General features: G+C 72.1%; 50 protein-coding genes and 1 pseudogene (2 of these 51 cut by a window edge). 37 read left to right on the forward strand and 14 right to left on the reverse strand.

The window, feature by feature from the left end; all coding sequences use genetic code 11:
* From ACFYXC_RS05640 to ACFYXC_RS05650, 3 genes are all read left to right on the forward strand, one after another.
* Positions 1-2600: the 3' portion of a glycoside hydrolase family 2 TIM barrel-domain containing protein gene (locus ACFYXC_RS05640; protein ID WP_389547337.1), read on the forward strand. The gene continues 1318 nt to the left of window position 1, outside the view; only the last 2600 of its 3918 coding nucleotides appear in the window; its start codon lies off the left edge, out of view; its stop codon occupies positions 2598-2600.
* A 92-nt stretch (positions 2601-2692) separates the two neighbouring features.
* Positions 2693-4249 carry an AlkA N-terminal domain-containing protein gene (locus ACFYXC_RS05645; protein WP_389547340.1) on the forward strand — a complete coding sequence of 519 codons (1557 nt, stop codon included), beginning with the start codon at positions 2693-2695 and terminating at the stop codon, positions 4247-4249.
* Entirely contained in the window at positions 4246-4737 is a 492-nt protein-coding gene (locus tag ACFYXC_RS05650; protein ID WP_388917283.1) for a methylated-DNA--[protein]-cysteine S-methyltransferase, read from the forward strand. The genes ACFYXC_RS05645 and ACFYXC_RS05650 overlap by 4 nt, the downstream gene beginning before the upstream one ends.
* 10 nt (positions 4738-4747) lie before the next feature.
* On the opposite strand, the gene ACFYXC_RS05655 is transcribed toward ACFYXC_RS05650, so the two are convergent.
* Entirely contained in the window at positions 4748-5281 is a 534-nt protein-coding gene (locus ACFYXC_RS05655; protein ID WP_388917280.1) for an NUDIX domain-containing protein, read from the reverse strand.
* Positions 5282-5491: 210 nt separating this feature from the next.
* Between ACFYXC_RS05655 and ACFYXC_RS05660 the strand changes: the two genes are divergently transcribed.
* Positions 5492-5743 (forward strand): hypothetical protein, encoded by a 252-nt coding sequence (locus ACFYXC_RS05660; protein ID WP_389547344.1) that lies wholly within the window; start codon positions 5492-5494, stop codon positions 5741-5743.
* A 154-nt stretch (positions 5744-5897) separates the two neighbouring features.
* The gene (locus ACFYXC_RS05665; protein ID WP_389547347.1) at positions 5898-7064 is read left to right on the forward strand and encodes a glycerate kinase; all 1167 of its coding nucleotides are present in this window, start codon (positions 5898-5900) and stop codon (positions 7062-7064) included.
* Between the two features lie 237 nt (positions 7065-7301).
* On the opposite strand, the gene ACFYXC_RS05670 is transcribed toward ACFYXC_RS05665, so the two are convergent.
* Positions 7302-8486: a PucR family transcriptional regulator gene (locus ACFYXC_RS05670; RefSeq protein ID WP_389547350.1), complete on the reverse strand. Its 1185-nt coding sequence runs from the start codon at positions 8484-8486 to the stop codon at positions 7302-7304.
* A 217-nt stretch (positions 8487-8703) separates the two neighbouring features.
* On the opposite strand from ACFYXC_RS05670, the gene ACFYXC_RS05675 reads away from it, so the two are divergent.
* From ACFYXC_RS05675 to ACFYXC_RS05695, 5 genes are read left to right on the forward strand one after another with little or no spacing between them, the layout of a single operon-like run.
* Positions 8704-9510, forward strand: coding sequence for an ABC transporter ATP-binding protein (locus ACFYXC_RS05675; protein WP_389547353.1), 807 nt, complete (start codon positions 8704-8706; stop codon positions 9508-9510).
* A 10-nt stretch (positions 9511-9520) separates the two neighbouring features.
* Positions 9521-10405 (forward strand): ABC transporter ATP-binding protein, encoded by an 885-nt coding sequence (locus ACFYXC_RS05680; RefSeq protein WP_389547356.1) that lies wholly within the window; start codon positions 9521-9523, stop codon positions 10403-10405.
* The gene (locus tag ACFYXC_RS05685) at positions 10402-11292 is read left to right on the forward strand and encodes a branched-chain amino acid ABC transporter permease (protein WP_388917263.1); all 891 of its coding nucleotides are present in this window, start codon (positions 10402-10404) and stop codon (positions 11290-11292) included. Before ACFYXC_RS05680 ends, ACFYXC_RS05685 begins: the two co-directional genes overlap by 4 nt.
* Positions 11285-12418, forward strand: coding sequence for a branched-chain amino acid ABC transporter permease (locus ACFYXC_RS05690; protein ID WP_389547359.1), 1134 nt, complete (start codon positions 11285-11287; stop codon positions 12416-12418). The genes ACFYXC_RS05685 and ACFYXC_RS05690 overlap by 8 nt, the downstream gene beginning before the upstream one ends.
* A complete protein-coding gene (locus ACFYXC_RS05695) occupies positions 12415-13695 on the forward strand; it encodes an ABC transporter substrate-binding protein (protein ID WP_388917257.1) in 1281 nt (426 codons plus the stop codon). Before ACFYXC_RS05690 ends, ACFYXC_RS05695 begins: the two co-directional genes overlap by 4 nt.
* A gap of 101 nt (positions 13696-13796) precedes the next feature.
* Here ACFYXC_RS05695 and pssA read toward each other — a convergent pair whose 3' ends face one another.
* The 9 genes from pssA to ACFYXC_RS05740 form a co-directional block, all read right to left on the reverse strand.
* Positions 13797-14615, reverse strand: a complete 819-nt coding sequence (gene pssA / locus ACFYXC_RS05700; RefSeq protein WP_388917424.1) for a CDP-diacylglycerol--serine O-phosphatidyltransferase — start codon at positions 14613-14615, stop codon at positions 13797-13799.
* A gap of 22 nt (positions 14616-14637) precedes the next feature.
* Positions 14638-15294, reverse strand: coding sequence for a phosphatidylserine decarboxylase (locus ACFYXC_RS05705; protein ID WP_388917254.1), 657 nt, complete (start codon positions 15292-15294; stop codon positions 14638-14640).
* Between the two features lie 169 nt (positions 15295-15463).
* Positions 15464-16669, reverse strand: a complete 1206-nt coding sequence (locus ACFYXC_RS05710; protein ID WP_389547362.1) for an acyl-CoA dehydrogenase family protein — start codon at positions 16667-16669, stop codon at positions 15464-15466.
* A 2-nt stretch (positions 16670-16671) separates the two neighbouring features.
* Complete coding sequence (locus ACFYXC_RS05715; RefSeq protein WP_389547365.1) at positions 16672-17184, reverse strand: MaoC family dehydratase; 513 nt, start codon at positions 17182-17184, stop codon at positions 16672-16674.
* A gap of 87 nt (positions 17185-17271) precedes the next feature.
* Entirely contained in the window at positions 17272-18246 is a 975-nt protein-coding gene (locus ACFYXC_RS05720) for an HpcH/HpaI aldolase/citrate lyase family protein (RefSeq protein ID WP_388917244.1), read from the reverse strand.
* Complete coding sequence (locus tag ACFYXC_RS05725; RefSeq protein ID WP_389547368.1) at positions 18243-20291, reverse strand: protein meaA; 2049 nt, start codon at positions 20289-20291, stop codon at positions 18243-18245. Before ACFYXC_RS05725 ends, ACFYXC_RS05720 begins: the two co-directional genes overlap by 4 nt.
* A gap of 9 nt (positions 20292-20300) precedes the next feature.
* Positions 20301-21638 carry a crotonyl-CoA carboxylase/reductase gene (gene ccrA, locus ACFYXC_RS05730; protein WP_389547371.1) on the reverse strand — a complete coding sequence of 446 codons (1338 nt, stop codon included), beginning with the start codon at positions 21636-21638 and terminating at the stop codon, positions 20301-20303.
* Between the two features lie 470 nt (positions 21639-22108).
* On the reverse strand, positions 22109-22924 hold the full coding sequence (locus tag ACFYXC_RS05735) for a TetR family transcriptional regulator (RefSeq protein ID WP_388917235.1): 816 nt from the start codon (positions 22922-22924) through the stop codon (positions 22109-22111).
* Between the two features lie 187 nt (positions 22925-23111).
* Positions 23112-24929 (reverse strand): 3-hydroxyacyl-CoA dehydrogenase family protein, encoded by a 1818-nt coding sequence (locus tag ACFYXC_RS05740; RefSeq protein WP_389547374.1) that lies wholly within the window; start codon positions 24927-24929, stop codon positions 23112-23114.
* Between the two features lie 370 nt (positions 24930-25299).
* On the opposite strand from ACFYXC_RS05740, the gene ACFYXC_RS05745 reads away from it, so the two are divergent.
* The gene (locus ACFYXC_RS05745) at positions 25300-25899 is read left to right on the forward strand and encodes an adenylosuccinate lyase (protein WP_388917229.1); all 600 of its coding nucleotides are present in this window, start codon (positions 25300-25302) and stop codon (positions 25897-25899) included.
* A gap of 408 nt (positions 25900-26307) precedes the next feature.
* Here the strand turns inward: ACFYXC_RS05745 and ACFYXC_RS05750 are convergent, their stop codons facing one another.
* Together ACFYXC_RS05750 and ACFYXC_RS05755 are read right to left on the reverse strand one after the other, a co-directional pair.
* Positions 26308-27900: an alpha/beta hydrolase gene (locus tag ACFYXC_RS05750; RefSeq protein ID WP_389547377.1), complete on the reverse strand. Its 1593-nt coding sequence runs from the start codon at positions 27898-27900 to the stop codon at positions 26308-26310.
* Positions 27901-28078: 178 nt separating this feature from the next.
* Positions 28079-29110, reverse strand: coding sequence for an Rv2578c family radical SAM protein (locus ACFYXC_RS05755; protein ID WP_389547380.1), 1032 nt, complete (start codon positions 29108-29110; stop codon positions 28079-28081).
* Between the two features lie 159 nt (positions 29111-29269).
* On the opposite strand from ACFYXC_RS05755, the gene ACFYXC_RS05760 reads away from it, so the two are divergent.
* From ACFYXC_RS05760 to ACFYXC_RS05845, 18 genes and pseudogenes are all read left to right on the forward strand, one after another.
* On the forward strand, positions 29270-29713 hold the full coding sequence (locus ACFYXC_RS05760; protein ID WP_389547383.1) for an SRPBCC family protein: 444 nt from the start codon (positions 29270-29272) through the stop codon (positions 29711-29713).
* A gap of 220 nt (positions 29714-29933) precedes the next feature.
* Positions 29934-32354 carry an MFS transporter gene (locus tag ACFYXC_RS05765; protein ID WP_389547387.1) on the forward strand — a complete coding sequence of 807 codons (2421 nt, stop codon included), beginning with the start codon at positions 29934-29936 and terminating at the stop codon, positions 32352-32354.
* Between the two features lie 207 nt (positions 32355-32561).
* Entirely contained in the window at positions 32562-34994 is a 2433-nt protein-coding gene (locus ACFYXC_RS05770) for a SpoIIE family protein phosphatase (protein ID WP_389547390.1), read from the forward strand.
* 159 nt (positions 34995-35153) lie between these two features.
* Complete coding sequence (locus ACFYXC_RS05775; RefSeq protein WP_389547393.1) at positions 35154-35876, forward strand: class I SAM-dependent methyltransferase; 723 nt, start codon at positions 35154-35156, stop codon at positions 35874-35876.
* Between the two features lie 142 nt (positions 35877-36018).
* Positions 36019-37209, forward strand: coding sequence for an NAD(P)/FAD-dependent oxidoreductase (locus tag ACFYXC_RS05780; protein ID WP_389547396.1), 1191 nt, complete (start codon positions 36019-36021; stop codon positions 37207-37209).
* Positions 37209-37514 carry a (2Fe-2S)-binding protein gene (locus ACFYXC_RS05785; protein ID WP_388917173.1) on the forward strand — a complete coding sequence of 102 codons (306 nt, stop codon included), beginning with the start codon at positions 37209-37211 and terminating at the stop codon, positions 37512-37514. Before ACFYXC_RS05780 ends, ACFYXC_RS05785 begins: the two co-directional genes overlap by 1 nt.
* A complete protein-coding gene (locus ACFYXC_RS05790) occupies positions 37507-38949 on the forward strand; it encodes an FAD-dependent oxidoreductase (RefSeq protein ID WP_389547399.1) in 1443 nt (480 codons plus the stop codon). Before ACFYXC_RS05785 ends, ACFYXC_RS05790 begins: the two co-directional genes overlap by 8 nt.
* 59 nt (positions 38950-39008) lie before the next feature.
* On the forward strand, positions 39009-39899 hold the full coding sequence (locus ACFYXC_RS05795) for a dihydrodipicolinate synthase family protein (protein WP_388917167.1): 891 nt from the start codon (positions 39009-39011) through the stop codon (positions 39897-39899).
* Positions 39900-39912: 13 nt separating this feature from the next.
* A complete protein-coding gene (locus tag ACFYXC_RS05800) occupies positions 39913-40914 on the forward strand; it encodes a proline racemase family protein (protein WP_388917164.1) in 1002 nt (333 codons plus the stop codon).
* Between the two features lie 77 nt (positions 40915-40991).
* The gene (locus ACFYXC_RS05805) at positions 40992-41669 is read left to right on the forward strand and encodes a GntR family transcriptional regulator (RefSeq protein WP_389547403.1); all 678 of its coding nucleotides are present in this window, start codon (positions 40992-40994) and stop codon (positions 41667-41669) included.
* Positions 41670-41761: 92 nt separating this feature from the next.
* Positions 41762-43396, forward strand: coding sequence for an immune inhibitor A domain-containing protein (locus ACFYXC_RS05810; RefSeq protein WP_389547406.1), 1635 nt, complete (start codon positions 41762-41764; stop codon positions 43394-43396).
* A gap of 46 nt (positions 43397-43442) precedes the next feature.
* Positions 43443-44279, forward strand: a complete 837-nt coding sequence (locus tag ACFYXC_RS05815; RefSeq protein ID WP_389547409.1) for a M55 family metallopeptidase — start codon at positions 43443-43445, stop codon at positions 44277-44279.
* Complete coding sequence (locus ACFYXC_RS05820) at positions 44272-45615, forward strand: M20/M25/M40 family metallo-hydrolase (RefSeq protein ID WP_389547412.1); 1344 nt, start codon at positions 44272-44274, stop codon at positions 45613-45615. The genes ACFYXC_RS05815 and ACFYXC_RS05820 overlap by 8 nt, the downstream gene beginning before the upstream one ends.
* 8 nt (positions 45616-45623) lie before the next feature.
* Complete coding sequence (locus tag ACFYXC_RS05825) at positions 45624-47603, forward strand: prolyl oligopeptidase family serine peptidase (RefSeq protein WP_389547415.1); 1980 nt, start codon at positions 45624-45626, stop codon at positions 47601-47603.
* Entirely contained in the window at positions 47600-48583 is a 984-nt protein-coding gene (locus ACFYXC_RS05830; RefSeq protein WP_389547418.1) for an LD-carboxypeptidase, read from the forward strand. The genes ACFYXC_RS05825 and ACFYXC_RS05830 overlap by 4 nt, the downstream gene beginning before the upstream one ends.
* A complete protein-coding gene (locus tag ACFYXC_RS05835) occupies positions 48580-49194 on the forward strand; it encodes a GNAT family N-acetyltransferase (protein ID WP_389547421.1) in 615 nt (204 codons plus the stop codon). The genes ACFYXC_RS05830 and ACFYXC_RS05835 overlap by 4 nt, the downstream gene beginning before the upstream one ends.
* The gene (locus ACFYXC_RS05840) at positions 49191-50099 is read left to right on the forward strand and encodes an arginase family protein (protein WP_389547424.1); all 909 of its coding nucleotides are present in this window, start codon (positions 49191-49193) and stop codon (positions 50097-50099) included. The genes ACFYXC_RS05835 and ACFYXC_RS05840 overlap by 4 nt, the downstream gene beginning before the upstream one ends.
* A gap of 75 nt (positions 50100-50174) precedes the next feature.
* Positions 50175-51149 (forward strand): annotated as a pseudogene (locus ACFYXC_RS05845) (DUF5107 domain-containing protein); the annotation flags it as partial.
* Positions 51150-51219: 70 nt separating this feature from the next.
* Here the strand turns inward: ACFYXC_RS05845 and ACFYXC_RS05850 are convergent.
* The gene (locus ACFYXC_RS05850; protein WP_388917134.1) at positions 51220-51573 is read right to left on the reverse strand and encodes a VOC family protein; all 354 of its coding nucleotides are present in this window, start codon (positions 51571-51573) and stop codon (positions 51220-51222) included.
* 122 nt (positions 51574-51695) lie between these two features.
* Here ACFYXC_RS05850 and ACFYXC_RS05855 point away from each other — a divergent pair, with 122 nt between their 5' ends.
* The 8 genes from ACFYXC_RS05855 to ACFYXC_RS05890 all read left to right on the forward strand — a co-directional run.
* Positions 51696-51821 (forward strand): hypothetical protein, encoded by a 126-nt coding sequence (locus ACFYXC_RS05855; RefSeq protein WP_389547427.1) that lies wholly within the window; start codon positions 51696-51698, stop codon positions 51819-51821.
* A gap of 480 nt (positions 51822-52301) precedes the next feature.
* Positions 52302-54149 (forward strand): transketolase, encoded by a 1848-nt coding sequence (locus ACFYXC_RS05860; RefSeq protein WP_389547430.1) that lies wholly within the window; start codon positions 52302-52304, stop codon positions 54147-54149.
* The gene (ligD, locus tag ACFYXC_RS05865) at positions 54146-55066 is read left to right on the forward strand and encodes a non-homologous end-joining DNA ligase (RefSeq protein WP_388917128.1); all 921 of its coding nucleotides are present in this window, start codon (positions 54146-54148) and stop codon (positions 55064-55066) included. Before ACFYXC_RS05860 ends, ligD begins: the two co-directional genes overlap by 4 nt.
* 59 nt (positions 55067-55125) lie before the next feature.
* Entirely contained in the window at positions 55126-55479 is a 354-nt protein-coding gene (locus ACFYXC_RS05870) for a gas vesicle protein (RefSeq protein ID WP_388917125.1), read from the forward strand.
* 51 nt (positions 55480-55530) lie between these two features.
* Positions 55531-55956, forward strand: coding sequence for a gas vesicle structural protein GvpA (locus tag ACFYXC_RS05875; protein ID WP_388917122.1), 426 nt, complete (start codon positions 55531-55533; stop codon positions 55954-55956).
* Complete coding sequence (locus ACFYXC_RS05880; protein WP_389547434.1) at positions 55953-56711, forward strand: GvpL/GvpF family gas vesicle protein; 759 nt, start codon at positions 55953-55955, stop codon at positions 56709-56711. The genes ACFYXC_RS05875 and ACFYXC_RS05880 overlap by 4 nt, the downstream gene beginning before the upstream one ends.
* A 25-nt stretch (positions 56712-56736) precedes the next feature.
* Positions 56737-57003: a gas vesicle protein GvpG gene (locus ACFYXC_RS05885; RefSeq protein ID WP_388917116.1), complete on the forward strand. Its 267-nt coding sequence runs from the start codon at positions 56737-56739 to the stop codon at positions 57001-57003.
* Positions 57000-57387: the 5' portion of a DNA primase gene (locus ACFYXC_RS05890; RefSeq protein ID WP_389547437.1), read on the forward strand. 323 nt of this gene lie beyond the right edge of the window; the window shows 388 of its 711 coding nt (coding positions 1-388); it begins with the start codon at positions 57000-57002; the stop codon falls past the right edge of the window. The genes ACFYXC_RS05885 and ACFYXC_RS05890 overlap by 4 nt, the downstream gene beginning before the upstream one ends.

Genomic DNA, 57387 nt, shown 5'->3' on the forward strand with positions numbered 1-57387 from the left:
ACATCAACACCGTCCGCACCTCGCACTACCCCAACAACACCCTCTGGTACGAACTCGCCGACGAGTACGGCCTGTACCTCGTGGACGAGACCAACCTGGAGACCCACGGCATCCGCGACGAGTACCCCGGGGACCACGCCGACTGGACCCGGGCGTGCGTGGCCCGCGCGCGGAACATGGTCCACCGCGACAAGAACCACGCCTCGGTCGTCATCTGGTCGCTCGGCAACGAGGCGGGCGGCGGCAGCACCTTCGTCGCCATGCACGACTGGATCCGCTCGTACGACCCCACCCGCGTCATCCAGTACGAGGGCGACGACCGCCCGGGGATCAGCGACATCCGCTCGGAGATGTACGAAAGCCCCGCACGCGTCGAGGCCCGCGCCCGGGACACCTCCGACACCCGCCCGTACGTCATGATCGAGTACTCCCACTCGATGGGGAACTCGACCGGCAACTTCAAGAAGTACTGGGACGTCGTCCGCCGCCACGACGTGCTGCAGGGCGGCTGGATCTGGGACTTCGTCGACCAGTCCCTGACCACGCCGACCCCGGCGCGCGTGCTGTTCACCGAGACCGGACCCGGCGCGGTGCGCGGCGAGATCCAGGCCGGCGGCGCGACCTTCGACCGCAGGAACGGCCTCTCCGGCAGCACCGTCTTCGCCCGCGACACCGGCCTCGACATCACCGGCTCCCTGACCCTCGAAGCCTGGGTCACCCCGCACGTGACCGGCTACCACCAGCCGCTCATCGCCAAGGGAGACACCCAGTACGCCCTGAAGCAGACGGACCGGACGCTGGAGTTCTTCCTCCACGGCGACGGCCAGTGGATCACCGCGAGCTGGGCGCTCCCGGACGACTGGACCGGCCGGGAACACCACGTCGCGGGAGTCTTCGACGCACAGGCCGGCACGCTCACCCTCCACGTCGACGGCACGGTCAGGGCCACCCGCACCACCACTCGGCGGCCCGCGATCGCCACCGCACCGCTCTCGCTCGCCACGGACGTCGACAACCCCACCCGCGAGTTCAGCGGCACGATCCGCCGGGCGCGCGTCTACGCCCGCGCCCTGTCCGCGGCCGAACTCGCGTCGGAGGGACGCGGACCCGGCGACGACGGGGTGCGGTTCTGGTTCGACGCGGCGACCGTGAAAGTCACCGAGAAACGGGCGAGGGAGCGCACGTTCTTCGCGTACGGCGGCGACTGGGGCGACCACCCGAACGACGGGGCCTTCGTCGCGGACGGCATCGTGACCGCCGACCGCGGACACACCGGCAAGGCCGCCGAGGTCAAACAGATCTACCAGGCCGTCAACGCCGCACCGGCCTCGTCCGGCACGTCCCTCACTCCGGGCGCCGCGATCACCCTCACCAACGAGTACCTGTTCACCGGCCTCCGCGCGTTCGACGGCAGGTGGACGCTCGTCGCCGACGGGAAGACCGTGCGGCGCGGCAAACTGAGCCGCACCCAGCTGGACGTACCACCGCTCAGCAGCAAGGACATCACCGTGCCGTTCGCGCTGCCGGACCGCCCGGCACCCGGCACGGAGTACTTCCTGCACCTGTCCTTCACCACCAGGGAACGCACGAAATGGGCGCCCGCCGGCTTCGAGGTGGCCAAGCAGCAGATCCCGGTCGACGCGGACACCCCGGCCGTACGGCCCGTCCCCCTGTCCCGCGTACCCGCGCTGCGCCACCGGGACGGCAGCCGAACCGTCGTGGTGCGCGGGGACGGCTTCACCGTCACCGTCGACAAGAGCACCGGCGTCATCACCTCGTACGAGGTCCGGGGCACCCGGCTGATCACCTCGGGACCCGTGCCGAACTTCTGGCGGGCACCGACCGACAACGACCGCGGCAACGGCCAGCACGTCCGCAACCAGACCTGGCGCGACGCCGGGACCCTGCGCGCGGTGACGGCCGTGAGCGTGCGCACCTTGCGCGACCGGGCCGTGCGGATCAAGGTCGAGGGAACCCTGCCCACCACCACCGCGTCGGCGTACACCACCACGTACACGGTCTTCGGCAACGGCGAGATCAAGGTCGACAACACCCTGCACCCGGGCGCCGCGAACCTGCCCTACATCCCCGAGGTCGGCACCCTGCTGTTCCTGCCGGGCCGCCTGGAACACCTGCACTACTACGGCCGCGGCCCCGAGGAGAACCACTGGGACCGCAACGACGGCACCGACGTGGGGCTGTACTCCGGGACCGTCACCGGCCAGTGGACGCCCTACATCCGCCCGCAGGAGAACGGGAACAGGACCGACGTCCGCTGGGCCGCCCTGACCGACCGCGGCGGCACCGGACTGCTCGTCAGCGGCGAACCGCTCATCGAGGTCAACGCCTCGCACTTCACCCCCGAGGACCTCTCGGCCGGTACACGCCACGACTACCAGCTGACCCCGCGGGACGAGGTCGTGCTCCGCGTCAACCACCGCCAGATGGGGGTGGGCGGCGACAACAGCTGGGGCGCGCACACGCACGACGAGTACAAGCTCTTCGCCGACCGGGACTACGCCTACACCTACCGGTTGCGCCCCCTGACCGGCGTCGACGGGGCCACGGCCGCCTCCCGGCGGCCCACCGCCGAGGAATGAGCGGAGCCCGGGCGGCCGAGGAGCGAACGGAGCCCGGGCAGATGTCGGATTCCCGCCAGCCATCGCCCTGACCGAGGGCGATGCTGGTGGGCATGCAGAACGGGATGCACACCGAGACCGAGCGCTGCGTGCGCGCCGTCCAGTCGAAGGACGCCCGTTTCGACGGCTGGTTCTTCACCGCGGTCCTGACCACCCGGATCTACTGCCGGCCCAGCTGCCCCGTCGTGCCGCCGAAGCCGGAGAACATGACGTTCTACCCGAGCGCCGCCGCCTGCCAGCAGGCCGGTTTCCGGGCGTGCAAACGCTGCCGCCCCGACACGAGCCCCGGCTCGCCCGAGTGGAACCAGCGGGCCGACCTCGTGGCCCGTGCGATGCGGCTGATCGGCGACGGGATCGTGGACCGCGAGGGCGTGCCGGGGCTGGCGACCCGCCTCGGCTACAGCACCCGGCAGATCGAACGCCAGCTCCTCGCCGAACTGGGCGCGGGACCGCTGGCCCTCGCCCGCGCCCAGCGGGCCCAGACCGCACGGCTGCTCATCGAGACGACACCGCTCCCGATGGCCGAGGTCGCCTTCGCGGCGGGTTTCTCGTCGATCCGCACCTTCAACGACACCGTCCGCGAGGTCTTCGCCCTCGCACCGGGCGAACTGCGCACCAGGGCGCCCGCGAACAGGGCCACCTCCACCGGCGCACCGGGGACGCTGTCCCTCCGCCTCCCCTTCCGGGCGCCGCTCAACCCCGACAACCTCTTCGGCCACCTCGTCGCGACCGCCGTGCCCGGTGTGGAGGAGTGGCGCGACGGCGCGTACCGGCGCACCCTGCGACTGCCGTACGGGCGCGGGGTCGTCGCGCTCACCCTGGCCCCCGGTCACATCGGCTGCCGCCTCACCCTCAGCGACCTGCGCGACCTGACCGTCGCCATCAGCCGCTGCCGCCGCCTGCTCGACCTGGACGCCGACCCGGTCGCGGTCGACGACCAGTTGCGGACGGATCCGGTGCTGGCGCCCCTCGTCGACAAGGCACCGGGCCGCCGGGTGCCGCGCACGGTCGACGAGGCCGAGTTCGCCGTACGGGCCGTCCTGGGCCAGCAGGTGTCCACGGCCGCCGCCCGTACGCACGCGGCCCGTCTGGTCGCGGCCCACGGCGAGCCGGTCGAGGACCCCGAAGGCGGCCTCACCCATCTCTTCCCGTCGGCCGAGGCCCTGGCGGCCCTGGACCCCGAGGCCCTCGCGATGCCCGCCACCCGCCGCACCACTCTCACCACCCTGGTGGCCCGGCTGGCGGACGCCACACTCAGCCTGGGCATCGAGGGCGACTGGGCACGGACCAGGGCGGAGCTGCTCGCACTGCCCGGTTTCGGCCCCTGGACCGTGGAGGTCATCGCCATGCGCGCTCTCGGCGACCCGGACGCCTTCCCGGTCACCGACCTCGGAGTCCGGTACGCCGCACGGGAGCTGGGCCTGCCGTCCACGCCCGCCGCGCTGACGGCACGCGCCACGGACTGGCGGCCCTGGCGCGCGTACGCCGTCCAGTACCTGTGGGCGACCAGCACGCACCCGGTCAACTTCCTCCCCGGACAGCCACCCCACGCACCGAAGGACGCCAGTGAAGGACGCGGTGAAGGACGCACAGTGAAGGACGCACGATGAAACAGCACACCGTCATCGACAGCCCGTACGGCCCGCTCACCCTCGTCGCCACCGACGGCGTCCTGTCCGGGCTCTACATGACCGACCAGCGCCACCGGCCACCGCAGGAGACCTTCGGCAGCCCGGACGACACGGTCTTCGCCGAGGCGACCGCGGAACTGGCGGCCTACTTCGCGGGCGAGCTGACGGACTTCTCCGTCCGGCTCGACCTCGTCGGCACCCCGTTCCAGCGCGCGGTCTGGGCGGAGCTGCGGCGCATCCCGTACGGCGAGACCCGCACGTACGGCCAGCTCGCGGACGCCCTCGGCAATCCGAAGGCGTCCCGGGCGGTGGGCCTCGCCAACGGCAGGAACCCGCTGGGCATCATCGTGCCCTGCCACCGGGTGGTGGGCGCGAACGGCAGCCTGACGGGCTACGGCGGCGGCCTGGAACGCAAGCAGCGGCTGCTGGACTTCGAACGGGGGGCGGGGGTGGCGGCGCTGTTCTGACAGGGCCTGCTCAGGTGCCGGGCGTGGCGTGCCCGGCCTCCCGGGGCGGCCGGACGCCGGCGCGGTGGCCGTTCTCCAGTTCCGCCGCCCCCGTGTCCCCCGCGAGCACGTCCAGGGCGGCGGCCACGCGACGGCCGAGGGCGCCCGGCAGGTACTGCGGGAGGTCCTCGCGGGGGACCAGCCGCCAGGACAGCAGCTCCGACTCCTGGAGGCGGATCGCCCCGAACTGCTCCTGCGTCAGGACGCCGCCGTCGTACAGGTACGCCACGACCGGCGGCCGCCGGGCGCCGGGCACCCAGTCCACCGCGAGCAGCCGGCCGATCGGCAGGTCCAGGCCGATCTCCTCGAGGGTCTCCCGGTGGGCCCCCTGCCGCGGGGTCTCGCCGGCGTCCGACTCGACGGTGCCGCCCGGCAGCGCCCAGCCCTCACGGTAGTCGGGCTCGACGATCAGCACCCGGCCCCCGGCGTCCCGGAAGAGCGCGGCGGCTCCGACGAGCACACGGGGAAGGCCCGCGATGTACGTGGCGTAGTCAGGAGTCGTCATCGGACCAGCCTAACGAGGGCCGGCCCGGCGTGATCGGCCGCACGGTCCACCCGCCCGGCCCGCCGGTCCGGGCCCGTCAACCCACGGGAGGCGCCTACACCCGGTGGGCCGAATTCCTGTCGCTCCGGCCCGCTTTACGTACATTCCGCGGTGCGCCACATGAGAAGGTCGTCAGGTTTTATTCGTTTCGCGTTGCGCGTCTGGAGTCCCATGAAGTCGCTGAGCCGTACGACGGTCCTCGTGGCCGGTGCCGCCGCGGTCGCCGCCGTCCTGTCCCTCACCGGTGCCGCCTCCGCCCAGGCCGCCCCCGCCGATCCGCTGGTCAACACCGGGGACGTCGGTGTGCGGACGGGCGACCTCGATCTCCTGGAGGACGTGCTGGAGCACATCAGCATGCCGTTCGGGCACGAGGGCACGCTGACCCACCAGCTCTACGACTCGCGCGGGACCGACGCCGGCTGACCGGCCGACGTCGTCCGCCGCCGTCCTGAGTCCGTCCGCCCGCTGTCCGGGTCCTGAGAACCGCCCTGGGCAGCGGCCCCCTCCTGCGGTTAGGGTCGCAACGGCGCGACTGCCTTGACATCGTGCAAGGCCCGAAGAGCAAGGGGAACGCAAGGTGGCTGACGCCGCAGTGAATCGAACCGGCAGCCGGACCCAGCGGGTACTCGTCGCCGCGGACAAGTTCAAGGGCACGCTCACCGCCGTGCAGGTGGCCGAGCGGGTGGAGGCAGGACTCCACCGGGTCGCACCCGGCGTCGAGGTGCGCGCGCTCCCCGTCGCCGACGGCGGCGACGGCACCGTCGACGCGGCGGTCGCCGCCGGGTTCGAACGGCACGAGGTCCGCGTCGCCGGGCCGCTCGGCGACGAGGTCACCGCCGCGTTCGCGCTGCGCGACGGGACCGCCGTCGTCGAGATGGCCGAGGCCAGTGGGTTGCAGCGGCTGCCCGCCGGGGTCCTCGCGCCGCTCACGTCGTCCACGTACGGGTCCGGCGAGCTGCTGCGGGCCGCGCTCGACGCCGGGGCGCGCACGATCGTGTTCGGCGTCGGCGGCAGCGCGACCACCGACGGCGGGGCCGGGATGCTGGCCGCGCTCGGCGCCCGGTTCCTCGACGAGGACGGCGAGCCCGTGCCGCCCGGCGGCGGCTCCCTCGGAAAGCTCACGACGGCGGACCTGAGCGGACTCGATCCCCGGCTCTCCTCCGTCGACGTCGTCCTCGCCAGCGACGTGGACAACCCGCTGACCGGGCCGAAGGGCGCGGCGGCGGTGTACGGGCCCCAGAAGGGGGCCTCTCCCGACGACGTGGCCGTCCTCGACGCCGGCCTCGCCCACTTCGCCGCCGTCCTGGAGACAGCGGTCGGGGGCAGGGCCGCGGAGTACGCCGTCGCGCCGGGCGCGGGGGCCGCCGGCGGCATCGGGTACGGGGCGCTGGTGGGTCTCGGCGCCGTCTTCCGTCCCGGTATCGAGGTCATGCTCGATGTGCTGGGGTTCGCGGCGGCGATCGAGTGGGCGACGCTCGTCATCACCGGGGAGGGTTCCCTGGACGAGCAGACCCTCCATGGGAAGGCACCCGCCGGGGTGGCCGCCGCCGCGCGTGCCGCCGACAAGGAGGTCATCGCCGTGTGCGGGCGGTTGGCGCTCGCCCCCGAGGCGCTCGGGCGGGCCGGGATCCGGCGGGTCTATCCGCTGACGGACGTCGAGCCGGACGTCGCCCGCTGCCTCGCCGAAGCGGGCCCGATCCTGGAATCCGTAGCGGAACGAATCGCCGAGGACTTCCTCACCTGACGCCCTTGTCCCGCCCCCGCCGCCCCTACCCTCCCCCACTCTCGGCTTCGCTCGAGCGGGGGGACCCCCATCGTCACTGCTCGGGGGCCAGCCCCGAACCCCCGGTCCTCAAACGCCGGACGGGCTGATTTTCAGCCCGTCCGGCGTTTGAGGACGAGCGCGCCAGCGCGACAGGGGGGTCTGGGGGCGCAGCCCCCAGGGACGGGACGGGAAGGGGCGGCGGGGGCGGAAAAACCCTCAACTCAACCGGTACGCGTCCAGCGCCAGCGTCATCTCGATCAGGTCCCGCGGCCGTGCCAGCGAGCGCGTCGTGAGCTGCTCCAGGCGCCGCAACCGGTTGAAGACCGTGTTGCGGTGGCAGTAGAGGCGCCCGGCGGCCCGCCCGGCGGACCCCTCACAGCACAGCCACGCGTCGAGCGTCTCCAGCAGCACCGCCCGATCCGCCGGTTCGAGCTCCAGCAGCGAGCCGAAGACGTCCGACACGAGCCGGCGGGCCAGCTCCGGCTGGCTGACGACGAGCGCCGTCGGCATCCGCTGGTCGAGCCGCACGACGGCAGTCGCGTCGGGCGGACACGTACGCAGCGCCAGCTCCGCCAGCCGCCGGGCCCGGCCGAGCTCGGCGAGCCCGGCCACCACGGGACTGATCCCGCCGGGACCCGAACAGCGCCCGTCGAGCGCCCGCGCCACCCCGTCGAGGCCCTGCCCGGCCGCGAGGGCCACCACCCCCACCTCGCAGTCCGCCCGCATCCGCCAGACGAACCGCAGGCCGTCGCCCTCGACGGGACGGCGGACGGGCTCCCGCCGTTCGGTGCGCAGCACGACCACGGCGTACGGACCCCGCTCGGGGAGGTCGAGCCCCGCGGCGGCCCGCGCGGCGAGACCCGGCGCCTCCTGCCCTTCGAGGAGCGCGTCCAGGAGCGCCTGCAACCGTTCGTCGGTGCGCCGCCGAAGCTCCATCTCGGTCGCCCGGTACGCCTCGGAGGCCGCCGCGGCCTGCGCGTCCACCGCGGACCACACCATCGTCGCCGACCGCATCAGCACCCCCAGCCGTTCCGGCTCCTTCCCGGCCGCCCCCTCCAGCAGGGCGTCCCACACCAGATAGCCGGCGGCCCGGTACGCGTGCACCAGCAGCTCCAGCGGCAGGCCCTGCTGGGCCCGTCGCCGGCCCGCGTCCTCCGCGTACTCCAGATCACGGCGGGGCGAGTCCCGGGGCGCGGAGATCGTCTCGATCCCGATCCGCATCGCCTCCTCCGCCTCCCGCCACTGCTGGTCGTAGGGCAAGAACTCCCCGTAGACGGGGGAGTGTTCGGCCAGCTGTCGCATGTGCTCGTCGACCAGCTCCGGCAGCCGCTCCAGCAGCGCCGTGCAGGACTCTGCGAGCAGCCTCCAGTCATGACCGGTACGCCTTCTGCGGGCTCCCATGGCCGGAGGATGACATGCCGGTGCCGCCTCGCGCAGGCCCCTGACACGCGGTGTTGTGCGCGCGCACAACGGGCGCCCGCACCCGCTGGTCACCCGCAGCGATTCGCCCGCGCCCCGTGGACGGACGCTCGCGCCGGTGCTGTCGTGAGCGCCACACCGACCGCGAACACGCCGTCGGGCGCACAGCGGTCGAGAGCGCGATGACAGGGGGAATGCCATGGGTGGTTCAGGGCTGGCCGTACGGGACCTGTCGGTCGGATACGGTCCCGTACGCGCACTGCGCCAGGTGTCCCTGGAGGTGCCGGAGGGAGCCGTGGTCACGGTCCTCGGCGGGAACGGCGCGGGCAAGTCGACCCTGCTGCGGGCCATCTGCCGGACCTTGTCCTTCCACGGCGGCGCGGTCACCGGCGGCACGGTGAGTTTCGACGACCGCCGTATCGACGGTGTTCCGCCGGACCGGGTGGTGGCCTCCGGGATCTCACAGATCCCGGAGGGCCGCAGGGTGTTCGCCCGGATGACCGTCGCCGACAACCTGCGGGCCGGGGCGCTCGGCGCCACCGGCGGTCGCGCGGACCGCGCCGCCGCCCTGCGCCGCGTCCACGAGCTGTTCCCCGTCCTCGCCGACCGTGCCCAGCAGCGCGCCGGCCTGCTGTCGGGCGGCGAACAGCAGATGCTCGCGGTCGGCCGCGCCCTGATGGCCGCCCCGCGGATGCTGCTCCTGGACGAACCGTCCCTGGGGCTGGCCCCGTTGATGGCCGAGCGGATCGCCGAGACGGTCCGCGAGATCAACACCCAGGGCACCTCGATCCTGCTCGTCGAGCAGAACGCCGCCCTGGCCCTGCGGCTCGCCTCCCGCGCCTACGTCCTGGAAGTCGGCGAGGTCACCCTGTCGGGGCCGGCCGACGAGCTGGCCGCCTCCGACGAGGTACGCCGCCGCTACCTGGGCGTGGTCGACGAGGACGCGGCGGCCGACGCCGAGCGGGCCCGCGCCTCGCATCCGGCGCTGACCCGATGGAAGGGGTGAGCACATCACCATGACGAACGACGCGCCACCACAGCCCACTTCACCCGGACCCGGCCCCGGACCCGACACCGGTGCCGGCTCCGACGTCGGCTCCGGCACCGACACGGACGTACCCCCGCTGCACGTACGGGACCTGACCGTGCGCTTCGCCGGGCTGACCGCCCTGGACGCCGTGAACTTCACCGTGCGCCCGGGAACCGTCCACGCCCTCATCGGCCCCAACGGCGCCGGAAAGTCCACCTGCTTCAACGTGCTGTCCGGTGTCTACCGGGCCACCGCCGGCAGCGTCCGCTTCGGTGAGCACGAACTGACCGGCCTGCCGCCGCACCGCATCGCCGGACTGGGCGTGGCCCGCATCTTCCAGAACCTCGCCCTGCCCCCGCTCGCCACGGTCGAGGACAGCCTCCTGCTGGGCCGCCACCGGCTGACCCGCACCGGCTTCCTCGCCGCCGGACTGAAGCTCCCCGCAGCGGCCCGTGAGGAGCGCCGTCATCGCGAACGCGTCCGTGAGATCGCCGAGTTCGTCGGCATCTCGCACTGTCTCGACCGCCCGGCGGGCTCTCTCCCGTACGGGCAGCAGAAGCTCGCCGAACTCGCTCGCGCCCTGTGCATGGAGCCCCGCCTGCTGCTCCTGGACGAACCGGTGGCCGGTATGACCGCCGACGAGCGGACCCGGACGGCCGCCGTGATCGCGGGAGTCCGCGACAGCCTCGGCATCTCGATCGTCCTGGTGGAACACGACATGGGGGTGGTGATGCGGCTCGCCGACGCGGTGACCGTACTCGACTTCGGGCGCCGCATCGCGGACGGCGCCCCCGCCGACGTACAGAACGACCCGGCGGTCGTCCGCGCCTACTTGGGGGAGCGCCCCGAGGGAGAGGAGAGCGCGTCGTGAGCACCTTCGCCGAACTGCTCCTCAACGGAGTCTCGATGGGGTCGGTCTACGCCCTCATCGCCCTCGGCTTCGTGGTCATCTTCCGGGCCACCGAGGTCGTCAACTTCGCCCACGCCTCCCTGCTCCTCGCGGGCGGCTACGTCACCGCGACCCTGCACGAGGACATCGGCTTCTGGCCCGCCCTGCTGGTCGGGATCGCCGGCGCCGCGGTCGTCGGGGCGGCCGTCGAGTTCCTGGTGATGCGCCGCTACCGCGGCTCCGACCACAGCGTCCTCGCCATCGTCACGATCGGCGTGGACATCCTGCTCACCACCGAACTGACCCGCCGGATCGGCACCGACGTCCTGGCGCTCGGCGATCCGTGGGGCGACTCGGTGCTCACGCTCGGCCCGATCTCACTGGCCCACACGCGCATCGCCGCGTTCGTGGCCGCGGGCCTGCTCATCACGGTCTTCCTGCTCGCGTTCCGGTACACCACCTGGGGCGTCGCCATGCGGGCCGCCGCCGAGAGCGCGGAGACGGCCGCACTGATGGGCGTACGGCTCGGGCGGGTGTCGCTCGGCGCCTGGGCCGTGGCGGGCGGACTCGCCGCGGTGGCCGCCCTGTTCCTGACGGTCTTCCCCACGCCGGGTCTGGAGCGGGCCACCTCGCTCGCCGCCCTCAAGGCGTTCCCCGCCGCCATCCTCGGCGGCCTCGACTCCACGACCGGGGCGCTCGTCGGCGGTCTGCTCGTCGGCGTCACGGAATCCCTCGCGACCGGCTACCAGAGCGAACTGAGCTTCCTGGGCCGGGGCCTCGGCGACCTCGCCCCCTACCTCGTGATGACCGTGATCCTGCTCATCCGGCCCGCCGGGCTGTTCGGCACGAAGGAGCTCGCCCGTGTCTGAAGCGCCCGTGTCCGAAGCGTCCGCGCCCGCGGCACCCGTCTCCCGGGCCCCCGACCGCCGCCCTGCGCGGTTCGCCACCCGCACGCGTACGTACGTCTGGGCCGGCGGCGGTCTCCTGCTGCTCCTCCTGCCGTTCTACCTGGACCGGTTCTGGCTCCAGGCCGGCCTGTTCGCGATGGCCGCGGCCATCGGCGCGATCGGGCTCAACCTGCTCACCGGCTCCACGGGCCAGCTCTCCATGGGGCACGCCTTCTTCCTCGCGATCGGCGCGTACGGCTACTGCGTCTTCGCGGCGGACGGCGGTGACGGGCTCACCGGCCTCGGCCTGCCGACCTGGCTCGCGGCCGTCCTCGCCGTCCTGGTCTCGGGCCTGGCGGGCGGCCTCTTCAGCCCCATCGCGGGACGCCTGCGCGGCGCCTACCTGGGCATCGCCACCCTCGCGCTGATCTTCATCGGCCAGCACGTGCTGTTCAACGCCCGCGACCTCACCGGCGGCTTCAACGGCCGCGACGTACCGCCCCTGAGCCTGTTCGGGCTGACCTTCGACGACACGGAGCTCCTCGTCGCCTCCGTCCCGTTCGGCTCCGCGGAGAAGCTCTGGTACGCGGCACTCGTCCTGCTCCTCGGCTGCGGGCTCTTCGCCCGCGGGGTGCTGCGCGGGCGCCCCGGGCGCGCCATGAACGCGATCCGTGACCACCGCATCGCGGCCGGTGTCATCGGTGTCCCCGTGGCCCGCTACCGGGCCGCCGTCTTCGTCCTGTCCTCGATGTACGCGGGCCTCGCGGGCGTGCTGCTCGCCCTGGTCTTCCAGCGGACGGTGCCGGACTACTTCGGCATCACGCTGTCGCTCGAATACCTCGCCGTGATCGTCATCGGCGGGCTCGGCTCGGTCTCCGGGGCGGTGATCGGAGCGGTGTTCGTCTCCGTGCTGCCGCAGGTGCTGACCCGCTACAGCGATGCGCTGCCCCTGGTCTCCGCCCCCGGTACGGGCGGGATCGCACCGGGTGAGGCATCCCGCTACCTCTATGGCGCCGCCGTTGTCGCGGTGGTGCTGTTCCTGCCCGGCGGCCTGGTCAGGGTGGCCGCCGGACGACGCTTCAAGACCGATCCAGGGGAGGAACGATGATCACCACACATGCGACGGCCACCGCCAGGGTGACCGCGGGGGCACTCGCGGCGCTGCTGCTGCTGTCCGGGTGCAGTTCGAAGGCCAAGGACGACGACAACGGAGGCAAGGGCGACACCGCCGCGGGGGAGGTGAAGACCGACAAGGGCATCTCCGGCAAGACCATCGCGCTGGGCGCCCTCACCGACATGACGGGGGTCTACGCGACCCTCGGCAAGAGCGTCACCCAGGCCCAGCAGCTCTATGTGAAGCAGCTGAACGCCGACGGAGGTGTGTGCGGCTACAAGGTCGAGCTCACCGTCCGGGACCACGGCTACGACCCGCAGAAGGCCGTCTCCGGGTACACGGAGCTGGCGCCGAAGGTGCTCGGGTTCGCCCAGTTCATCGGCTCGCCGTTCGTCGCCGCTGTCAAGCAGCGCATCGACGGCCAGGACAAGGCCCTGGTCCTGCCGCAGGCATGGTCCTCCGCCCTGCTCGGCAGCCCCTACATCCGGGTCATCGGATCCACGTACGACATCGAGACGATCAACGCGATCGACTTCCTGATGAAGGAGAAGGGCCTCAAGAAGGGTGACAAGATCGGGCACGTCTACTTCGAGGGCGACTACGGCGAGAGCGCGCTGACCGGCTCCGAGCACATCGCGAAGGAGGCCGGGCTGACCGTCGTCGAGCAGAAGATCAAGCCGACGGACAACGACATGACCGCGCAGGTCGCCGCCCTGAAGAAGGCCGGCGTCAAGGCGGTCGTGATCAGCGCGGGCCCGCGCCAGGCGGCGTCCCTGGTGGGTGTCGCAGCGGCCGGCGGCTTCGACGTCCCGATCATCGGCAACAACTCGGCCTTCGCCCCGCAGCTCCTGGCCACCCAGGCGGGACCGGCGCTGGAGAAGAACTACTACGTGGCCTCGCCCTCGCTGCCCATCGGCGCGGACACCCCGGCGGCGAAGAAGCTGGTGGCCGACTACAAGAAGGCGTACCCGAAGGACTCCCTCGACAACGGGGTGGTCGCCGGCTGGACGGCCGCCTCCGCGTTCGGCGAGGCCCTGAAGAAGGCGTGCGAGTCCAAGGACCTGACCCGCGAGGGCGTGGACAAGGCCCTGCTCACCCTCGACGCCCTGGACACGGGCTTCGGCACCGCGCAGGACTTCACCGACCCCAAGGCGTCCTCCTCCGACCAGAGCGTCATCCTCCAGCCCGACAAGTCGGTGACAGGCGGCATGAAGGTGGTCCGCCAGCCGGCCGCCTCCACGGTGGCGGAGTCCTACACCCCGACCCCGTAAGGGGCGCGGGGAACTGCGCGCCAAGCCCCCACACCCGCGCACGGTGAAACAACGGAAGGGCCCCGGACCAGTTGGTCCGGGGCCCTTCCCACGAAGAAGCGCTACGGCAGCTGCGCTGCCCGCGCCTCCCGCCGGTTGTCCCGAAAGTTGTTGACCCGCCGAGCCGTGGCGAAGAGGGGAATCACGGCCCCCATCACCAGCTGCAGCGCACACCCGGTCTGCAGCAGAAGCTGCCCGCCGGGCGCGTCGAACGCCCACGCGGCCAGCAGCGCCATGCTGAGCACGATCCAGGACAGCATCGCCCCCGCGAGCCGCCCCCGAGGCTTCGGGTACTCGACGCGGCTGACCATGAGCCACGCCGTACCGATGATCGCCATGAGCGTGGCGACGAACGGCAGCTCCAGCAGCACGATGGACACGACCGTCAGCGCACCGAACGGCGACGGCATGCCCTGGAACGTGCCGTCCTTGACGGTGACGCACGAGAATCTCGCGAGCCGCAGCACGACGGCCAGCAGGACCACGATCGCCCCGACCGCCGCCACCCGCTGGTGCGCGTCGTCGGCGACCATGCCGTACACGAGCACGAAGTACGCGGGTGCCAGCCCGAAGCTGATCAGGTCGGAGAGGTTGTCCAGCTCCGCGCCCATGGGGGAGGAACGCAGCTTGCGCGCCACCAGCCCGTCGAACAGGTCGAACACCGCGGCGCACAGCATCAGGATCACGGCGGTCGCGGCGCTGTGCCGCGCCATGCCCGTCTCCTGGCTGCCCGTGAGGTGCGGGATCAGGATGCCGGTGGTGGTGAAGTACACCGCCATGAAGCCGCACGTCGCGTTACCGAGAGTGAGCGTGTCCGCTATCGAGAGGCGAAGAGAGAGGGGCATCTCCTCTTCGTCGTCCATGTCGTCGGCCTCCGGCACCCATCCGGCCTGTGTCTCGGGATCAACCACGGTCAATGCGAGTCACCCCAGCCACGGTCTTCTGACCGACCTCCACGTCGACCTCCACACCCTCGGGGAGATAGATGTCGACGCGCGACCCGAAACGGATCAGACCGATCCGCTCGCCCTGCTCGACCTTCGTGCCCTGCGGGACGTACGGCACGATGCGCCGCGCGACCGCACCGGCGATCTGGATCATCTCGATGTCGCCGAGCTCGGTGTCGAAGTGCCAGACGACGCGCTCGTTGTTCTCGCTCTCCTTGTTGAACGCCGGCACGAAGCCGCCGGGGATGTGCTCCACCGACGTCACCGTGCCGGCCAGGGGCGCGCGGTTGACGTGGACGTTCAGCGGGCTCATGAAGATCGCGACGCGGGTGCGTCCGTCCTTCCACGGCATGATGCTCTGCACCACGCCGTCGGCGGGCGAGATGACCCGGCCCTGGGTGATCTCGCGCTCGGGGTCGCGGAAGAACCACAGCATGCCCGCCGCCAGTGCGGTGACGGGTACGGCCACGGCCTTGGCGGCGCCGGACTTGCGCGCGCGTACCAGGCTGAGGGCTGCGGTGGCGACGGTCGGGAGGAGCCACGGCGATGCTCCGCGCGCAAGACGTACGCCGGCCAGGCTGTCGCGTGGTGCAGAGGTTTGGCTGTGGGGCATGGATGACCTTCGTAGCGGATGATGCCGCGCGGAAACTGGGGACGGCGGCTTTCCCGAATCGTACCGGTCGCGGGCCGTAACTGGGTAAGCCAGGAAGCCGAGTCGGTGTCCGAAGAGCGCTGACGGGGTGTGATCTTCTTCTCGATGAAAACACCCCGAATCGGTATGTCTAGCCCTGCGACCGATACTCTTCGAGCAGCCTGCGTCCGATGATCATTTTCTGGATCTCGGCGGTACCTTCGCCGATCAGCAGCATCGGCGCCTCGCGGTACAGGCGCTCGATCTCGTACTCCTTCGAGAAGCCGTAGCCGCCGTGGATCCGGAAGGCGTCCTCCACGACCTCTTTGCAGTACTCGGAGGCGAGGTACTTCGCCATCCCTGCCTCAAGGTCGTTTCGCTCCCCGGAGTCCTTTTTGCGCGCCGCGTTCACCATCATCGCATGGGCGGCCTCGACCTTGGTAGCCATCTCGGCCAGCTTGAACTGGATCGCCTGGTGCTGTGCGATCGGTTTGCCGAACGTGTGACGCTGCTGCGCATAGGAAATGCCCAGCTCAAAGGCGCGCTGCGCGACGCCGCAGCCACGCGCGGCCACATTGACCCGGCCGACCTCGACACCGTCCATCATGTGATAGAAACCTCGGCCGGTGACCCCGCCGAGCACGCGATCGGCCGGAACGCGCAGCCCGTCCATGATCAGCTCGGTGGTGTCGACCCCCTTGTAGCCCATCTTGTCGATCTTCCCCGGGATGGTCAGTCCGGGGCGGACCTCACCGAAACCGGGCTCCTTCTCCACCAGGAAGGTCGTCATCGACTTGTGGGGCGCGGTGCCTTCCGGGTGGCCTTCGTCACTCTTCACGAGGACGGCCACCAGCGTCGACGTACCGCCGTTCGTGAGCCACATCTTCTGGCCGTTCAGCACGTAGTCGTCGCCGTCCTTCACCGCCTTCGACGTGATGGCCGACACGTCGGAGCCGAGCGCGGGCTCGGACATCGAGAAGGCGCCGCGCACCTCGCCCGCCGCCATCCGCGGCAGGAAGTACTCCTTCTGCTCCTGGGTGCCGTGCTGCTTGAGCATGTAGGCCACGATGAAGTGGGTGTTGATGATGCCGGACACCGACATCCAGCCGCGGGCGATCTCCTCCACGCACAGCGCGTAGGTGAGGAGCGACTCACCCAGGCCCCCGTACTCCTCGGGGATCATCAGGCCGAAGAGACCCAACTCCTTGAGTCCGTCGACGATCTGCTGCGGGTACTCGTCGCGGTGCTCGAGACCGGTCGCGACCGGGATGATCTCCTTGTCCACGAAGTCCCGTACGGTCGACAGGATCTCCTGCTGGACGTCGGTGAGACCGGCGGTCTGGGCGAGTCGCGCCATGGCTACTTCTCCTGCTCCTTCGGCTGGGGCCGGCCGGGCTGTTCGCCGCCGCGCTCCTTGATGTACGTCTCGGTCGGCACCATCACCTTGCGGCGGAACACGCAGACCAGCGTGCCGTCCTGCTTGTAGCCCTTCGTCTCGACGTACACGATCCCGCGGTCGTTCTTCGACCTGGAGGGTGTCTTGTCGAGGACCGTGGTCTCGCCGTAGAGCGTGTCGCCGTGGAAGGTCGGCGCCACGTGCTTCAGCGACTCGATCTCCAGGTTGGCGATCGCCGTCCCCGACACGTCGGGGACGGACATGCCCAGCAGCAGGGAGTAGATGTAGTTCCCCACGACGACGTTCTTCCCGAAGTCGGTCGTGCCCTCCGCGTAGTTGGCGTCCAGGTGGAGCGGGTGGTGGTTCATCGTCAGGAGGCAGAAGAGGTGGTCGTCGTACTCGGTGACGGTCTTCCCGGGCCAGTGCTTGTAGACGTCGCCGACGGTGAACTCTTCGTAGGTGCGGCCGAACTGCATGTCTCGCCCTCCGGGCTGTTATACCCCCGGGCCCCTTCCGGGCCCGGGGGACGAGGGTTCTTCGTGTTTCCGGACTGCCCGGCCCGCTCAGCCGGTCGGCGCCTCGAACTTCGACGTGCGCCGCAGGCCGGCGGCGCGGCCCTTGCCGGAGACGACCAGGGCCATCTTGCGGCTGGCCTCGTCGATCATCTCGTCGCCGAGCATCGCGGAGCCCTTCCTGCCGCCCGCCTCGGACGTGTAGTAGTCGTACGCGTCCAGGATCAGCTCGGCGTGATCGAAGTCCTCCTGCGAGGGCGAGAAGATCTCGTTCGACGCCTCGACCTGACCCGGGTGCAGCACCCACTTGCCGTCGAAGCCGAGGGCGGCGGCCCGGCCCGCGACCTCGCGGTAGCCCTCGACGTTGCGGATCTGCAGGTAGGGGCCGTCGATCGCCTGGAGGTTGTTGGCGCGCGCGGCCATCAGGATCTTCATCAGGATGTAGTGGTAGGCGTCCGCCGGGTAGCCGGGCGGCTGCTCGCCCACGACCAGCGACTTCATGTTGATCGACGCCATGAAGTCGGCCGGGCCGAAGATGATCGTCTCGACGCGCGGGGAGGCCGTCGCGATCTCGTTGACGTTGTTCAGGCCCCGGGCGTTCTCGATCTGCGCCTCGATGCCGATCCTGCCGACCTCGAAGCCCATCGTCTTCTCGATCTGCGTCAGGAGGAGATCCAGGGCGACCACCTGCTGGGCGTCCTGGACCTTCGGCAGCATGATGCAGTCGAGGTTCGGACCCGCCCCCTCGACGACCGTGACGACATCGCGGTACGTCCACTCGGTCGTCCAGTCGTTCACGCGCACGACCCGCGTCTTGCCCGTCCAGTCGCCCTCGTTGAGGAACTTGACGATGGTGTGCCGCGCCTCGGGCTTGGCGAGCGGCGCGCACGCGTCCTCCAGGTCCAGGAAGACCTGGTCGGCGGGCAGCCCCTGGGCCTTCTCCAGGAAGCGGGGGTTCGAGCCGGGCACGGCCAGGCAGGAGCGCCGCGGACGCAGGCGGTTCACCTGGGGGGCAGGGCTGGTCATGCGGGGACCTCCAGTGGGTCGAGCTTGTTCGCTTTCCGGATCTCGTCGACGATACGGCCGATGATTCCCGTGATGTCGAAGTCCTTCGGGGTGAAGACCGCGGCCACGCCGGCCGCCCTGAGCAGCTCGGCGTCGGCGTTCGGGATGATCCCGCCGGCGATCACCGGGATGTCGGCGGCGCCGGCCTCGCGCAGCCGTTCCAGCACGTCGGGCACCAGCTGGGCGTGCGAGCCCGACAGGATGGAGAGGCCGACGCCGTGCACGTCCTCCGCGACGGCCGCGGACACGATCTCCTGGGGGGTGAGCCGGATGCCCTGGTAGACCACCTCGAACCCGGCGTCGCGGGCCCGTACGGCGATCTGCTCGGCGCCGTTCGAGTGCCCGTCCAGGCCCGGCTTGCCCACCAGGAAGCGGAGCTTGCCGACGCCCATGTCCTTCGCGGTCAGCTCCACCCTGCGGCGGACCGCGGCCATCGCGGTGCCCTCCTCCGCGGTCACCGCGACGGGCGCGGACGACACACCGGTGGGGGCGCGGAACTCGCCGAACACCTCGCGCAGGGCGCCCGCCCACTCGCCGGTCGTGACTCCGGCGCGGGCGCACTCCAGGGTGGCCGCCATGAGGTTGTCGGTGCCCTTCGCCGCCTCCTTCAGCCCTTCCAGCGCCTTGCAGGGGCGCGGGTGGTTGAACGGCGGCTGGTAGCGGGTGTCGCGCCAGTCCTGGAGGGCGGCGGTCACCCGGGCCTCGACCGCGGGGTCCACCGTCTGGATCGCGGCGTCCAGGTCGGCCGTGAGCGGGTTCGGCTCGGTCGACTCGAAGATGTTGACGCCGACGATCTTCTCGTCACCCGACTCGATACGGGCCCTGCGCTCGGCGTGCGACGACACGAGCTGCGACTTCAGATAGCCCGACTCGACGGCCGCCATCGCGCCGCCCATCTCCTCGATCCGGTCGATCTCCGCGAACGAGTCCTCGACCAGCTCCGAGACCTTCGCCTCGACGACGTGCGAGCCCTCGAAGATGTCCGCGTACTCCAGCAGGTCGCTCTCGTAGGCGAGCACCTGCTGCATCCGCAGCGACCACTGCTGGTCCCAGGGCCTGGGCAGGCCCAGCGCCTCGTTCCAGGCGGGCAGTTGCACGGCACGCGCGCGTGCGTCCTTGGAGAGGGTCACCGCCAGCATCTCCAGGACGATCCGCTGGATGTTGTTCTCCGGCTGGGCCTCGGTCAGACCGAGCGAGTTGACCTGGACCCCGTACCGGAACCGGCGGTGCTTGGGGTTCTCGATCCCGTACCGCTCGCGGGTGATGCGGTCCCAGATGCGGCCGAACGCCCGCATCTTGCACATCTCCTCGACGAACCGGACGCCCGCGTTCACGAAGAAGGAGATGCGCGCGACCACCTCGCCCTTCTGGTCCTCGCGGATCTGCCCGGAGGCGAACACCGCGTCCAGCACGGCGATCGCGGTGGACATGGCGTACGCGATCTCCTGGACCGGGGTGGCTCCCGCCTCCTGCAGGTGGTAGCTGCAGATGTTGATCGGGTTCCACTTGGGGATGTTGTTGACCGTGTAGCAGATCATGTCCGTCGTCAGACGGAGCGAGGGCACCGGCGGGAACACGTGCGTGCCCCGCGACAGGTACTCCTTCACGATGTCGTTCTGGGTCGTCCCCTGGAGCTTGGTGATGTCGGCGCCCTGCTCCTCGGCGACGACCTGGTAGAGCGCCAGCAGCCACATGGCGGTGGCGTTGATGGTCATCGAGGTGTTCATCTGCTCCAGGGGGATGTCCTGGAACAGCCGGCGCATGTCACCGAGGTGCGACACCGGCACACCGACCCGGCCGACCTCGCCGCGGGCGAGGATGTGGTCGGGGTCGTACCCGGTCTGGGTCGGCAGGTCGAACGCGACCGACAGACCCGTCTGCCCCTTGGCGAGGTTGCGTCGGTACAGCTCGTTGGACGCCTCGGCGGTGGAGTGGCCGGCATAGGTCCGCATGAGCCACGGCCGGTCCCTCTCCCTGCGCTCCTGCGGCGTCTGGCGCTCTGTCATCTTCGGACCTCAGACGTTCCGGAAGCGGTTGATGGCGTCGACGTGCCGGGCGCGCTTCTCCTCGTCGCGCACCCCGAGCCCTTCCTCGGGGGCCAGGCACAGCACGCCGACCTTGCCCTGGTGGAGGTTGCGGTGCACGTCGAAGGCGGCCTGCCCGGTCTCCTCCAGCGAGTACACCCTGGAGAGCGTCGGATGGATCTTGCCCTTCGCGATCAGCCGGTTGGCCTCCCAGGCTTCCCGGTAGTTGGCGAAGTGGGAGCCGATGATCCGCTTCAGGGACATCCACAGGTAGCGGTTGTCGTACTCGTGGGTGTAGCCCGAGGTGGAGGCGCAGGTGACGATCGTGCCGCCCTTGCGGGTGACGTAGACGGAGGCGCCGAAGGTCTCGCGGCCCGGGTGCTCGAAGACGATGTCGACGTCCTCGCCGCCGGTCAGTTCACGGATGCGCTTGCCGAAGCGCTTCCACTCCCGGGGGTCCTGGTTCTGCTCGTCCTTCCAGAACTTGTAGTCCTCGGCGTTGCGGTCGATGATCGCCTCGGCGCCCATCGCCCGGCAGATGTCCGCCTTCTGGGGGCTGCTCACCACACAGATGGGGTTGGCGCCGCCGGCCAGCGCGAACTGGGTGGCGTACGAGCCGAGGCCGCCGCTCGCGCCCCAGATGAGGACGTTGTCGCCCTGCTTCATGCCGGCGCCGTTGCGTGAGACGAGCTGCCGGTACGCGGTGGAGTTGACCAGGCCGGGCGAGGCGGCCTCCTCCCAGCTGAGGTGATCGGGCTTGGGCATCAGCTGGTTGGACTTGACGAGCGCGATCTCGGCGAGGCCGCCGAAGTTCGTCTCGAAGCCCCAGATGCGCTGCTCCGGGTCGAGCATCGTGTCGTTGTGCCCGTCGCTGGACTCCAGCTCGACGGAGAGGCAGTGTGCGACGACCTCGTCGCCGGGGTGCCAGGCGTTCACGCCCGGGCCGGTGCGCAGGACGACGCCCGCGAGGTCCGAACCGATGACGTGGTACGGCAGGTCGTGGCGCCTGGTGAGCTCGCTGAGCCTGCCGTAGCGCTCCAGGAAGCTGAAGGTGGACACCGGCTCGAAGATCGAGGTCCACACCGAGTTGTAGTTGACGGAGGAGGCCATCACGGCCACCAGGGCCTCGCCGGGGCCGAGCTCGGGCACCGGCACGTCGTCCAGGTGGATCGACTTGCGGGGGTCCTTGTCGCGGGTGGCGAGCCCGGCGAACATCTCCGTCTCGTCCTTGTGCACGGTGATCGCACGGTAGGACTCGGGGAGCGGCAGGGCGGCGAAGTCGGCGGACGTGGCCGACTGCGACTGGATCGCGTCCAGGATTTCCTTCACGGTGTTGCCTCCGGCGATGAGCGTCCGAGGGAGAACGCTGAGGGTTACGTCGGGGTGGGTAGCTGCGGGTGAGGTGTGCCGTCGGTTCGGCGGGGGTCGTGCTCGGCAGCGCTTTGTGGCGCGGAAGGTTGCCTGTGACGCAGGCGTCCGGGCGCGCGGGCCGGGGGTCCCCCCAGGGCTTTCGGGGCTCCGGGGGAGGCTTGCGGGGACAGCCGGCGTACGAAGGTTCTCTGCACGCCGGCCGCCCGGACCTCTTCAACGTATGACACGCCGTGCCATCTAGCAAGGCACCGAGTGCCAACAATTTCTCTCACTTGTCATCTGGCGGTCACAGATGAGCGATGATCGATCAGAAGAGATCCAAAAAGGGGCACTGCCCTACTGGGCGTGCCCCTTGGCTGGTGCCTTGCGCCGTGGCTCCTGCTGTGCGCTGTGGCTCGTGCCGTGCGCCGCGGCGCCGGAGAGTCGCTCTACGACCGTTCTCTCAGGGCCTGCTCGATCGTGCGCATCACCTGGTGCAGCGGAGCGTCGACCCGGGCGACGGTCACCAGCACCTCTCCGTCCACCGAGGCTGCGGACACGGGGGCGGTGTGCGCGGGGGTGTCGCGGCCGGCGCCTATCCCGGTGCCGAAGGTCTTCCTGACGATCGAGAACGCGTGGTCCAGCTGCGCCTCGACGTCCCCCTGGGCGCCCGCCCGCAGCCACCTGCGCAGTACGTGGTTGTGCGCGGTGACCACGGCCGACGCGGCGACCTCCGCGAGCAGCGGGTCGTCGTTGGCGTCGTCGTCGTGGGCGTGCTCGTCGAAGTGCCCCAGCAGATAGCGGGTGAACAGCCGCTCGTACCGGGCCACGGACGCGATCTCCGCCTCCCGCAGGGTCGGCACCTCGCGGGTGAGCTTGTAGCGCGAGACCGAGATCTCCGGCCTGGCCGCGTACATCTGCATGACTTCCTTGATCCCGCGGCACACCGTGTCCAGGGGGTGCTCGTGGGCCGGCGCGGCGTTCAGGACCGCCTCGGCCCGGATCAGGGTGTCGTCGTGGTCCGGGAAGATGGCCTCTTCCTTGGAACGGAAGTGCCGGAAGAAGGTGCGCCGGGCGACCCCGGCCGCGGCCGCGATCTCGTCGACCGTCGTCGCCTCGTATCCCTTCGTCGCGAAGAGCTCCATCGCGGCGGCCGCCAGCTCTCGGCGCATCTTCAGCCGTTGTGCGGCCGCGCGACCGCCCGCCGCGCTCTCCGGCGCGTCGGACGAGGCTGGTGTACGGGAGGACTTGGCGGGCTGGGACATGCCCCGAACGTACTGCATGGACGCGGCGGAGCGCTCGTGACCGGGTCTTTCCCCGCCCGGCCCCGGACGGCGGACCTCGCCGGGCCCGAGCAGCCCGCCCCATTCCGCACCCCCGCCTCCCGGGCCTGGACCGCCGGTCCGGACGTGGTGAGCGTCCGGACCGGGGTCGGCCGCGGTGCGTGGCGGGTCAGCGGCGGGCATATTCGCGGAAGCCGCGGCCCGTCTTGCGGCCGAGGCAGCCCGCGGCCACCAGGTGCTCCAGGAGGGGCGCCGGGGCGAGTCCCGGGTCGCGGAACTCGCGGTGCAGCACCTTCTCGATGGCCAGCGAGACATCCAGGCCGACCACGTCGAGCAGTTCGAACGGACCCATCGGGTACCCGCCGCCGAGCTTCATCGCGGCGTCGATGTCGTCGAGCGTCGCGTAGTGCTCCTCGACCATCTTGATCGCGTTGTTGAGGTAGGGGAAGAGGAGCGCGTTGACGATGAAACCCGCCCGGTCACCGCAGTCCACCGGGTGCTTGCGGATCTCCGTGCACAACTCACGGACCGTGGCGTGCACGTCGTCGGCCGTCAGGACCGTGCGCACCACCTCGACGAGCTTCATCGCGGGGGCGGGGTTGAAGAAGTGCATCCCGATCACGTCCTGCGGCCGCGAGGTGGCGCGGGCGCAGGCCACGACGGGCAGCGAGGAGGTCGTGGTGGCCAGGATCGCGCCCGGCTTGCAGACCTTGTCGAACACCGCGAACAGCTGCTGCTTGACCTCCAGGTCCTCGGCGACGGCCTCGAGTGCGAGGTCGACGTCGGCGAACGCCTCGTACGAACCCGCCGGGGTGATCCGCCCCAGTGCCCCGGCCGCCGCCTCGGCCGTCATGCGCCCCTTGTCGACGGACCGGGACAGCGACGTGCCGATCCGGGCCCTGGCGGCCTCGGCCTTCTCCTCGCTGCGGGCGGCGAGGACGACGTCGTACCCGGCCTTCGCGAAGACCTCGGCGATGCCGGACGCCATCGTCCCGGAGCCCGCGACCCCCACCGAGCGGACCGGCCGGGCGGCGGAGAGGCCCCCCGCCGCCTGCGGTGTCAGCGCGTCCGGGACGACCGTCGCACTGCCCGGGGCGTCGTACGTGTAGAAGCCGCGGCCCGACTTGCGGCCGGTCAGCCCGGCCTCGCTGAGCTGCTTCAGGACGGGCGCCGGCGCGTGGAGCCGGTCGTGCGACTCCGCGTACATGGCCTCCAGGACCGTACGCGCGGTGTCGACACCGATCAGGTCGAGCAGGGCCAGCGGCCCCATCGGCAGCCCGCAGCCCAGCCTCATCGCGGCGTCGATGTCCTCCCGGCTGGCGTACTTCGCCTCGTACATCGCGGCGGCCTGGTTGAGGTAGCCGAAGAGCAGGCCGTCCGCGACGAAGCCGGGGCGGTCGCCGACCGCGACGGGCTCCTTGCCGAGTTCGAGGGCGAGGTCGGTGACGGCGGCGACGGCGCCCGGCGCGGTCAGCACGGACGAGACGACCTCGACGAGCTTCATCGCGGGCGCGGGGTTGAAGAAGTGCAGGCCGAGCACCCGCTCGGGGTGTGCCGAGTCGGCCGCCAGCCGGGTGACGGACAGCGCGTTCGTGCCGGTCGCCAGGATCGTCCCCGGACGCACGACACCGTCCAGCTCACGGAAGATCTGGTGCTTGATCTCGTACGACTCCGGCGCCACCTCGATCACCAGGTCGGCGTCGGCCGCGGCGCGCAGATCCGTGAACGTACGGAAGCGGGCGAGGGTGTCGTCGCGCTCCTGCCCGGTGAGGCGTCCGCGCTGCACGGCACGGGCGGTCGCCGACTCGAGCGCGCCGACGGCCTGGGCGGCGGCGGCCTCGCTGATGTCGATGCCGACGACCTCGCGGCCGGCCCGGGCGAGGATCTCGGCGATACCGGTGCCCATCGTGCCGAGGCCGACGACGGCGACGGTCCTGAGAGGTGCCCCGGAAGAGGACGGAGAGGGGTCGGACAGGGGAGTGGCCATCGCGGGACTCCAGGAATGAGTGACGACTGAGGGACGCACCGGGATACGCCGACGGGCGCACGCGGGTACGGGAGGTGCGGGTGCTGCCGGGCTGCGAGGCGCACACGCCCGGTGCCGTTCACGGGTGCGGAGCGCAGGGCCGCGAAACGGTGAGGAGGATCCGACCGGCCCTGTCCCGGGGCCATGTCGTACTGCGGTATCCGAAGTACCGAACCGACAGGCATCCGTGGCGGCTGCGTCACCAGGCCACCACGAGCAGGTCAGCGAGTGGGTAACTCGCTCGATTGAGCTTAACCGGTGAGTAACGAGCGCGCCAGCCCGTCTCCCGGACATGTCTTTGTGACGTAAGTCGCGGATAGTCTTCTGTGTCATGGACGAAGAGTTGCGAACGCTCACCCAGCGCTTACGGCAGGAGGCGGGCACGTCGGCGTCCTCCGCGTGCGAACGACTCGCCGCGACCAAGGATCTCGACGAGCTGGCCGCCGTGCTCATCGCCCCCGAACAGCCGCTCTGGGCAAGGGAACTGGCCGCCTTCCGACTCGGTGTCGCCGGTGACCGGCGGGCCTTCGAGGCGCTGGTCCTGCTGCTCAACCACCGGGATCCGCAGCGCTGCGCGTCCGCCGCGTACGCCCTGGCCCGGCTCGGCGACCCGCGCACCGCCCGGGCGGCGGCCGCCCTCGCCACCAACGAACTGCGCGTCGCCTACGCCCTCCATCCGGTCCGGCTGCTCGTCGAACTGCGTGCGCCGGAGTCCGTCCCCGCTCTGATCACCACCCTGGCCCGCAGGTTCCGCCCGCACGACCCGTACCGCCGGGTCGCCCTCGCCTGTGTGGAAGGGCTGGGCGCCCTGGGTGACGAGAAGGCGCGGCCCGTCCTGAACGAAGCCCTGGTCCGGCCGGAACTGGCCCGGGCGGCGGCGGACGCCCTGAAGCGGCTCCCGGCCCAGCGCACGCCCCGCGACCGCGATTAGCCCGGGTCACGACGGACCGGGGACGCACCCGCACGGAGGGCGGCCGACGGGGCCGCCTCCCGCAACGCCTCGTCGACCGTCCCCACCGCCGCAGTCCGGTCCGGGCTGAGTCACGATGGCGACGGCCGGCGCGCCGGTCCTCGGCCAGCATGCGGAGCCTCTCCCTCCGGACGGCCGGCTCTCCCGGGGCGGGATGCGCCGATGTGCCCCGAACGTAGTGCCGCACGCCTCCGGCGGGCCCGGGCCCACCCGGAAATGTGCCGCCCCGCCGACAGCGATCCGGCAACGGTCCGACAGGCGGTACGCCCACCACACCAGGCGAGCGAAGGCGCCGTCCTCAGGCGATGACCGGCCCAACACCGCCGCGGACGCCACGCAGCCCCCACACGTACCGCACCTCGGACCCGCTCAGCCCCGGAAGCCGAGGAGTCCGTGCAGTGCCGTGCCGCGGGAGTGGGCCGGGGTCTTCGTGCCCGGTGGTTCGGGGTCGGGCAGCCTTGCGCACCGGGCGTCGGCCTCGCCGCCGTCGCGCGGCACCCTGCCGTCGGTCAGGTAGGTGGCCAGGTGCTCGTCCAGGCAGGTGTTCCCGCTCAGCGTGATGCCGTGGTTGCCGCCGCCCTCCTCGACGACCAGGCTGGAGCCGCGCAGCAGGTGATGGAGCGTGACAGCGCCCTCGTAGGGAGTGGCCGCGTCGTCCGTCGCCTGGAACAGCAGCACCGGCGGCACCGTGTCGTTCGAGACGTCCACGGGTTCGGCCGGGGCCGCCGGCCAGAACGCGCACGGCGCGTTGTACCAGGCGTTGTTCCAGGCCATGAAGGGGGCCTTCGCGTACACCGCCCAGTTGTCGTCGCGCCACTCGTCCCAGTCGCGGGGCCAGTGCGCGTCACGGCACTGCACCGCGGTGTAGACGCTGTAGCCGTTGTCACCGGAGGCACCGACGGCGCCGAAGTTCTCGTACGCCTCGACCAGCGGGTCGTCGTTCCCGTCGTTCGTGTAGGCGGCGAACGCCTCGGCGAGGTACGGCCAGTAGCCGTTGTAGTAGCCGCCGGGGGAGAAGGTGTCCTCCAGTTCGGAGGCGCCGACCTTCTGCTGCGCGGGCTTCCTCGCCAGCGCCGCCCGCATCCGGTACCAGGCCGTCTCGATCCTCTCCGGATCCGTGCCGAGCCCGTATGCCCCGTCGTGCCGGGCGACCCAGGCCATGAAGGCGCGGTGGCGGGAGTTGAAGGCGTGGTCCTGCGCGAGGTTGTCGTCGTACCAGACGCCGGTGGGGTCGACGACGGAGTCCAGCACCATGCGCCGTACCCGCTGCGGATGGAGCTTCGCGTAGACGGCGCCCAGGTACGTGCCGTACGAGTACCCGAAGTAGTTGATCTTCTCGGCGCCGAGGGCGCGGCGGATCGCGTCCATGTCCCGGGCCGCGCTCACCGTGTCGATGTACGGCAGCACATCCCCGTGTCTGTCCGCGCAGGCCCGCGCGAAGGCTCGGACGCGGTCCAGGTTCGCCTTCTCCAGGGCCCGGCCGACCGGGAGCGAGTCGGGCCGCACCGGGGCGAAGTGTCCCGGCCGGCAGTTCAGGGCGGGTCTGCTCGCGCCGACCCCGCGCGGGTCGAAGCCGATGACGTCGTACTGGGCGGCCACCCGCTTCGGCAGCGAGGACGCGACGAACCCGGCGAGGGTGAGTCCGCTGCCGCCGGGGCCGCCCGGGTTCACCAGCAGGGGTCCCTGGTAGGTCTTCTTCGAGGTGTGCGGGACCCGTGACAGCGCGAGCGTGACACGCCGTCCGTGCGGGTCGGCGTGGTCGAGCGGCACCTTCAGGGACGCGCACTGGAGCGTCGGGTGACTCCGGGTGCCGCACTTCTTCCAGACGGGCCCCGCCGGGCCGGCGGAGGGGGCGGGGCCCGGGGAGTCCGCGGGTCCCGGGCTCGCGTCGGCCGGGACGGCGGTGATCAGTCCGGCGACCACGGCGGCGGCACCGCACAGAGCGGCTGCGCGACGGTTCACGATGTATCACCTCACGGTGAGGTACCGGGCAGGGAGCCGTGCTGCCACGGCTTTGGCCGTATCGTTCCGGCGCGGACGCCCGCAGGGACCGCTCAGGCCGAGAGTTGACCCCATCGGGCTGCCCGATGCGGCCGGATGCCGGGCGCGGTGTGCCGGCCGGTGCGCGGGGGAGCGCCGGTCACAGGAGGGTGAGCTGGGTGGGTTCCGGTGCGACCGGTTCGGGCAGCGGGATCCTGCGGGGCATCCCCGGGCGCGTCGGGCCGATGCCGTACTCCTCGGCCAGTTCGTGCACCTGCCGGGTGATCCGGCGCTGGTACCACTTCGGGGCGTACGCGCCCTCCGCGTAGAGCCGTTCGTACCGGCGCACGAGATGCGGGTGGTGGTGTCCCAGCCAGCTCATGAACCACTCGCGGGCCCCGGGCCGCAGATGCAGCACGAGGGGGGTCACCGAGGTCGCGCCGGACGCGGCGATCGCCCGTACCGTCGCCCGCAGTTGGGACGGGTCGTCGCCCAGGAAGGGGATCACCGGGGCCATCAGGACCCCGCAGTCGATGCCGTGCCCGCTCAGGGTACGGACGACGTCGAGGCGGCGCTCGGGGCGCGGTGTGCCCGGCTCCACGGTCCGCCACAGTTCGTCGTCGGTGAAGCCCACGGAGACGGAGATCCCGACCTCCGTGACGGCCGCCGCCTGCTTCAGGAGGTCGAGGTCGCGCAGGATCAGCGTGCCCTTCGTGAGGATCGAGAAGGGGTTCGCGTGATCGCGCAGGGCCGCGATGATGCCGGGCATCAGCTGGTAGCGGCCCTCGGCGCGCTGGTAGCAGTCCACGTTCGTGCCCATCGCGATGTGATCGCCGAGCCAGCGCCGTGAGCCGAGGTGCCGCCGCAGCAGCTCCGGGGCGTTCACCTTCACCACGATCTGGCTGTCGAAGCCCAGCCCGGTGTCGAGGTCGAGATAGCTGTGGGTCCTGCGGGCGAAACAGTAGACGCACGCGTGCGTGCACCCCCGGTAGGGGTTGACCGTCCACTCGAAGGGCATGCGCGAGGCCCCCGGTACGCGGTTGACGATCGACCGGGCCCGGATCTCGTGGAACGTGATCCCACGGAACTCCGGCGTGTCGAACGTACGGGTGATCACCGTGTCCGCGCCGAACAGGGCGGGGTTCCCGGGCGGGTTCCCGCCGGACTCCACTGTGAGGTTCTCCCACCGCATGACGCCTCCTCGATAGCACTGACCACAGAATAGAACACATGTTCCCTTGATCGTGCGAACCCCTTTCCGATCGATGAGAGGACCCCGATTTGAGCGGCTCGGCGGCGTGATGGTTGGCTGAGCGCTGACGTCCGAGATCCCGAGTGCTGGAGGAACGCAATGGCGCAGGTCGAGGCCACCACGGAACGAGTCGTAACGGGTCAGCCGGACGACGTGTTCGATGCGCTGGCCGACTACAACGGCACGCGTTCGAAGCTCCTGACCGAGCACTTCAGCGAGTACGAGGTGCGCGAGGGCGGCGACGGCGAGGGGAGCCTCGTCCACTGGAGGCTGCAGGCCACCAGCAAGCGGGTCCGCGACTGCCTGCTCGAGGTGAGCGAGCCCACCGACGGTGAGCTCGTGGAGAAGGACCGCAACTCCTCCATGGTCACCACCTGGCGGGTCACCCCGGCCGGCGAGGGCAGGGCCCGGGTCGTCGTGACCAGCGTCTGGAACGGCGCCGGCGGCATCGGCGGCTTCTTCGAGAGGACCTTCGCACCCAAGGGCCTCGCCCGCATCTACGACGGGGTGCTGGCGAACCTCGCCGCCGAGATGGAGAAGTAGCACCTCCCGGGCCCGGCGGACCCGCACGGACCCGCCGGGCCCGCTGACCGCGCACGCTCACCGTTTCGAGTGGTTCCACGTTCCGCCCGGTTCTCCGCCGCAGGGCTCCCACCGGCGGATACGTCCGCCGGACCGGTCGCAGGGTGACTCGTCGCGCTTGCTCCCAGATGTCGCGTAATGCGAGAAATGGGCCGCGCAGGCGCGACGAGGGGAGCAGCACGTGGGCGGCACGGTTCTGGCGGAGAGCGGACGGGACGTCTCGGCTCCGGCCCCGGACACGCCCCAACTGCCCTCGCCCCAGCGGCAGTCGGAGCTCATGAGCCCGCGCCGGGTGCGTCTCGTCCTCTTCGCGCTCATGACGGTGCTGCTGCTCGCGGCGCTGGAGCAGATGATCGTCGCCACCGCCCTCCCGGAGATCGCCGGAGAGCTGCACGGCCTGGACCGGATGTCCTGGACGATCACCGCCTACCTCCTCGCGTCGACCGTGGTGCTGCCCGTCTACGGCAGGTTCGGGGATCTCCACGGCCGCAAGGGCGTCTTCCAGTTCGCGGTCGTCGTCTTCGTGATCGGCTCCGCGCTGGCCGGATCGGCGCGCACCATGGACCAGTTGATCGCCTTCCGCGCCCTCCAGGGGGTGGGCGCCGGCGGTCTCCTGATCGGCGTACAGGCGATCGTCGCGGACATCGCGCCGCCCCGGGAACGGGCCCGCCAACTGGCCCTGGCCGGCGCCGTGTTCGGCCTCGCCTCGGTCGCGGGACCGCTGCTCGGCGGCTACCTCACCGACCAGGTCTCCTGGCGCTGGTGCTTCTACCTCAACGTGCCCCTCGGCCTCGTCGCCCTGGCCGTCGTGACCGCCGTCCTCAAGGTGCCGAAGTCCGCCGCCGGAGCGCGACTCGACCTCCTCGGCGCCGTGCTGCTCGCCGCCGCGTCCACCTGCCTCGTGCTGCTGGCCGGCTGGGGCGGCACGGCGTACGCCTGGGACTCGCGCGTCGTCCTCGGGCTCGCCGCGGGGACCGTCGCCGCGACCGCGCTCTTCCTCCTCGCCGAGCACCGCGCGGCCGAACCCCTCATCCCCCTGCGGCTGTTCCGCGACGGGACCTTCGCCGTCACCGCTCTCGTGGGCGTGACCGTCGGCGCCGCCCTCTTCGGCGCGGCGAGCCACCTGCCCACATATCTGCAGATGGCCGGCGGCGCCACCGCCACCGGGTCCGGCCTGCTGATGCTCCCGATGACGGGCGGGATCGTCGGCGCCTCGATCGTCTCGGCACACCTCATCGGCCGCACCGGCCGCTACAAGGTGTATCCGGTCCTCGGCGGCGCCCTGTGCGTCGTCGGCATGTGGCTGCTCTCGCGGCTGGAGACCGACACACCCCAGCTGCACCACAGCGTGTGGACGGCCGTGCTCGGCGCCGGCATCGGCCTGGTCATGCCGGTGCTGGTGCTCGCCGCGCAGAACTCCGCGCATCCGCACGACCTCACCGCCGCGACCGGCGCCACCACCTACTTCCGGCAGCTCGGTGGCAGCGTCGCCATGGCGGTCTTCGGCACGCTCCTCGCCGGCCGGCTCGCCGATTCGCTCACCGAACGGCTGCCCGCCGAAGGACGGTCCGCCGGGGCCGGCCTGCCCGACCCCGCGTCCCTCACCCCGCAGCTCGTCCACGCGCTGCCCGCCGAACTGCGCGAGGGCTACGCCGCGGCGTACGCCGACGCGATGCCGCGGATCTTCCTGTACTTCGTGCCGGTGCTCGTCCTGGGCCTGCTCGTCACCTTCTTCCTCAAGGAGAAACCACTGGTGTCCCACCACATCCCCACCGCGGCCCCCGGGACCGGACCGCTCACCGCCCCGGCCCCCGCGGTCCCCGGCGCCCGTTCGCCGTACGCGGCCGGGATCCCCGTCTGCGGCACCGTGCAGCACCCCGACGGCACCGTCGTGCCCCGTGCCGCGCTCACCCTCATCGACGTGGCGGGGCAGCAGATCGGGCGGGGCGCGAGCGGCGAGGACGGACGGTACGCGCTGTCCACGCCGGGGGCCGGGTCGTACGTCCTGATCGCCGCGGCCGGCGGGCACCAGCCGCAGGCGGTCAGCGTCACCGTCGGGGAGCGGCCCGTGGAGCTGGACGTGGTGCTCGGCGGGGCGGGCCGGCTCGCCGGGAGCGTGGTCACGGCGGACGGGACCCCGGTGCGGGACGCGACCGTCACGCTCACCAACGTGCACGGCGAGGTGGTCGCCACGGCGCGCAGCGGACGGGAGGGCGGCTACGACATCACGGAGCTGGTGGCGGGGGAGTACACACTGGCCGCGAGCGCCCCGGCGTTCCGCCCGGCCGCGCTGCCCGTCAGCGTGCAGGCGGCGCGGGAGACGCGGCAGGACGTCGAACTCGCGGGTGGAGCGGTGCTGCGGGGGACGGTGCGTGCCAGCGGGGGACGGGCCGTCGAGGACGCGCGGGTGACGCTGCTCGACGCGGCCGGGAACGTGGTGGACACGCTGACCACCGGGGGCGACGGGGCGTTCCGGTTCATCGACCTGTCGTCGGGGGAGTACACGGTGATCGCCGCGGGATACCCGCCGGTGGCCACGGTGCTGCAGGTGGCTGGGGGAGGGCGGACCGAGCGGGATCTCCAGCTGGGGCACGAGGACTGAGCGCACCGGTCCCGAGGGCCGGGTCCGCGGACCGTTCGCCGGCCGCGGACCGGCGGGGGCTCGTCGCGTGTTCCCCGCGCCCCCGTCGGGGCGCTGGTGTGCGCCGGGGCAATTCGGGGATTGACGCACATCGTCACCGGCCGCGGACGTACCGTGGTGGGTGTGGTGGGGCCGATCTTGCGGACCGTGGGAGGGAGGGCCTGACCGATGGGCGTACCTCCGAACGGGGTCGCCGCCGCGGGCCGGATTCCGCTGGCCGTGGTCGTGGTGGACCGTGCGGGCCTGGTCTCGCACTGGAGCCGGGGCGCCCGTCGCCTCTTCGGCACCGCCAGGGAAGAGGCCCTCGGCCGTCCCGTCGCCGATCTGCTGCCCGTCTCCGGTGCCCTGCCCGAGGACGACGCGAGCGCGCCCTACGGGCCGTACGACGGACTCGGACCCGACCTCGAATCCTCCCTCGACGGGCGGCTGTTCTACCCGGCGGCGGGACGCGCCCGGCTGACGGTCACCGACAGCGACCGGATCGATGTGCTGTGGTGGGCGTACCCGCTGGTGGGGCCGGGACCGGAGCGGCTGCTGGTGCTCGCCGCCGACGCGGGCGCGCTGCGCCACGAGGACGGCGGCGCGGGAGTGGCCGTGGAGCGCATCGCACCCGGATTCGCGCTGCACACCGACTTCCCGGGCTCCGAGGAACTGGCGCGCAGGCTGCCCGAGATCCTGCCGAGCATGAGCGTCGGCGAGAGCGCCCGCATCGTCGCCCAGGTACTCGAACTGGGCTATCCGGTCCTCGAGTTCAGCCAGAACGACCGGGTCCCCGTCACCCCCGACTGGGGTGTGCCGCGGCGCGCCGAGCGCAAGGCCCGCCGGGAGCGGGCCGCCGCGGCGGCCGAGTCGGGTGAACCTCCGCCGCAGGACGCCGCGGACGAGGTCGAGGACCTCGAGTACGCGGCTGTCCGGGAGCGGCTGGAGTTCCTGAACGAGGTCAGCGGACGCATCGGCACCTCGCTCGACCTGTCCCGCACCATCGTCGAGGTCAGCAAGGCCGTCGTCCCGCGCTTCACGGACGTGGCCGGCACCTACCTGCGCGAACAGGTCGTCGCGGGCGAGGGGTTCCCCGAGGGCGTGCCCGACACGACCACCATGTGGCACCGGGTCGCGCTGGAGCACACGGACGAGCCGGGCCGCTGGGACGACGTCGTGCCGGTCGGCGAGGCCATGCCGTTCCCGGCGCACACCCCGTTCTTCCAGTGCATGACCACCGGCGAACCCGTCCTCGTGCCCCGCATCAGCGAGCAGCTGGGCCACATGATCGCCGCGCAGTTCGAGAAGCGCGACATCCGGCCCCTCATCACCGGCCGCTCCATGCTCGTCGTGCCCCTCAAGGCCCGGCATGTCGTCCTCGGCTTCATGATCCTGCTGCGCCATCCGGAGCGCGTCGAGTTCAACGACATGGACCGTGCCACCGGCGCCGAACTCGCCGCCCGCGCCGGGCTCGTACTTGACAACGCCCGCATGTACACGTACCAGGAGAGCGTCGCCGAGACCCTCCAGGACAGCATGCTGCCGCACATCGCCCCGCGGATGTCCGGCTGCGACATCGCCACCCGCTACCTGCCGGGCACCCTGCTCGGGCGGGTCGGCGGCGACTGGTTCGACTCCGTCAAACTGCCCGGATCGCGGACGGCACTCGTCGTCGGCGACGTGATGGGACACGGCCTGAACTCGGCGGCGATGATGGGGCAGTTGCGCACCGCCGTGCAGACCATGGCGGCCCTCGACCTGCCGCCCGCCCAACTCCTGCGCAACCTCGACGATTTGGCCCAGCGGCTCGGCGAGCACTACCTCGCGACCTGCCTGTACGCGATCTACGACCCCATCGCGAGCGAGCTGGAGATCGCCAACGCGGGCCACATCCCGCCCGTGCTGGTCCGCGCCGAGAACGGCCACAGCGATCTGCTCGACCTGCCGACGGGCGCGCCCATCGGCGTCGGCGGGGTGCCCTTCGAGTCCGTACGTGTACGGGTGGCGCCCGGCGACCGGCTGGTGATGTGCACCGACGGACTCGTCGAGGTACGCGGTGAGGACATCGGCGTCGGCCTCGCCACGCTCTGCGAGTCCGCGGCCCACCCGGCCGCGTCCATGGACGACGCCTGCGACACCATCATCCGGGCCCTGGCCGCGACCTTCTCGGAAGCGGACCTCGGCGGCCGCAAGGACGACGTGGCGCTCCTGATGGCCAGGCTCAACGGCATCGAACCCGAGGACGTCGCCGAGTGGCGGATCGGGCACGACCCGCGGGAGGTCCACCGGGCGCGCGCCGCCGTCCGCGAACAGCTCCACGTGTGGGGGCTCACCTCCCTGGCGGACACGGCGGAGCTGTTGGTGAGCGAGCTCGTCACCAACGCCGTACGGCACTCCCACAGCAGGCCGATCGACCTCCGGCTGGTCCGGGGCGACACCCTGCTGTGCGAGGTGGACGACGACGACCACACCCTGCCGACGCTGCTCAGTGCCGGCCCGCTCGACGCGTCCGGGCGGGGGATGCGCGTGGTCAGCACACTGGCGCGCCAGTGGGGGACCAGCCGGACCACCTCCGGCAAGACGGTGTGGTTCGAGCTGACGGTGCCGCGCCGCTCACGGTGACCGTGCCGGGCCGCTCACGGTGACCGTGCCGCGCCGCTCGAACGAAACGTGCCGCGTCGTGAAGGTGTGCGCCGTGTGCTTGTCCCCGCGCGCCGGGCGCGGTAGACCGGACTGCCCGTCACTTTTCGGCGGTCCGCGGTCGCATCCTGGGGAGCCGGCATGAGCGTGACCACTCGGTACAGAGAAGCCTGGGAGGGCTTCTGGCGTGAAGCTCCCACCGAGCAGGGAGCCGTCTTGTGGGACGCCGAGCCGTCCCTCACCGCGAAGGTCCATCTCGCGCTCCTCGAACCGTTCCTGGGCGCGCCCGGGCTACCCCTGGTGGACCTCGGCTGCGGAAACGGCACCCAGACGCGGTTCCTCGCCGACCGGTACCCGCGGGTCGTCGGGGCCGATCTGTCGGCCGCCGCCCTCGACCACGCCCGGCTCGCGGACCCGGCGGGGCAGGCGTCGTACCGGCTGTTCGACGCGGCGGAGAAGGCCGAGGCCGAGATGCTGCACGCGGAGCTCGGTGACGTGAACGTGTACATGCGGGGGGTCCTCCATCAGTGCGAGGCGGACGACCGGCAGGCGCTCGTCGACGGTCTCGCCACGCTCGTGGGCGACCGGGGGCGGGCGTTCGTCGTGGAGCTCGCCGAGGAGGCGGGAGCTCTGCTGCGGGGGCTCGCCCAGGGGCCCGGGGGGCCGCCGGCGAAGCTCGCGCCCGTTCTCCGGCACGGGATCGCGCCGGGGGAGGTGGCCGATGCCGCCGTTCCCGGATATCTGCGGACCGCGGGGCTCGTCGTGCTGGCGAGTGGGGAGCTGCCGCTCGCCACGACGGAGTGTCGCGCCGACGGCTCGCGGATCGAGTTGCCGTCGCGGTGGATGGTGCTGCGTCGCGGGTGAGGAGCCGCGGGGTGGGGTGAGGAGTGCGGGGTGTGCAGCTTGCGTTGTCGGGTGCGGGTGGGTGGGGGCTGGGCGCGCAGTTCCCCGCGCCCCTGACGGGGCGGCTCTGTCGGCTGAGTGGGGTATGTGACATAGTACTGGCGTGAGTGTGGCGCTGACCTGCGATGTCGTTGTGGTGGGGGCCGGGGCGGTGGGGGCGGCCTCCGCGCTGTATGCCGCTCGGGCGGGGCTGCGTGTCGTGGTAGTGGACCGTGGGTCCGTGGGCGGCGGCACCACCGGGGCGGGGGAGGGCAACCTGCTCGTCTCCGACAAGGAGCCCGGGGCCGAACTCGGCCTCGCCCTGCTGTCCGGCCGGATGTGGGCGGACCTCGCCGCCGAACCCGGCGTGGGGGAGTCCGTCGAGTACGAGGCCAAGGGCGGACTGGTCGTCGCCTCCGGCGAACACGGGCTGGCCGCGCTCGGCGTACTCGCCGCCGGCCAGCGGGCGGCCGGGGTGGAGGCCGTGGCCGTGACGGCGGACCGGCTGCACGACCACGAGCCCCACCTCGCGAAGGGACTGGCCGGGGGCGTGCTCTACCCGCAGGACGCCCAGGTGATGCCGGCCCTCGCGGCCGCCCGTCTCGTCCGGCTCGCCCGCACGGCGGGCGCCGAACTGCTGACGGGCCGCCCGGTCACCGACGTGCTGCGCACACCGTCGGGAGCGGTGCGCGGGGTCCGCACCCCGCACGGTGACATCCACGCCCCCGCGGTCGTCAACGCGGCCGGGACCTGGGGAGGCGAACTGGCCGCGCTGGCCGGGGTGTCCCTGCCGGTGCTGCCGCGGCGCGGGTTCGTCCTCGTCACCGAGCCGCTGCCGCGCCGGGTGCGCCACAAGGTGTACGCGGCGGACTACGTGGCCGACGTGGCCAGCGACTCGGCGGCGCTCCAGACCTCGCCGGTCGTCGAGGGCACGGCGGCCGGACCGGTACTGATCGGGGCCAGCCGGGAGCGGGTCGGCTTCGACCGCTCCTTCTCGCTACCCGTCACCCGGGAGCTCGCGGCGGGGGCGACCCTGCTGTTCCCCTTCCTGGCGCAGGTGCGGGCCGTGCGCGCCTACCTCGGCTTCCGCCCGTACCTGCCCGACCACCTGCCCGCCATCGGGCCCGACGCGCGGCTGCCCGGTCTCTTCCACGCCTGCGGGCACGAGGGCGCGGGCATCGGACTCGCCACCGGAACAGGGCACCTGCTCGCCCAGGTGCTGACGGGCGGGACGCCCGACCTGGATCTCACGCCGTTCCGCCCCGACCGCTTTCCCGACCGTCCTTCCGATGCGCGACCCGAAAGAGAGCTGTGATGCCGCGTACCCCCGTGCGGCTGGTCCGGGCCCGGCCGGAGCCGTCCTTCACCGTCACGTTCGACGGCCGGGAGATCGCCGTCCTGCCCGGCCGGACGATCGCGGCCGCGCTGTGGTCGGCGGGTGTCATGTCCTGGCGTACGACCCGGGGGACGGGCGAACCGCGCGGTGTCTTCTGCGGGATCGGGGTGTGCTTCGACTGCCTGCTGACCGTCAACGGGCGGCCCAACCAGCGGGCCTGCCTGGTGCGCGCCGAGCCCGGTGACGTGATCCGCACCCAGGAAGGCACCGGACACGATGAGTGAACGACGTGCGATCGCGGTGCGCGTCCGCCTCACGGTGATCGGTGCGGGTCCCGCCGGTCTCACCGCCACCCTCGCCGCCGCCGCGCGGGGCGTGCGGGTGACCCTCGTGGACGCCGCCGCGGAGGCGGGCGGGCAGTTCTACCGGCAGCCCGCCGCCGGACTGGGGGCCCGCCGCTCCCGCGCCCTGCACCACCAGTGGCGTACCTGGGAGAGACTCCGCGACGGGCTCGCGGCGCACGTCGCGGCGGGACGCGTCACCCACCTGACGGATCATCATGTGTGGTGCGTCGAGCGGGCGTCCGGCGAATTCGTCGTGCACGCCCTGCGCGGACCCGAGCAGGAGGAACCCGCAACCGTCCGCGCCGACGCCCTGCTCCTCGCCACCGGCGGGTACGAGAAGGTGCTGCCCTTCCCCGGCTGGACGCTCCCCGGAGTCGTCACCGCGGGCGGCGCGCAGGCCATGCTCAAGGACGGGCTCGTGCTGCCGGGCCGTACCGCCGTGGTCGCCGGCACCGGGCCGCTGCTGATGCCGGTGGCGGTCGGGCTGGCCGCGGCCGGGGCGAAGGTGGCCGCCCTCGTGGAGTCCGCCGACCCCAGGGCCCTCGCGCGGCACGCCCGGGTCCTCGCCGCCCATCCGGACAAGCTCGCCGAAGGCGCCCGGTACGCGGCCGCGTTGGCGCGGCACCGGGTCGGGGTCCTCGTCCGTCACACCGTCGTCGCGGCACACGGCACCGACCGGGTGGAGGCCGTGACCGTCGCCGCGCTCGACCACGACGGACGGGTCAGGGACGGCAGCGAGAGGCGCATCCCCTGCGACAGCCTCGCCGTCGGACACGGCATGCTCCCGCACACCGACCTCGCCGAGACGCTCGGCTGCCGGCTCGACGGGGTGAACGTCGCGGTGGACGACGAGCAGCGCACCGATGTACCGGGCGTCTGGGCCGCCGGTGAGATCACCGGGATCGGCGGCGCGGCGCTCTCGCTGGCCGAGGGCCGGATCGCGGGACTCTCCGTCGCGGCCCGGTTCGGCTCCCGTGCGCCCGAGCCGGGTTCCGTCGCCCGGGCCGCCGGGGTACGGGGCGGCCTGCGGGAGTTCTTCGCCGCCGTCGACAGCGTCTGCGCGGCGCCCGCCCGCTGGACCGAACGGATCGGGGACGACACCGTGGTGTGCCGCTGCGAGGAAGTACCCGCCTCCGCGATCCGGGAGGCCGTCGGCGAGCTCGGCGCCGAGGACGTCCGCACGGTGAAACTGCTGACCCGCGCCGGGATGGGCTGGTGCCAGGGCCGTATCTGCGGCCCCGCGGTGGCGGGGCTCACGGGATGCCCGCCGACGCCCTCACGGCGGCCGTTCGCCCGGCCCGTGCCCCTCGGCGTGCTGGCACGCGATCCCGACGCCTCCCCTGAGCAGCCCGCCCCGCCCGACCAGCACGCCTGACCCGCACGCCCGACCAGCACCCCTGACCCGCACGCCCGATGGATCGGATGGGAACTCTCATGACCGGCAACCGCCCCTGGCGCGGCGTCCTCGTCGCCACCGCCCTCCCGCTCAGGGCCGACCTCTCCGTCGACCACGACGCCTACGCCGACCACTGCGCGTGGCTCGTCGCGAACGGCTGCGACGGCGTCGTACCGAACGGCTCCCTCGGCGAGTACCAGGTCCTGACCCCCGAGGAGCGCGCCCGCGTCGTGGAGACGGCCGTGGCGGCGATCGGCGGCTCGCGCGTCATGCCCGGCGTCGCCGCGTACGGCTCCGCCGAGGCCCGCCGCTGGGCCGAGCAGGCACGCGACGCCGGCTGCGCCGCCGTGATGCTGCTGCCCCCGAACGCCTACCGGGCCGACGACCGCTCGGTCCTCGCCCACTACGCGGAGGTCGCGAAGGCCGGCCTGCCGGTCGTGGCGTACAACAACCCCATCGACACCAAGGTCGACCTGGTGCCCGAACTGCTCGCCGCCCTGCACGGCGAGGGGTACATCCACGGCGTCAAGGAGTTCTCGGGCGATGTGCGCCGCGCCTACCGCATCGCCGAACTCGCGCCCGAACTCGACCTGTTGGTGGGCGCCGACGACGTCCTGCTGGAGTTGGCGGTCGCGGGCGCCAAGGGCTGGGTGGCCGGCTACCCGAACGCCCTGCCCGCGGCCTCCGTCGAGCTGTACCGCGCCGCCGTGCGGGGCGACCTGGACACCGCGCTGCCCCTCTACCGCCGGCTGCACCCGCTGCTGCGCTGGGACTCCCAGGTGGAGTTCGTCCAGGCGATCAAGCTGTCCATGGACATCGTCGGCCGGTACGGCGGCCCGGTGCGTCCGCCCCGTGTGCCGCTGCGGGCCGGCCAGGAGGCCGCCGTCCGGGCGGCCACCGAGAAGGCCGTGGCGGCAGGACTCGTCTGAAGGAGACAGCACCATGCGCAGCACACTCGTCCTGCACGCCGTCGACTCGCACACCGAGGGCATGCCGACCCGCGTGATCACCGGCGGGATCGGCACGGTCCCCGGCGCCACCATGAACGAGCGGCGCCTGTACTTCCGTGAACACCGGGACGACATCAAGCAGTTGCTGATGAACGAGCCGCGCGGGCACGCCGCGATGAGCGGTGCGATCCTGCAGCCGTCCACCCGGGACGACTGCGACTACGGCGTCATCTACATCGAGGTGTCGGGCTACCTGCCCATGTGCGGGCACGGCACCATCGGGGTGGCGACCGTCCTCGTGGAGACCGGCATGGTCGAGGTCGTCGAACCGGTGACGACCATCCGGCTCGACACCCCGGCCGGGCCCGTCGTCGCCGAGGTCGCGGTGGAGGACGGCGCGGCCCGGTCCGTCACGCTCAGGAACGTGCCGTCGTTCTCCGTCGCCCTCGACCGCAGGATCGAGCTCGCCGACGGGCGCACCGTGACCTACGACCTCGCGTACGGCGGGAACTTCTACGCCATCCTGCCGCTCGACCGGTTCGGGCTGCCGTTCGACCGGGCCCGCAAGGACGACATCCTCGCCGCGGGTCTTTCGCTGATGGACGCGATCAACGCGGAAGGGGAGCCCGTCCATCCCGAGGACCCCTCCATCAGGGGCTGCCACCACGTGCAGCTGACCGCGCCCGGGTCGACGGCCCGGCACTCTCGGCACGCGATGGCCATCCATCCGGGCTGGTTCGACCGCTCGCCCTGCGGCACGGGTACCAGTGCGCGCATGGCGCAGTTGCATGCGCGTGGTGAGCTTGCGCTCGGCAGCGAGTTCGTGAACGAGTCCTTCATCGGGACGCACTTCACGGGGCGTCTGCACGGGACCACCGAGGTGGCCGGGGTGCCGGCCGTCCTGCCGAGCTTCACCGGGCGGGCGTGGGTGACCGGGACCGCGCAGTACCTTCTCGATCCGGGGGATCCGTTTCCGGCGGGGTTCGTTCTGTAGTGCGGTGTCATGTGCGCGGCTCAAGGATTGCGCAGTTCCCCGCGTCCCTAGGAAGTGTCCTTCGAGGAGAATGCTGCATGGTTGTCCAGCGTGTCGGTGTGCCCGCTCTGTCCGAGCTGGGTGGTCGGAAGGCCAGTTATCGTGAGCGGGTGGCGGACGCTCTGCGGGCCGCGCTCGTCGCCGGGGAGCTGCGGCCCGGCGAGGTCCACTCCGCGCCGGCCCTCGCCGCCCGGTTCGGCGTCTCCGCCACCCCTGTCCGTGAGGCCCTGCTCGACCTGGCCAAGGAGGGCCTGGTCGACACCGTGCCCAACAAGGGTTTCCGCGTCACCGCCGTCTCCGAGAAGCAGCTCGACGAGTACACCCACATCCGCTCGCTCATCGAGATCCCCACCACCGTGGACCTCGCCACCTCCGCCGACCCCGCGGCCCTGGAGACGCTGCGCCCCGTCGCACAGGAGATCGTCACGGCCGCGGCGGCCGGTGACCTCATCGCGTACGTCGAGGCGGACGTCCGCTTCCACCTGGGCCTGCTCGCCCTCGCGGGCAACGCGCACCTGGTCGAGGTCGTCGGTGACCTCCGCAAGCGCTCCCGGCTCTACGGCCTGCACGCCCTGGTCGAGGCGGGCCGTCTGCAAGCCTCCGCGGAGGAACACCTGGAGATCCTCGACGCGCTGGCCGCCCGCGACGAGGAAGCGGTCCGCACCGTCATGACACGGCACCTCGGGCATGTACGGGGGCTGTGGGCGGCCGAGTGACCCGGTCGGGCGACATACCGCCCCGTCGGCCCACCAGGACCGTGCCCGCGTGCTCTCCTGGGTGCGCCCGAGGAGTGCGAGGAGGCCGCCCGGTGAGCAAGCGCATCCGCGGGGCGACGGCAGCCATGGCCGTCGCCCTCGCCGTGTCCGCCCTGGCCTTCCGGGCCCCGGACGCTTCCGCGCGGCCCCCCGCGCCCCCGGAAGGGACCGACCGGGTCTTCGTGCTGCCGGTGGAGTTCGCCGACCTCAGCCACAACCGGATCCCCGAACCCGACCGCGGCACGGACAACTCGACGGTGTGGGCGCCGGACTACAGCCGGGACTACTACCAGCGGCAGATCTTCGGCACGGCCGGCGCGGGCAAGGGCGCCGGGGACACCCTCAAGTCGTACCTCCAGCGGCAGTCCAGCGGCGCCTACACGATCTCCGGCGCCGTCCACGACTGGACGCGCGTGGACCGCCCGCTGGCGCACTACGGCACCGACGCCTGCGAGAGGAAGGGCGTGCGGGTGACGCCGTACTACTGCAACCAGCGGCTCGTCACCGACGGGCTGAACCAGTGGTACGAGGACCGGCGCGCCGCCGGCCGGAGCGCGGCCTCACTGGCGAAGTACCTGGCCACGTACGACATGTGGGACCGCGACGACCACGACCGGGACGGGATCCTCGACGAACCGGACGGCTACCTCGACCGCGTGATGCTGATGTTCGCGGGGGAGTCCCAGGCCAACGGCGGGGGCGTCAACGGATCCGACGCGATCGGCTCCCACCGGGGCACGGTCAGTCATCTGCAGCCGGGCGCACGCAGACTGGGGCCGGCGAACGGGAACAGGAGCGGCGGCAGCGAGGTGGGCGGCTCGGGCGTCTGGGTCGACGACTACACGATGACCAACGAGAACAGAGGTCTCGGCACCCTCGCCCACGAGTACGGCCACGACCTGGGCCTGCCCGACCTGTACGACACCTCGGGCGCCGAGAACTCCACCGGCTTCTGGTCCCTCATGGCACAGGGCTCGCTCCTGTCGTCACCGAGCGAACTGGCCGCACACCCCGCCGACCTGGGCGCCTGGGCCAAACTCCAGCTCGGCTGGCTGGACCACGTGACCGTCAGGGCGGGAACCGCGTCCACCGTCACACTCAACCCGCTGTCGGTCCCCTCCGCGACCGAGGGCCCCGAAGCGCTCCTCGTGAAGCTCCCGGCCGACAAGGACGGCAACGCACGCCACTACGTCGTCGAGAACCGGCAGTACGTCGGGGACGACGCGCACCTCCGGTCGTCGCCCTTCCACCTGGGGACGACAGCGGGCAGACCCCGCCTCAAGGAACGGCTGCACTACGAGAGCGGCATCCTGATCTGGTACTGGAACAGCAAGTACCGCGACAACCGGACCAAGGCGCACGGCGGTCACGGCCGGATCCTGCCGGTCGACGCACACGCCGCACCCGCGCGGACCGCCTCGGGAGCGGTGCTCCGCAACCGGCTCCAGTCGTACGACGCCCCGTTCGGCCTGCGGCCCACCGCCCCGCTCGTCCTCCACGTCAAGGGCGTACGGACGACGGTCCCGTCCCGGCCCGCGGTCCCGGTCTTCGACGACCTCAAGGGCGTCCACCACCACGCGGCCGCGCCCCACGGATCCAGCCACGACGCCGACTCCGGCACCACCATCACCGTGGACGAGGAACACCCGGACGGCCGGGTGCGGGTTTCGGTCGGTTCGGCCGGCTGACCGCCCGGCCCTGTGGGGCGCCACGGGACTGCGATACAACTGGAGCATGGTAAAGATCCTCATCAGCGCCGACATGGAGGGCGCCACGGGGGTGACCTGGCCGGCCGACGTCCTGCCGGGCACCCCTCAGTGGGAGCGGTGCCGCTCGATGTTCACCTCGGACGTGAACGCCGCGGTCCTCGGCTTCTTCGACGGCGGCGCCGACGAGGTCCTCGTCAACGAGGCCCACTGGACCATGCGCAACCTCCTCCTGGAGCACCTGGACGAACGGGCGCAGATGCTCACCGGACGGCACAAGTCGCTCTCCATGGTGGAGGGCGTGCAGCACGGGGACGTCGACGGCATCGCCTTCGTCGGCTACCACGCGGGAGCGGGCATGGAGGGCGTCCTCGCCCACACCTACCTGGCCAACTCGATCACCGGCGTGTGGCTGGACGGCGAGCGCGCCTCCGAGGGCCTGCTCAACGCGCGTGTCGTCGCCGAGTACGGAGTCCCCGTCGTGCTGGTCACCGGGGACGACGTGGCCTGCGAGGACGCACTCGGCTACGCGCCCGGGGCACTGAAGGTCGCCGTCAAGGACCATGTCTCGCGGTACGCGGCCGTGTGCCGCACCCCGGCCCGTACGGCGGCGGACATCCGCTCGGCGGCCGGGGAGGCGGCGCGGCTCGCGGTGCGGCACGAGCCCGCGCGGGAGGGCCCCCACACCGTGGAGCTGGAGTTCGACGCCGAACACCTGTCGATGGCCGCCACGGTCGTCCCGGGCGTCGAGCGGACCGCGGAACGGAAGGTGGCGTACACCAGCGCCACGATGTACGAGGGCATCCGGACCTTCAAGGCGGTCACCACGATCGTCTCGGCTGCCGTGGAGGAGACGTATGGCTGACGAGAGCACGGGCGAGGAGCGGGCCGTCGACGGACGGGCGCTGGACGAGGTCGTCCGGTTCACCTCCGACCTCATCCGGATCGACACGACCAACCGGGGCGGCGGCGACTGCCGTGAACGGCCGGCCGCCGAGTACGCCGCCGCACGGCTCGCCGAGGCCGGCCTGGAGCCGACGCTCCTGGAGCGCACCGAGGGGCGTACGAACGTCGTCGCGCGCCTGGAGGGCACCGACCCGTCCGCCGACGCGCTGCTCGTGCACGGTCACCTGGACGTCGTACCCGCGCAGGCGGAGGACTGGAGCGTCCACCCGTTCTCCGGCGAGGTCCGCGACGGCGTCGTCTGGGGGCGGGGCGCGGTCGACATGAAGAACATGGACGCGATGATCCTCGCGGTCGTCCGGCAGTGGGCGCGCGCCGGAGTGCGCCCGCGGCGTGACCTCGTGATCGCGTTCACCGCCGACGAGGAGGCGAGCGCCGAGGACGGCTCGGGCTTCCTCGCCGACCAGCACCCGGGACTCTTCGAAGGGTGCACCGAGGGCATCAGCGAGTCCGGGGCGTTCACCTTCCACGACGGCGGCGGCCGCGAGCTGTACCCGGTCGCGGCCGGCGAGCGCGGCACCGGCTGGCTGAAGCTCACCGCCCGCGGCCGGGCCGGCCACGGCTCCAAGGTCAACCGGTCCAACGCGGTGACCCGCCTCGCCGCCGCGATCGCACGGATCGGCGCCCACCAGTGGCCCGTCCGGCTCACCCCGACGGTCCGCGCCGCGCTCACCGAACTCGCCGCGCTGTACGGCGTCGAACCCGACCTCGACGGACCCGAGGGCGTCGACGCGCTCCTGGAGAAGCTCGGCCCCGCCGCCTCCCTCGTCGAGGCCACGGTGCGCAACAGCGCCAACCCGACCATGCTGGACGCCGGGTACAAGGTCAACGTGATCCCCGGGGAGGCGGTCGCGCACGTCGACGGACGCTTCCTGGCCGGGACCGAGGACGAGTTCCGCGCCACCCTCGACGAGCTCACCGGGCCGGACGTGCAGTGGGACTTCGTCCACCGCGAGGTCGCCCTGCAGGCGCCGCTGGACTCGACGACGTACGCCCGGATGCGGGCCGCCGTGGAGGAGTTCGCGCCCGAGGGGAACGTCGTGCCGTACTGCATGTCGGGCGGCACGGACGCCAAGCAGTTCTCGCGGCTGGGCATCACCGGCTACGGATTCGCGCCGTTGAAGCTGCCGCCGGGCTTCGACTACCAGGCCCTCTTCCACGGTGTCGACGAACGGGTGCCCGTCGAGGCACTGCACTTCGGCGTCCGGGTACTCGACCGCTTCCTGCGCACGGCCTAGAGGAAAAAATGGGGGACACAGTGCAGACGCTGGCCTACGGTTCCTGGCCCTCGCCCATCGACGCGGCGCTCGCCGCGGCGCACGACGGGCACCCCGACCACGTGGGGTTCGTCGGCGACGAGGCATGGTGGACCGAACCCCGGCCCACCGAGGGCGGCCGCCGCACGCTGGTGCGCCGCCGCCCCGACGGCACCGAGGAGTCGGTGCTGCCCGCCCCGTGGAACGTCCGCAGCCGCGTCATCGAGTACGGCGGCCAGCCCTGGGCCGGCACGGTCCGCGACGAGGGCGCGCTGGTCGTCTTCGTGCACTTCGCCGACCAGCGGCTCTACGCGTACGAGCCCGCCGACCCCGCGAACGGGCCGCGCCCCCTCACCCCCGAGTCCTCCGTCGGCGGCGGACTGCGCTGGGTGGACCCGCAGGTGCGCCCCGAGTTCGGCGAGGTCTGGTGCGTCCTGGAGGAGTTCACCGGTGACGGGCCCAGCGAGGTGCGGCGACTCGTCGCCGCGGTCCCGCTGGACGGCTCGGCCGCCGAGGACCGGTCCGCGGTACGCGAACTCACCGCCGAGCGGCACCGGTTCGTGACCGGCCCGCGCGTCTCGCCCGACGGGCGGCGCGCGGCCTGGCTGGGCTGGGACCACCCGCGGATGCCCTGGGACGGCACCGAGCTGATGGTCGCCGACGTGCACCCCGACGGGACCCTCGGCGAGCCCCGGAGAACCGCGGGCGGACCGGACGAGTCGATCGCCCAGGCCGACTGGGCCCGGGACGGCTCCCTGCTGTACTCCAGCGACCGCACCGGCTGGTGGAACCTGTACCGCGACGGCGAGCCGCTGTGCCCGCGCGAGGAGGAGTTCGGCGGACCGCTGTGGACGGTCGGGCGGCGCTGGTTCGCGCCGCTGGAGAGCGGCCTGATCGCCGTCGTGCACGGCCGCGGGGCCACCGCGCTCGGCATCCTCGACCCCGAGACCGGCGAGGTCGTCGACGCGGCCGGACCCTGGACCGAGTACGAGGCGACCCTCGCCGTCGACGGCAGCCGGGTCGTCACCGTCGCCGCCAGCCCGCGCAGCGCGTACGAGGTCGTGGAGCTGGACGCCCGCACCGGACGGGCCCGCGTCGTGGGAGCCGCGCACAACGACCCGGTGGACCCCGCGTACTACCCGGAACCGCAGATCCGTACGTTCCCCGGACCCGCCGGCCGGGAGATCCACGCGCACATCTATCCGCCCCACCACCCCGGTCAGGTGGCCCCCGGCGACGCCCTGCCGCCCTACGTCGTCTGGGCGCACGGCGGCCCCACCAGCCGCGCCCCGCTCGTCCTGGACCTGGAGATCGCCTACTTCACCTCGCGCGGCATCGGCGTCGCCGAGGTCAACTACGGCGGTTCCACCGGGTACGGCCGCGAGTACCGCAACCGGCTGCGCGAGCAGTGGGGTGTCGTGGACGTCGAGGACTGCGCGGCCGTCGCCCTCGCCCTCGCCGAGGAGGGCACCGCCGACCGCGGCCGGCTGGCCGTCCGGGGCGGCAGCGCGGGCGGCTGGACGTCGGCCGCCTCACTGGTGGGCACCGACGTGTACGCGTGCGGCACGATCCTCTACCCCGTCCTCGACCTGGTGGGCTGGGGCGAGGGCGAGACCCACGACTTCGAGTCCCAGTACCTGGAGAGCCTGGTCGGACCGCTCGCCGAGGTGCCCGCACGGTACGCGGAGCGCTCACCGATCGAGCGCGCCGACCAGGTCACCGCGCCCTTCCTGCTCCTCCAGGGCCTCGACGACGTGATCTGCCCGCCGGCCCAGTGCGAGCGTTTCCTGGCCAGGCTGGAGGAGCGGGCGCGGCCCGTGCCGCACGCCTACATCGCCTTCGAGGGCGAGGGCCACGGCTTCCGCCGCGCCGACACGATGGTGCGCGCTCTGGAATCCGAACTCTCCCTGTACGCCCAGGTGTTCGGCCTGAACCCGCCCGGCGTCCCCGCACTGGAGCTCAGCAAGTGAAGGAACCTGCGGGCGGGCCGGCGAAGGAGGGAGCGCGGGAACTCACCAGGCCCCGGCGCCTCGCCGCCGGGGCGCGGGTCGCCGTCGTCGCGCCCAGCGGACCGGTGCCCGAGGAACGGCTCCAGGCGGGTCTGGACATCCTGCGCGGCTGGGACCTGGACCCGGTCGTGGCGCCCCATGTCCTGGACCGCCACGAGCGGTTCCCCTACCTGGCCGGCACGGACGCCGACCGGGCGGCGGACCTCCAGGCCGCCTGGTGCGACCCGTCCGTGGCCGCGGTGATCTGCGCCCGCGGCGGTTACGGCGCGCAGCGCATGGCCGACCTGCTCGACTGGGATGCCCTGCGGGCCGCGGGACCCAAGGTGTTCCTCGGCTTCAGCGACATCACCGCCCTGCACGAGGCGTTCGCGACCCGGCTCGGGCTCGTGACGCTGCACGGGCCGATGGCGGCGGGCATCGACTTCGTCAAGAACAGCCGCGCCCAGGAACACCTCAGGGCGACCCTCTTCGAGCCGGAGTCCGTACGGACCATCACGTCGGCCGGGGGACGGTCCACGTCGGCAGGGGGACGGTCCCTGGTCCCGGGACGGGCCGCGGGCGTTCTCCTCGGCGGCTGTCTGAGCCTGCTCGCCGCCGACCTCGGCACACCGCACGCCCGGCCCTCCGCACACGGCGGCCTGCTCTGCCTGGAGGACGTGGGCGAGGAGACGTACCGCCTGGACCGCCACCTCACCCAGCTGCTGCGGGCCGGCTGGTTCGACGGCGTCAGCGGCATCCTGCTCGGCTCCTGGGAGAGCTGCGGCCCCTACGAGCGGGTACGGGACCTGATCCTCGACCGCCTCGGCGGGCTGGGTGTCCCGATCGCCGAGAACTTCGGCTTCGGCCACGCGGAGGGCGCCCTGACGATCCCGTTCGGCGTACACGCCCGACTCGACACGGAGGCAGCCACCGTGACCCTCACGACCCCGGCCCTGGTGTGACGCCCGCGCCCGCGGAAGCGCCCCGAGAGGGGTCCGGCGCCACCGCGTACCTCGTCGAGGGACCCCGGGTGGGGCTACGCCACTTCACCCGTGCGGACGGCGCCGAGTTCATCGCCCGGGCGCGGGAGAGCAAGGCCCTGCACCAGCCGTGGCTCTTCCCGCCCCGTACCCCCGCCGCCTACGCCGCGTACGCCGGGCGGCTGACCGATGATCCCACGAAGGCCGGGTTCCTCGTCTGCGAGAAGGACACCGGGAAGGAGACCGAGGAGGACAGCGGGAGGGCCGCCGGGCGGATCGCCGGGTTCATCAACATCAACAACATCGTCGGGGGCGCCTTCCTGTGCGGAGTGCTCGGATACGGGGCCTTCGCGCACGCCGCCGGACGCGGACTCATGAGCGAGGGGCTCGACATGGTCGTGCGCCACGCGTTCGGCACCCTCGGCCTGCACCGGCTGGAGATCAACGTCCAGCCGGACAACGCCGCCTCCATCGCGCTGGCCCGCCGCCGCGGTTTCCGGCTGGAAGGCTTCTCCCCGGACTTCCTCTTCATCGACGGCGCCTGGCGGGACCACGAACGCTGGGCCCTCACCGCCGATATGGTGCGGGCATGAGTGCCCAGAGGAATCTCGTCGTCCTGGACGCACCCTCCAACCTCGGGCTGCGCCCGCCCGCCCCCGGCACCGTGCCCGGCTGCTACAAGCTCGCCGGCGCCCTGCGCGAGCAGCGGATCGTGCGAAGGCTCGGCGCCCTCGAAGGCGGTGTGGTGGTCCCGCCGCGCTACGACCGGGGCGACTGGCAGGAGGGCGACGGCGTCTTCAACGCGGCCGCACTCGCCGCCTACACCCGCACGCTCGCCGACCGCATCGAGGGACACGTACGGGCCGGTGAACTGCCCGTCGTCCTCGGCGGCGACTGCTCCATCCAGCTCGGCGCCTCCCTCGCCCTGCGCCGCGTCGGACGCTACGGGCTGGCCGCCGTGGACGCCTCGCACGACTTCCGGCACCCGGGCAACTCCGACCGCGTCGGCGCGGCGGGCGGCGAGGAGGTGGCCCTGGCGACCGGGCGCGGCCAGGACGACCTGACGGACCTGGAAGGGCTCAAGCCCTACCTGCGGGACGAGGACGTGCGGTTCTTCGGGATCCGCGACGCCTTCGAGGACGACCGGGCCGAACTGGCCGCACTGAAGATTCCCACGGTGACCGTCGGCGACATCCGGGAGTGGGGTGCCGACGCCCTCGCGCGGGCCACCGCCGAGGCGTTCGCCGTACCGGAGCTGGACGGCTTCTGGGTGCACCTGGACGCCGACGTGCTCGACCCGTCCGTGATGCCCGCCGTCGACAGCCCCGACCCCGACGGACTGCTGCCCGACGAACTGATCGCGCTGCTGCGGCCGTTGGTGCGCTCCCCGCACTGCGCCGGCTTCAACGTCACCATCTACGACCCCGACCTGGACCCCGACGGAACCGCAGGCGCGCTCCTCGCCGACATCGTCGTCGCGGCCTTCGGGCCCTCCTGACCGGACCGCCGACAGCACCCGCGCTGGCCGGGAGACACCCTGGCCGGTTCGCCGTCCACGCTGTTCCATGGTCACGTGACGACCATCCGACGTGACGTACTGACGCTTCCGGTCGCGGAACCCGGACCCGCCAACCCCCTGCCCCCACTGCGCCCGCTCGACGGGACGCACCACGTGGACGAGCGCGAACGCGAGGGCCTGCCCCGCGACATGGCCCGCCAGATCGGGTACGAGCCGCTGCGCAGCCTGCTGCCCGAGCGCGTCCGGGACGGATACGGGAGAAGCCGCACGCCCCGCGAGCTCGACACGATCGTCCTCGAGAACGACCGGCTGCGCGCGACCGTGCTGCCCGGTCTCGGCGGCCGGGTCGTCTCCCTGCGCCACAAACCGGCCGACCGCGAACTCCTCTACCGCAACCCCGTGCTGCAGCCCGCCGACTTCGCCCTCAACGGCGCCTGGTTCTCCGGGGGCATCGAGTGGAACATCGGCGCCACCGGCCACTCGGCGCTCGCCTGCGCGCCGCTGCACGCCGCCCGCGTCACCGCGCCCGACGGCACGCAGCTGCTGCGCCTGTGGGAGTGGGAGCGGCTGCGCGACCTGCCCTTCCAGGTCGACCTGTGGCTGCCGGAGGGCTCCGACTTCCTGTACGTCGGCGTCCGTGTCCGCAATCCGCACGAGCGGGCCGCGCCGCTGTACTGGTGGTCCAACACCGCCGTCCCGGAGAACCGCCGGGTGCTCGCCCCCGCCGGACACGCCTGGCACTTCGGCTACGAGCGGCGGCTGCGCCGGGTGCCCGTCCCGGTGCACGAGGGCGTCGACCGTACGTATCCGCCGCGCGGCGAGTTCCCGGCCGACTACTTCTACGAGGTGCCCGACGGGCAGCGGCGCTGGATCGCGGCCCTGGACGAGGACGGGCAGGGTCTGGTGCAGACGTCCACCGACGTGCTGCGCGGGCGCAAACTCTTCGTGTGGGGCTCCGGCACCGGCGGGCGCCGCTGGCAGGAATGGCTCACCGAACCCGGCACCGGCGGCTACTGCGAGATCCAGTCTCCGGCGAACCGCTGCCGGCGCGCTACGACTTCCGGATGCGGCCGCCCGGCACCCGCGGCGCCGGCTGAACCTACTCCGCCACGCGGCGGTCCACGTACTCGTACACGTAGCCGTCCGGGTGCATCGCGATCAGGTTGCGTCCGGCGGGAGTCGCCACCGGGCCCGCCAGGACGTGGGCGCCCGAGTCGATGAGCACCCGGTTGGCCTCGTCGACGTCCCGCACGGCGATGGTCGCCGACACCTTGCGCAGGACGTCCAGTTCGGCTTCCGGACCGCTCATCAACAGGAAGCAGCCGACGGCGGCGACGGAGACGCCGCCGCGTTCGAAGCGGAGTGCCGGGCCGCCGGCGAGTCTCTCGTAGAAGGGGACCGCAGTCTCCAGGTCGTCGACGCAGATGCGCAGCGTGGCTCCCAGAATGTCCATGCGTCCGAGCCTAGTTGGGGCCGGGCGGAAAGGAGATCGTTTCGTACGGATCCCGTGTCGCGGAGCGTTCGCCGCGGGGCGGGCGGGCGTTGTGCGCCTGGGGCGTCGGGTACCCGGCGGGCATGGACCGCATCGATCGCATGGAACACCTCGACAAGGGGCTGGCCGGTGAACTGGCGCGGGTGGCGGCTGTGCCGCCGAAGCCGCCGGTGCCCGGCGACGTCCCGCCCCCCGCCGAAACGCGCTAGCGCCCACCACCTGCGGCCCGGCGGGGGCCGACCGCGCAGTTCCCCGCGCCCCTGAGGGGCCGGGGGTGCCACGGAGCGCCTGAGTGCCCGCTGCGCCCGGTGGGGGCTGGCCGCGCAGTTCCCCGCGCCCCTAAAGGGGCGCAAGGCGCCCCGGTCCGCCAGCTCCCGCCCCCTCAGGGGCGCGGGGAACTGCGCGACAAGCCCTCACCGGCCCGCAGCAAACGATCTGCGTCGGCCCCTGCCGGCCCCTTCAGGGGCGCGGGGAACTGCGCGAACAGCCCCCGCCGGCCCGCAGCAAACCATCTGCGTCGGCCCCTGCGGGCCGTGGACGTTTGGGTGGCGCGGCCAGGGGGACGCGTAAAGCCCCGTTCCAGCGATGGACCCGCCACCGACGGGGCCCGGCCGCCGTGCCCGGTCCGGAGGAACAGGGCGCCGCGACCCGACCGGACCGGAACGGTACATCCTGGTGGAAGGAACCTCATGAACACCCCCCAACTCACCGAACTGGGGCAGCAGTTGCGCGTCGACAGCGTGCGCGCCGCCGCCGCGGCTGGCTCCGGGCACCCCACCTCCTCGATGTCCGCCGCCGACCTCGTGGCGGTCCTGTTCGCCCAGCGGTTCCGCTACGACTTCGACCGGCCGGCCCACCCCGGCAACGACCGCTTCGTCCTCTCCAAGGGACACGCCTCGCCCCTGCTGTACGCGGTGTACAAGGCCGCCGGAGCCATCGACGACAGCGAACTGCTGACCTTCCGGACCCTCGGCAGCCGGCTCGAAGGGCATCCGACACCGCGCCGGCTCCCCTGGGTGGAGACCGCCACCGGATCGCTGGGCCAGGGCCTGCCCGTCGGCGTGGGCATCGCCCTGTCCGGCAAGCGGCTCGACCGCGTCGGCTACCGCGTATGGGTGCTGTGCGGCGACAGCGAGCTGGCCGAGGGCTCCGTCTGGGAGGCCGCCGAGCACGCCGCGTACGAGCAGCTCGACAACCTGACCGTGATCGTGGACGTCAACCGGCTCGGACAGCGCGGCCCGACCCGGCACGGCCACGACCTCGACGCGTACGCCCGCCGTTTCCAGGCTTTCGGCTGGCACACCGTCGAGGTCGACGGCCACGACGTCGAAGCCGTCGAGCGGGCGTACGGCGAGGCCGTGTCCACGGCCGGACAGCCGACCGCGATCCTGGCCCGCACCCTCAAGGGCAAGGGCGTCACGGCCGTACAGGACCGCGAGGGCATGCACGGCAAGCCGCTGTCCGACGCCGACGAGGCGATCGAGGAACTCGGCGGGGTGCGCGCCCTGCGCGTCGAGGTCCGGCAGCCGCCCGCCGCGCGGCTGCTGCACTCCGTGCACACCGGACACCTGGAGCTGCCGCGCTGGGAGACCGGCGACGAGGTCGCCGTCCGCGACGCCTACGGTCAGGCCCTCGCCGCGCTCGGCACCTCCCGCGCCGACGTCGTCGCACTCGACGGCGAGGTGAGCGACTCGACGCGCGCGGAGTTCTTCGCCAAGGAGCATCCCGACCGGTTCTTCGAGTGCTACATCGCCGAACAGCAGCTCGTCGCGTCCGCGGTGGGACTCGCCACCCGCGGCTGGGTGCCCTTCGCCTCCAGCTTCGCCGCGTTCCTCACCCGCGCCCACGACTTCGTCCGGATGGCGGCGGTCAGCGGTACGGGCATCAACCTCGTCGGCTCGCACGCGGGTGTCGCGATCGGCGAGGACGGCCCCTCGCAGATGGGCGTCGAGGACCTCGCCATGTTCCGGGCGGTGCTCGGCTCGACCGTCCTCTACCCGTGCGACGCCAACCAGACGGCCCGGCTGGTCGCCACGATGGCGGGCCTCGACGGCATCCGCTATCTGCGGACCTCGCGCGGCAAGATGCCTGTCCTGTACGGGCCGGACGAGGAGTTCCCCGTCGGCGGCAGCAAGGTGCTGCGCAGCTCCACGGACGACCGCCTGACCGTCGTCGCCGCCGGAGTGACCGTGCACGAGGCGCTGCGGGCCGCGGCGGCGCTCGCCGACGACGGCATCGCCGTGCGGGTCGTCGACCTGTACTCCGTCAAGCCCGTCGACCGGGAGACCCTGCGCACCGCCGCCGAGCAGACCGGCTGTCTGCTCACCGTCGAGGACCACCACGAGGAGGGCGGCATCGGTGACGCCGTCCTGGACGCCTTCACCGACGGCCGCCCCGTTCCGCGCCTGGTCCGTCTCGCCGTACGCGACATGCCCGGTTCGGCCACCCCCGCCGAGCAGTTGCGCGCGGCGGGCATCGACGCCGAGTCGATCGTGGCCGCGGCGAAGCTGCTCGTGGAGAGCGCGGTCGTCCGATGACCGCCGTACGCGCGGGACGGCGCACCGTCGAACTGCACCGGCCGGACAAGGTGCTGTTCCCCGGCGGCGCAGGGGGCAAGGAGTACACGAAGGCGGATCTCGTCGCGTACCACCGCGAGATCGCCCCCTACATGCTGCCGCACCTCAAGGGGCGGCCCCTGATGCTGGAGCGGCGCCCGGACGGGCTCGACGGGCCCATGTTCATGCAGAAGAACGTCCAGGACCACTACCCGGACTGGATCCGCCGGATCGAGGTGCCCAAGGAGGGCGGCACCGTCCTGCACCCCCTGTGCGAGGACACCGCGACCCTCGTCTACCTCACCGACCAGGCATGCCTGACCCTGCACCGGTGGCTCGCCCGGGTCTCCTCCGACGGCTCCGTCGACCGGCCCGACCGGATGGTCTTCGACCTCGACCCCGCCGGCGACGACTTCGAGCCGGTACGCGACACCGCCCGGCTCCTGGGTGACCTCCTGGGCGAACTCCGGCTGCCGTCCGCCCTGATGACCACCGGTTCGCGCGGCCTGCACGTCGTCGTGCCGCTCGACGGCCGCCACGGCTTCGACGAGGTGCACACCTTCGCCAAGGACGTCGCCGACACGCTCGCCGCGGCGCACCCCGGCCGACTCACCACCGAGGCCCGCAAGAAGGACCGCGGCGACCGGCTCTACCTGGACGTCCAGCGCAACGCCTACGCCCAGACCGTGGTCGCCCCCTACACCGTCCGCGCCAAGCCGGGCGCCCCCGTCGCGACGCCCGTCACCTGGGAGCAGCTCGACGATCCACAACTCGGCGCACGCCGTTGGACGATCGCCGACGCGGTGGACCAGGCACGGACGAACCCCTGGTCAGAGCTGCCGCGCAGCGGTCGCGCCCTCGGTCCGGCCCGGCGCCGACTGGACGCCCTGCGCGGCTGAGGGACGACAATCGCAGGTTTGGTGGACGTTCGGCGGGTCACTTGGAGTGCGAGGTGGCCATGTCGAACACATCCAACACATCAGATTCACAGAGTTCATCGAACTCGTCCAAGGGCAAGCGGCAGGAAGCGGCGGACGACGAACTGAGCCCCATGGACGCGCTGCGTCAGGCACGCGGCCAGCTCGCCGAACTGACCGGCATGGAGGCCGAGTCGGTGTCGTCGTTCGAGCGCACCGAGGACGGCTGGACGCTGGAGATCGAGGTTCTCGAACTCGAGCGGGTGCCCGACACGATGAGCCTGCTCGCGAGTTACGAGGTGACCCTCGACGCACGCGGCGAGCTCACCGGGTACCGGCGTGTCCGCCGTTACGAGCGCGGAAGGGCCGACTCACGCAGGCCCGGCGGCCGTTAGGCCGCTCGACCGCTTACCCAACACCCCAACAGACAAGGAGGGCCGGTCGGTATGACCGTGGTTCCGGCACAGCAATCAGGCGGCGGAGGCGGCTCCAGCGGCCTCTACGACGTTCTCGAGCTCGTTCTCGATCGGGGGCTCGTCATCGATGCCTTCATCCGGGTCTCCCTCGTCGGCATCGAGATCCTCAAGATCGACATCCGTGTCGTCATAGCCAGCGTCGACACCTATCTGCGGTTCGCCGAGGCGTGCAACCGCCTCGACCTAGAGGCCGGGCCCAAGCGCAGCCCCGGACTTCCCGACCTGGTCGGCTCGATCACAGAGTCCGGTGCCAAGGGCAAGTCCAAGGGGGCCCTGTCCGGCGCCGCCGAGACCATCTCGGACGCCTTCAAGCAGTCCCGCGAGGAGAGCCAGACCGAGTCCCGCCCGCGCACCCGCAAGACCGCCGCCTCGCGCCGTAAGGAGGAGCAGGAGTGAGCACGTACGTCTACGGCATCACCCACAGTTCGCTGCCTTCGCTCCCGGAGGGCACGGAAGGTGTCGGCGAGCCCGCGCTGCCGGTGCGTGTCATCAAGGAGGGCGACCTCGCCGCGATCGTCAGTGACGCGCCCGAAGGGCTGCGCCCCAAGCGCAGGGACCTGCTCGCCCACCAGAACGTACTGGCCGAGGCGGGTGCGGGCGGCCCGGTGCTGCCCATGCGGTTCGGCAGTGTCTCGACGGACGACGCGGCCGTGACCAGCGTCCTGGCCGAGCGCGCCGACCACTTCAAGGAGCGCCTCGACGCGCTGGCCGGCAAGGTCGAGTACAACGTCAAGGCCACGCACGACGAAGAGGCCGTACTGCACCGGGTGATGTCCGAGAACCCCGAGGTCCGGGCGCTCACCGAGGCCAACCGCACCGCGGGCGGCGGCAGTTACGACGACAAGCTGCGGCTCGGCGAGATGGTGGTCGCCGCGGTGAAGAGGCGCGAGGTGGAGGACGCCGCCGAGATCCAGCGGGCCCTGGAGCCGGCCGCCGCCGCCCTGAGCGTGGGCCCCGAGTCCACCGGGTGGCTGGCCAACCTGTCGTTCCTGGTGGACCGCGACTCGGCCGAGACGTTCCTCGTCACGGTCGAGGAGGTCCGCAAGGGACACCCGCACCTGGACCTGCGCGTCCACGGACCGCTGCCTCCTTACAGCTTCGTCGAGCCGGGCCCCGCAGCCCCCGCGGAGCCCGCCGAGGCGCACAACTGACGTCCTGAGCTGAGGAGTTGATCGCATGGGGCTGATCGGAGAGGTCCTGATGCTGCCGTTCGCCCCCGTGCGCGGCAGCCTCTGGGCGATGAAGCAGGTGGTGAACGAGGCCGAACGCCAGTACTACGATCCGGCGGCGGTCCGCGCCGAGCTCAGCAGGCTCGAGGAGCGCCTTGAGGCCGGCGAGATCGACGAGGCGGAGTTCGACCGTCAGGAGGACGAGCTCCTCGACAGGCTGGAGACAGCCATGGCCAGGGGCACCCAAGCAGGCGACAACGGGACGCAACGATGAATCGACTGGGCATGGGCCTCGCCGTAGGGGCCGGGTACGTCCTCGGACGTACCAAGAAGATGAAACTGGCGTTCGCCGTCGGCACCATGGTGGCCGGCAAGCGGATGCACCTCAGCCCGCGGGCGCTGGCCGACCTGGTCTCGCAGCAGCTGCAGAACAACCCGCAGTTCAAGGAGATCGGGGACCAGCTCCGCCAGGACATGCGCGGAGTGGGCAAGGCCGCCTCCGGAGCACTCGTCGAGCGGCAGATCACGGGTCTCGCCGACCGGCTGCACGGACGGACCAACCAGGTCAAGGACCAGCTCGCCGGCGTGGTCCCGGACGTCCCCGGGACCGGCCGCGGCAAGAAGGGCCGGGACGAGGAACCGGACGACGAGTACGACG

It is taken from the genome of Streptomyces sp. NPDC002701, assembly GCF_042889045.1.
In the GTDB taxonomy this organism is placed as follows: Bacteria; Actinomycetota; Actinomycetes; order Streptomycetales; family Streptomycetaceae; genus Streptomyces.

Excerpts from the sequence above, each read along its gene's own strand:
- ACFYXC_RS05650 (WP_388917283.1), top strand. The coding sequence starts at position 4,246 with ATGAAACAGCACACCGTCATCGACAGCCCGTACGGCCCGCTCACCCTC.
- ACFYXC_RS05795 (WP_388917167.1), top strand. The coding sequence starts at position 39,009 with ATGACCGGCAACCGCCCCTGGCGCGGCGTCCTCGTCGCCACCGCCCTC.
- ACFYXC_RS05840 (WP_389547424.1), top strand. The coding sequence starts at position 49,191 with ATGAGTGCCCAGAGGAATCTCGTCGTCCTGGACGCACCCTCCAACCTC.
- ACFYXC_RS05675 (WP_389547353.1), top strand. The coding sequence starts at position 8,704 with ATGGGTGGTTCAGGGCTGGCCGTACGGGACCTGTCGGTCGGATACGGT.
- ACFYXC_RS05855 (WP_389547427.1), top strand. The coding sequence starts at position 51,696 with ATGGACCGCATCGATCGCATGGAACACCTCGACAAGGGGCTGGCCGGT.
- ACFYXC_RS05710 (WP_389547362.1), bottom strand. The coding sequence starts at position 16,669 with ATGGCGCGACTCGCCCAGACCGCCGGTCTCACCGACGTCCAGCAGGAG.
- ACFYXC_RS05680 (WP_389547356.1), top strand. The coding sequence starts at position 9,521 with ATGACGAACGACGCGCCACCACAGCCCACTTCACCCGGACCCGGCCCC.
- ACFYXC_RS05785 (WP_388917173.1), top strand. The coding sequence starts at position 37,209 with ATGCCGCGTACCCCCGTGCGGCTGGTCCGGGCCCGGCCGGAGCCGTCC.
- ACFYXC_RS05695 (WP_388917257.1), top strand. The coding sequence starts at position 12,415 with ATGATCACCACACATGCGACGGCCACCGCCAGGGTGACCGCGGGGGCA.
- ACFYXC_RS05800 (WP_388917164.1), top strand. The coding sequence starts at position 39,913 with ATGCGCAGCACACTCGTCCTGCACGCCGTCGACTCGCACACCGAGGGC.
- ACFYXC_RS05715 (WP_389547365.1), bottom strand. The coding sequence starts at position 17,184 with ATGCAGTTCGGCCGCACCTACGAAGAGTTCACCGTCGGCGACGTCTAC.
- ACFYXC_RS05815 (WP_389547409.1), top strand. The coding sequence starts at position 43,443 with ATGGTAAAGATCCTCATCAGCGCCGACATGGAGGGCGCCACGGGGGTG.
- ACFYXC_RS05645 (WP_389547340.1), top strand. The coding sequence starts at position 2,693 with ATGCAGAACGGGATGCACACCGAGACCGAGCGCTGCGTGCGCGCCGTC.
- ACFYXC_RS05660 (WP_389547344.1), top strand. The coding sequence starts at position 5,492 with ATGAAGTCGCTGAGCCGTACGACGGTCCTCGTGGCCGGTGCCGCCGCG.
- ACFYXC_RS05670 (WP_389547350.1), bottom strand. The coding sequence starts at position 8,486 with ATGGGAGCCCGCAGAAGGCGTACCGGTCATGACTGGAGGCTGCTCGCA.
- ACFYXC_RS05760 (WP_389547383.1), top strand. The coding sequence starts at position 29,270 with ATGGCGCAGGTCGAGGCCACCACGGAACGAGTCGTAACGGGTCAGCCG.
- ACFYXC_RS05790 (WP_389547399.1), top strand. The coding sequence starts at position 37,507 with ATGAGTGAACGACGTGCGATCGCGGTGCGCGTCCGCCTCACGGTGATC.
- ACFYXC_RS05875 (WP_388917122.1), top strand. The coding sequence starts at position 55,531 with ATGACCGTGGTTCCGGCACAGCAATCAGGCGGCGGAGGCGGCTCCAGC.
- ACFYXC_RS05735 (WP_388917235.1), bottom strand. The coding sequence starts at position 22,924 with ATGTCCCAGCCCGCCAAGTCCTCCCGTACACCAGCCTCGTCCGACGCG.
- ACFYXC_RS05720 (WP_388917244.1), bottom strand. The coding sequence starts at position 18,246 with ATGACCAGCCCTGCCCCCCAGGTGAACCGCCTGCGTCCGCGGCGCTCC.
- ACFYXC_RS05745 (WP_388917229.1), top strand. The coding sequence starts at position 25,300 with ATGGACGAAGAGTTGCGAACGCTCACCCAGCGCTTACGGCAGGAGGCG.
- ACFYXC_RS05885 (WP_388917116.1), top strand. The coding sequence starts at position 56,737 with ATGGGGCTGATCGGAGAGGTCCTGATGCTGCCGTTCGCCCCCGTGCGC.
- ACFYXC_RS05850 (WP_388917134.1), bottom strand. The coding sequence starts at position 51,573 with ATGGACATTCTGGGAGCCACGCTGCGCATCTGCGTCGACGACCTGGAG.
- ACFYXC_RS05770 (WP_389547390.1), top strand. The coding sequence starts at position 32,562 with ATGGGCGTACCTCCGAACGGGGTCGCCGCCGCGGGCCGGATTCCGCTG.
- ACFYXC_RS05775 (WP_389547393.1), top strand. The coding sequence starts at position 35,154 with ATGAGCGTGACCACTCGGTACAGAGAAGCCTGGGAGGGCTTCTGGCGT.
- ACFYXC_RS05860 (WP_389547430.1), top strand. The coding sequence starts at position 52,302 with ATGAACACCCCCCAACTCACCGAACTGGGGCAGCAGTTGCGCGTCGAC.
- ligD (WP_388917128.1), top strand. The coding sequence starts at position 54,146 with ATGACCGCCGTACGCGCGGGACGGCGCACCGTCGAACTGCACCGGCCG.
- ACFYXC_RS05755 (WP_389547380.1), bottom strand. The coding sequence starts at position 29,110 with ATGCGGTGGGAGAACCTCACAGTGGAGTCCGGCGGGAACCCGCCCGGG.
- ACFYXC_RS05820 (WP_389547412.1), top strand. The coding sequence starts at position 44,272 with ATGGCTGACGAGAGCACGGGCGAGGAGCGGGCCGTCGACGGACGGGCG.
- ACFYXC_RS05740 (WP_389547374.1), bottom strand. The coding sequence starts at position 24,929 with ATGGCCACTCCCCTGTCCGACCCCTCTCCGTCCTCTTCCGGGGCACCT.
- ACFYXC_RS05705 (WP_388917254.1), bottom strand. The coding sequence starts at position 15,294 with ATGCCCCACAGCCAAACCTCTGCACCACGCGACAGCCTGGCCGGCGTA.
- ACFYXC_RS05805 (WP_389547403.1), top strand. The coding sequence starts at position 40,992 with ATGGTTGTCCAGCGTGTCGGTGTGCCCGCTCTGTCCGAGCTGGGTGGT.
- ACFYXC_RS05870 (WP_388917125.1), top strand. The coding sequence starts at position 55,126 with ATGTCGAACACATCCAACACATCAGATTCACAGAGTTCATCGAACTCG.
- ACFYXC_RS05725 (WP_389547368.1), bottom strand. The coding sequence starts at position 20,291 with ATGACAGAGCGCCAGACGCCGCAGGAGCGCAGGGAGAGGGACCGGCCG.
- ACFYXC_RS05655 (WP_388917280.1), bottom strand. The coding sequence starts at position 5,281 with ATGACGACTCCTGACTACGCCACGTACATCGCGGGCCTTCCCCGTGTG.
- ACFYXC_RS05825 (WP_389547415.1), top strand. The coding sequence starts at position 45,624 with ATGGGGGACACAGTGCAGACGCTGGCCTACGGTTCCTGGCCCTCGCCC.